The sequence below is a fragment of the Pseudomonas sp. JAI115 genome (assembly GCF_014200835.1).
Classification (GTDB): Bacteria; Pseudomonadota; Gammaproteobacteria; order Pseudomonadales; family Pseudomonadaceae; genus Aquipseudomonas; species Aquipseudomonas putida_A.
The window spans coordinates 54,588-112,088 of record NZ_JACHCY010000010.1 but is presented as its reverse complement, the minus strand read 5'-3'; the positions used below and the strand labels follow the sequence as shown (position 1 = coordinate 112,088).

Sequence of the window (57,501 nt, the reverse complement as noted above, 5' to 3'; positions counted from 1 at the left end):
CGGCTTCTTTCAGCGAACCCTGGACGTTTTTCAGACCTTCGTAGGTGTTGCGCACAATTGGCAACAGAGAAGCGAGGAACAAAGCGAAGATCGCCGGACCACTGCCGATGCCGAGAATCCCCAAGGCAATCGCCAGTACGGCCAGCGGTGGCACGGTGTTGCCGATATTGAAGATCTGCATGAAGCGTTCAGCGCGGCCGACCATGGTCGGGCGACTGAGGAAGATACCGGCGGGGATGCCCACGACCAGGGCGGCCAGCATTGAAGCGAGGACGAGAATCAGATGAGCTTGCAGGTAAAACAACAAATCGTCGCGGTAGTGTTCGATCGTGTTGATGCCGATCCAGTGGATCAGCAGGGCCAGGAGCGCGATAACCACCGCACCTCCCATCAGCCCTTTGCCATAGCGGATAGCCACAGGCGGACTCCTTTTTTATAGTCGGCGAACGCTCTCCCGTGTGGCATGCCAAGCCTTGGCTGCCGGGAATAAACGTTCGCGAGAAGCAGCTCCTTCAGCACCGGCAACAAGCGGTCTGAAAGCGAGCCATGAGCGCAGCCTCGTCAGGCTAACTTGCTGATTTTTCAGCCCCTGACGAAATGTCGTAACAGGGGATGGACGTCTCCGTGCTTTAAAAGGTTCCCATCCGGGGCAGCATTTGGCCACCCTTAATGTGCTCAACGGTTCGGTTATTGCATCGAGTTGGGCTATAATCGCGGCCCTTTTTTGAATCACCGCCAGGCGATTTCCCATGACCAACCAGGCCGCCGAAGTCGCGAAACGCCGCACTTTCGCCATTATTTCCCACCCCGATGCCGGTAAAACCACGATCACCGAAAAGCTCCTGTTGATGGGCAAGGCGATTGCAGTGGCCGGTACGGTGAAATCCCGTAAATCCGACCGCCATGCGACATCCGACTGGATGGAGATGGAGAAGCAGCGGGGGATTTCCATTACCACGTCGGTCATGCAGTTCCCGTATCGCGAACACATGATCAACCTGCTCGACACCCCGGGCCACGAAGACTTCTCCGAAGACACCTACCGCACCCTGACGGCGGTCGACTCGGCGCTGATGGTGCTCGACGGCGGTAAAGGCGTTGAGCCACGGACCATCGCCCTGATGGATGTCTGCCGTCTGCGTGACACGCCGATCGTCAGCTTCATCAACAAACTCGACCGTGACATCCGCGACCCGATCGAACTGCTCGACGAAATCGAAGCCGTTCTGAAGATCAAGGCAGCGCCGATCACCTGGCCGATCGGTTGCTACCGCGACTTCAAGGGTGTGTACCACCTGGCCGACGACTACATCATTGTCTACACCGCCGGTCACGGTCACGAACGCACCGAAACCAAGATCATCGAGAAGCTCGACTCCGACGAGGCGCGCGCGCACTTGGGCGACGAGTACGATCGCTTCCTCGAACAGCTGGAACTGGTGCAGGGCGCCTGCCACGAGTTCAACCAGCAGGAGTTCCTCGACGGTCAACTGACCCCGGTGTTCTTCGGTACGGCATTGGGCAACTTCGGTGTCGATCACGTGCTCGATGCAGTGGTTGACTGGGCCCCGCGTCCGCTGGCCCGTGTCGCCAACGAACGTACCGTGGAGCCGGTGGAAGAGAAGTTCTCGGGCTTCATCTTCAAGATCCAGGCGAACATGGACCCGAAACACCGCGACCGCATCGCCTTCATGCGTATCTGCTCCGGCAAGTACGAGAAAGGCATGAAGATGCGCCACGTGCGTACCGGCAAGGACGTGCGCATCGGCGACGCCCTGACGTTCTTCTCCTCCGAGCGTGAACAGCTGGAAGAGGCGTACGCCGGCGACATCATCGGTCTGCATAACCACGGCACCATCCAGATTGGCGACACCTTCAGCGAAGGTGAAGTCCTCGGTTTCACCGGTATCCCGCACTTCGCTCCGGAACTGTTCCGTCGTGTGCGTCTGCGTGATCCGCTGAAGTCCAAGCAATTGCGTCAGGGGCTGCAGCAGTTGGCTGAAGAGGGCGCGACCCAAGTGTTCTTCCCGGAGCGCAGCAACGACATCATTCTTGGCGCCGTGGGTGTGCTGCAGTTTGATGTGGTCGCTAGCCGTCTGAAGGAGGAATACAAGGTTGAGTGCTCTTACGAGCCGATCACTGTGTATTCCGCACGCTGGATTGAATGCAGCGACAAGAAGAAGCTTGAGGAGTTTTCCAACAAGGCGGTGGAGAACCTCGCACTGGATGGCGGTGGGCACCTGACCTACCTGGCGCCGACGCGGGTTAACCTGGCGTTGATGGAAGAGCGGTGGCCGGATGTGAAATTCCGTGCGACGCGTGAGCATCATTAAGCGCTGAGCTGGGTTGTCTGGAGCCCCTGAGGTGTAGGCCTTGGGGGCTTTTTTTGGGGCTTTGGTCTTGGCGGCCTTTGGGCCGACCAGGTTCTTGGTTTTTTTGTGTACATATCCGTTTTTTAGGTGATGGCGGATTAGGGTTCCGCCCTTACGGCGGGTCACTTTTGACAAACGCCTCAAAAGTAACCAAAAACGCTTGCTCCTGCGTTCGGCCCGCTCGCTGGGGCTCGGGGTCCCTTCGCTGCGGGATTGATCCGGGCGCAGCGCCTACGGTTTGCTTCGCTGCACCTCCTCTCGCTGTGTTTGGCTGCGCCAAACGGTCGCTGCGCTCCCACCCCCGGATCAATCCCTCCACTCAGCCTTCCGATGTCGCCCGTGGATCAAGATCAAAAGCTTTCGGCGAGCTGACACTCGGCCATTTGAGTGGTGAAAAGCATGCGCCTGGCTTTAGCTTTTTCTGTGGGAGCTGGCTTGCCAGCGATGGCGGCCTGACAGCCGACCAATCTCTACCTGAATACACCGAGTTCAACCTGTGGGAGCGGGCTTGCTCGCGAAAGCGGCCTGACAGCCGACCAATCTCTACCTGAATACACCGGTTTCAAACTGTGGGAGCGAGCTTGCTCGCGAAAGCGGCCTGACAGCCGACCAGTTTCTCTAATCCAATTGAGCGACTGAAGGAAGCTCCTTGCAGGGACTGTAGGACGAATCCGTATTTTGAGATCTCAAGGTTCTTGAGCGCGACAACCGGCGCGCTGGACGTTAGTGTTCAAGGTCATGCCGGTCGCTTTGAGAGGTCAATGGAATGACGCGCAACCTCATCCATCTGCTGCGCCCCAATGGCTATTTCAGTCTGATGGCCTGGGTGCTTGCGGCGTTGCTGTTCATCAATCGTCTGAGCAGCATGGTCAAGTTGTTCATGGCGCTGTATCTGCGCCAGGAGCTGGGGCTGGCGATTGAAACCGTCGGCTGGTTGCTGTCGGCCTATGGTGCCGGGTTATTGGTCGGTTCGATGCTGGGTGGGCTGCTCAGTGATCATGTGCGCACGGCGCGGCTGACGGCGACGTTGTTCTTTGTTTCGGTGTGGGTGTTGATCCTGCTGGGGCTGGTCACGCAAGTGCCGTTGCTTGCGGCATTGCTGTTGCTCAGCGGGACGATCGATGGGGCCATTCGCACCCTGCACCAGCGCCTGATCATGGAGTACTGCGAAGTTGCTCAACGCTCGCGCGCGCAGGCCTTGAGCCGGGTGGCGCGCAACCTTGGCATGGCCGCCGCAGGTGTGGCGGGCGGGGTGTTGGCGCAGACGGATTTTCGCTGGGTGTTTTTCGGCAGCGCGGCGATGACGCTGTTGGCCTTGCTGTGGTTTGTTCGCACTACGTGGCGTCGGCCGGTACTGATCAATGACGCCCCCTCTACAAACGGCGCCGGTGGATCCGTTGCGCCGTTTTACGATAAAGCGTTCCTGTGGTTGCTCGCGGCGACGGCCGTGCTTGGCATTGCATTCGACACGGTCTACAGCACGCTGGGCAATTATCTGCGTGATTACTACCACTTGAGCACCGAGGCGATCGGCTGGCAGTTCGGGCTCAATGCGTTGCTGGTGATCGCCTTGCAGATTCCCTTGTCACACTGCGGCGAGCGTTGGGGCACGCGGCGGCAAATGCTCGCGGGGAGTTTGTTGCTGGCCGGCGGATTGGGCATGTTGCCGTTCGGATCCGGGCTGGCGTTCGTCTGCCTGTCGACGGTGATCTGGACCTTGGGCGAGGCGTTGTTCATGCCGCCGCTGAATGTGCTGGCGATGCAATTTGCCCAGCGCGGCAAAAGCGGCCAGTACTTTGGTCTGTTCTTTATGAGCTGGAGCGCCAGTGCGCTGTTGTCGCCGGTGCTCAGCGGTCAGTTGTACGGCAATTTCGGTGGCCATAGCGTCTGGCTGGGTAGCGCCGTACTGGTGTTGATGTCGATTCCCTTGACGTGGCAAGCGACCCGTCCGCTTAGCTGATTCCGCGATAGGTGTTATTCGAAACCTGTCTGTCTGTGGAGGGCATTTCTGTCTGCTCGTTAGCGTCCTATCTGGTGAAACCGACGGATCGGAACTAGATTTCACACAGCGCCAGTCAGGCACCCATGTCTCACCTGAAAGTGGATGGAGTCAGCTATGAAAAGCAGGTTGCTACGGTTTTTATTGCTATTGAAAGTGATGGTCATGCTGTCCCTCGGCACCGCGACGGCCTGGGCGGAGTGCGAGGATCACGATTCCCAGGCCTTTAACGGCCAGGTCGGACACAGCGGCCTGATGCTCGCCAAGTCCGAATCAGAGCCAGGTGATCAGGGGCAGGGTGGCAGCGCCGATGACGATGACTCGACTACTGATGAACCGGACTCTGATGATCCGGACGACGAAGGCGACAGCCAGACGTAAATCGCAAATAAAAGAAAACCCCCTCTTCCCCGACTGATGCGCAATCGGGGGAGAAGGGGTTTGGTTAACGCTTTAGCGACAACTCAAGTTCCCTGTGGGAGGGGGCTTGCTCCCGAAAGCGGTGTGTCAGTCACCATTATCAGTGACTGTCACACCGCATTCGCGAGCAAGCCCGCTCCCACACTTTCGTCCGCCGTTAATCAGGCGGCGCCGTCGAGGAATTGCTCGGCGTAGTGGCAGGCCACCTGGCGATTATCCAATTCACGCAACAACGGCTCTTTAGTGCTGCAACGCTCGGTCGCGTACGGGCAGCGCTTGTGGAACGCGCAGCCCGGTGGCGGGTTCAGCGGGTTGGGCAATTCGCCGACGATCTTGATTTTCGGCTTGTTCGGGTCCGGGTGAATGGTCGGGGTCGCCGACAGCAACGCCTGGGTGTACGGGTGCAGCGGACGTTCGTAAATAGCGTCTTTCGGGCCCATTTCCACCGGGCGACCGAGGTACATCACCATCACGTCATCGGCCACATGTTGCACCACCGCCAGGTTGTGCGAGATGAACACGTACGCGGTGTTGAACTCTTGCTGCAGATCCATGAACAGGTTCAGCACCTGTGCCTGAATCGACACGTCCAGTGCCGAGGTAGGCTCATCCGCGACCAGCACTTTCGGTTGCAGCATCATCGCCCGGGCGAGGGCGATCCGCTGGCGCTGACCGCCGGAGAACATGTGCGGATAGCGCTGGTAGTGCTCGGGACGCAAGCCGACCTGCTTCATCATCGCCTGGACTTTTTCGCGGCGTTCAGCGGCGGACAGGTTGGTGTTGATCAGCAGCGGCTCGCCGAGTTGGTCACCGACTTTCTGCCGTGGGTTCAACGACGCGTACGGGCTCTGGAATACCATCTGCACGTCTTTGCGCAGTTGTTTGCGCTGGGCCTTGTCGGCGCCAGCCACTTCCTGACCGGCGATTTTCAGCGAACCGGACGACGGCTCTTCAATCAGGGTCAGGGCGCGGGCGAGGGTGGATTTGCCGCAGCCCGATTCGCCTACGACAGCGAGGGTTTTGCCGGCTTCCAGTTCGAACGACACGCCGTTGAGCGCGCGTACGGTGGCGTGCCCCTTGAACAGGCCACGGGACACTTCGTAGTGACGGGTCAGGTCGCGGGCGGTAAGTATGACGGCCATTACGCCACCTCCTGGTTCAGCGGGAAGAAGCAGCGCGCGAGGCTGTTGCTTTTCGGATCAAGGGCCGGACGCTGCGCGCGGCAGGTGTCCTGCACGTATGGGCAGCGCGGCGACAGCAGGCAACCCTGCGGACGGTCATAACGGCCCGGGACGATGCCCGGCAGTGTCGCCAGACGCTCGGCGCCCTGGCTGTGTTCCGGAATCGCCTTGAGCAGCGCTTCGCTGTACGGGTGTGCCGGGATGTCGAACAGTTGCGGCACCTGACCGACTTCAACAGCCTGGCCTGCGTACATCACACAGACGCGCTGAGCGGTTTCGGCCACGACCGCGAGGTCGTGAGTGATCAGCACCAGGCCCATGTTCTGTTCTTTCTGCAACGCCAGCAGCAGATCCATGATCTGTGCCTGAATCGTTACGTCGAGTGCCGTGGTCGGTTCGTCGGCGATCAGCAGTTTCGGTTCGCCGGCAATCGCCATGGCGATCGCGACACGCTGGCTCATACCGCCGGACAGTTGATGCGGGTAGGCGTCCATACGGCTGGCGGCGCCCGGGATCTCGACTTTTTCCAGCAGTTCGATGGCGCGTTTGCGCGCTTGCTTGCCGGACATTTTCAGGTGCAGGCGCAGCACTTCTTCAATCTGGAAACCGACGGTGTAGCTCGGATTCAGCGCGGTCATCGGGTCCTGGAACACCATCGACAGGTCTTTGCCGACGATTTGCCGACGTTGACGATTGCTCAGCTTGAGCATGTCTTTGCCGTCAAAGCTGAGCGAGTCGGCGGTGACGATGCCGGGATGCTCGATCAGGCCCATCAGCGCCATCATGGTCACGGATTTACCCGAACCCGATTCGCCTACGATCGCCAGGACTTCGCCTTTGTCGACTTTCAGGTCGAGGCCATCGACAACGGGTGTCGCGGTTTTGTCGCCGAAGCGAACGTTGAGATTCTTGATTTCTAGCAGTGACATGGGAATCTCCTCAGGCGGCGTTCTTGAGTTTCGGGTCCAGCGCATCGCGCAGACCGTCGCCCATCAAGTTGATTGCCAGCACGCTGAGCAAAATGGTCAAACCAGGCAGACTCACGACCCACCAGGCGCGTTCGATGTAATCGCGGGCCGAGGCCAGCATGGTGCCCCATTCAGGGGTTGGCGGTTGTACGCCAAGGCCGAGGAAGCCCAGTGCCGCAGCATCGAGAATCGCCGAGGAGAAGCTCAGGGTGGCCTGCACGATCAGCGGCGCCATGCAGTTCGGCAGCACGGTGATGAACATCAGACGTGGCAGACCGGCACCGGCCAGGCGCGCGGCGGTCACGTAGTCGCGGTTCAGTTCGCCCATCACGGCGGCGCGGGTCAGACGCACGTAGGACGGCAGCGATACCACAGCAATGGCGATCACGGTGTTGATCAGGCCAGGGCCGAGGATGGCGACGATCGCCACAGCCAGCAGCAGGGACGGCAGGGCCAGCATGATGTCCATCAGACGCATGATGGTCGGGCCGATCATTTTCGGGAAGAAACCGGCGAACAGACCCAGCAGGATCCCCGGGATCAGCGACATCACCACCGACGACAGACCGATCAGCAGCGACAGGCGCGAACCCTGAATCAGCCGTGACAGCAGGTCACGCCCCAGTTCATCGGTGCCGAGCAGGAATTGCATCTGCCCGCCTTCGAGCCACGCCGGTGGCGTCAGCAGGAAGTCACGGTATTGCTCGCTCGGGTTATGCGGTGCGACCCACGGCGCGAAAATCGCGCAGAAGATGATCAGCAGCATGAACAGCAGGCCGGCAACCGCGCCCTTGTTCTTGGAGAAGGCTTGCCAGAATTCTTTGTACGGTGACGGGTACAGCAGGCTTTGATCCGCGCTTGGGGCGGAAGTGGCTACTGAGGATGTTGGAGTGCTCATAGTATGGACCTCAGCGCTGATGACGGATGCGTGGGTTGGCAAAGCCGTAGAGGATGTCCACTACGAAGTTGACCAGAATCACCAGGCAGGCGATTAACAGGATGCCGTTTTGCACAACCGGGTAGTCCCGGGCGCCGATGGCTTCGATCAGCCATTTACCGATGCCGGGCCAGGAGAAAATGGTTTCGGTCAGGACTGCACCGGCCAGCAGGGTGCCGACTTGCAGGCCGACCACGGTCAGCACCGGAATCAGCGCGTTGCGCAGACCGTGCACGAACACCACGCGCGACGGCGACAGGCCTTTGGCCTTGGCGGTGCGGATGTAGTCTTCGCGCAGCACTTCGAGCATCGACGACCGGGTCATGCGCGCGATCACCGCCAGCGGAATGGTGCCGAGCACGATGGCCGGCAGGATCAGGTGATGCAGCGCATCGAGGAACGCGCCCATGTCATCGGCCAGCAGCGTGTCGATCAGCATGAAACCGGTGCGCGGCTCGATGTCGTAGAGCAGGTCAATCCGCCCGGACACCGGGGTCCAGCCCAGGCTCACCGAGAAGAACATGATCAGGATCAGGCCCCACCAGAAGATCGGCATCGAATACCCCGCCAGGGAGATGCCCATCACCCCATGGTCGAACAGGGATCCTCGCTTGAGCGCCGCAATCACCCCGGCCAGAAGACCGAGGATGCCGGCGAACAGCAGGGCGGCCATGGACAGTTCCAGTGTCGCCGGGAAGAGGGAGGTGAACTCGGTCCATACGCTCTCACGCGTACGCAGGGATTCGCCGAGATCGCCGTGGGCCAGTTTGCCGATGTAGTCCAGGTACTGGGCATACAGCGGTTTGTTCAGACCTAGGCGTTCCATTGCCTGAGCGTGCATTTCGGGGTCGACCCGACGTTCGCCCATCATCACTTCCACGGGGTCGCCCGGAATCATGCGAATCAACGCGAAAGTCAGCAAGGTGATGCCGAAAAACGTGGGGATCAACAACCCCAGTCGGCGGGCAATAAAACTAAACATCTTGTGTGGTACCTCATCAGCCGGTTAGGCGTGCCCGGCGACCCTGGGGTCAGGGAGGCCGGGAGTTTCTTATCTACTTCACCTGGGTAGTGGCGAAGTTATTGGTTGTGAGAGGGCTGATGTGATAACCCTCTACGTTGTTGCGCATTGCGGTAAACATCCGGGTGTGGGCCATGCTGATCCACGGTTGGTCCTGATTAAACAGCACCTGGGCCTGTTCGTAGAGTTTGGCGCGTTCGGCCGGATCTACTTTAGCCCGTGCTTCGTCGAGCAGGGTCTGGAATTTCTCGTTGCACCAGCGCGCGTAGTTTTCGCCGTTCTTGGCTGCTTCGCAACTGAGCATAGGCGTCAGGAAGTTATCCGGGTCGCCGTTGTCGCCCGCCCATCCGGCCGACACCATGTCGTGCTCGCCGGCCTTGGCGCGCTTGAGCATTTCGCCCCATTCCATGACGCGGATGTCGATCTTGATTCCGACTTTCGCCAGGTCAGCCTGCATCATCTGCGCGCCGAGCATCGGATTCGGGTTGGTCGGGCCGCCGCCGTTACGGGTAAACAGGGTAAACACGGTGCCTTCCGGAACCCCGGCTTCCTTGAGCAGGGCACGCGCCTTGTCCAGGTCGCGTGGCGGGTTCTTCAGGTCGTGGTTGTAACCCAGCAGCGTCGGCGGGTACGGGTTGACCGCCACGCTGGCGTTGCCTTTGCCGAACAGCGCGTTGACGTAGGCTTCCTTGTCGAAGGCGATGTCGATGGCCTTACGCACGCGCACGTCGCTCATGTATTTGTGCTGGGTGTTCATGGCGATGTACGAGACGGTCATCGCGTCCATCTCGTCGACTTTCAGGTTGCTGTCTTTCTTGATGCTCGGGATGTCATCCGGTTTCGGATACAGCGCGATCTGGCACTCGTTGGCCTTGAGCTTCTGCAGGCGCACGTTGTTGTCGGTGGCGATCGCCAGGATCAGCGCGTCGGCCGGGGCCTTGCCACGGAAGTAGTCCGGGTTGGCCTTGAAGCGCACCTGCGCATCCTTGGCATAACGCTGGAAGATGAACGGGCCGGTGCCGACTGGCTTGTTGTTGAGGTCGCCGGTCTTGCCGGACTTGAGCAACTGGTCGGCGTATTCGGCCGGGTAGATCGAGGAGAACGCCATGGCGATGTCGGCCAGGAACGGCGCTTCGCGGCGGGTCAGGGTGAACTTGACCGTGTTGTCGTCGACTTTCTCTACGCTTTTGAGCAGTTCCTTGAAGCCCATGCTTTCAAAGTACGGGAAGCCCACGCTCGACAGTTTGTGCCATGGGTGATTCGGGTCCAGCTGACGCTGGAAGCTCCAGACCACATCGTCGGCGTTCATGTCGCGGGTCGGCTTGAAGTATTCGGTGGTGTGAAACTTGACGCCTTTGCGCAGGTGGAACGTATAGGTCAGGCCGTCTTCACTGATGTCCCAGGATTCGGCCAGTGCCGGAATCACTTCGGTGGTGCCGGGCTTGAAGTCGGCCAGGCGGTTGAAGATCGTTTCGGCCACCGCATCGGCAGTGACTGCAGTTGTGTACTGGACCATATCGAAGCCTTCCGGACTGGCTTCGGTGCAGACCACCAAGGGTTTGGCCGAGACGCCGATGGCGGCGCTCAACAACGCGGCAGCGACGGCCGCACGTAGGGGAAGCATTTTCATCGATAACCCTCTGCAATCGGTTGAAGACAAAAAAACCGAACGGCCGACTCGTCATGAGTCAGCCGTCGGTTGGCGTTTTTTACAGGATGTTGAACGGGATGGTGGTCACGAGACGGAACTCGTTGATGCTGCCATCCAGCTGGTTTTCACTGGCACGGTGTGCGGTGTAGGTTGCGCGTATTGCGGTAGCCTTGAGCGGCCCGCTTTGCACGGCGTATGCAGCACCGATCCCGTATTCGTAGTGGTGTTCGCCATCCATCGCCAGCACGCTGTCGTAAGCGCCGCCTTTGTAGTGAGTGCCGTCGATGCCCCAACCACGAGCGCTGTAGATGTTGAACTTCAGGCCTGGCACGCCATATTCAGCCATGTTCAGACCGTAAGCGACCTGGAAGGATTTCTCGTTCGGGCCGTTGAAGTCCGAGAGCAGGGAGTTGGCCAGGTAAATACCGTTGGTTTCGTGCAGATAGTCGAAGTACTCGTTACCGTTAATTTCCTGGTACGAGAAGGTCAGGCTATGGGCCTGGTGAGTCAGACCCAGCGACAGCGAGTAGGTATCGTTGTCGATTTCGCCCAGCTTCTTTTTGCCTTCATCGACGGTCTTGTAGTAGTTCAGACCGGTGGTCAGGCTGAGGATCTGGCTATCGCCCAGCTCGTGGGTGGCGCCGAAGTAATACTGTTTCCACATATCTTCAGCCTGAGTTGCCCACAGGCTGGTTTTCAGACTGGCAAACGGCTGGTAGGAAATACCAGCGGTGTTGACGTGATCAATTTCAATGAGCGTGTCAGCATATTCGGAGCGGAACTTGCGCTGGCTTTCTTCCATACGTGGCGAGTTCTTGTCGAACGTAGCGATGTCGAAGGTCAGGTTTTCCAACTCTTCGCTGTGCAGGCTGACACCTTGGAAGCTCGAAGGAAGAGCGCGGTTGCCGATCACATCGACCATCGGGCTGCTGAAGTTTTGGCGGCCGGCGGTCAGAGTGGTATTTGAAACCCGCGCCTTGATGTTGGCCAGACCCAGTTTGCTCCACTGTCCCTCCGCATCGCCACCATCTCGGGTCAGGGTCCGGTTGTTACCGGAGGCGACGTTAGGAATCGGCGCCCCACCGACGTTTGCAGCGAGGTTTTTGCGGTCACGCTCAAGAGCTACAGCGTTATAGACCGCCACTTCAGTGCTGATGCCGACAGTACCTTCGGTGAACCCCGAGTTGTACTTGAGAATCGTGCCTTGTACCCAGTTGATCCGGCGATCAGTAAGTTCGGTTGTACCGTTTTTTTGGTACTTGAACTTGGCACCACGTTTCAATTGCTCATTGGCGTACCAGTTACGCGTCGTACCGGTAATCGACTGTCCTTCGACGAAGCCGGTCGCTTCAGCCTGGGCGCTCTTGGTGTTGACGGTCACCGGGGTGAACGCCTGGCTTTGGGTTTCCGCATAAGCCGTGGCGGTGATGCTGCTGATGGCCAGGGCCAGTATCGCGGTGCTGCTCAGTTTCATGGGTGAAGCTCCTTTACTTTCTTTTTATGCCGGCTTTTTTGGGTGGGCCGGTTATTGGTTTAGAACTCATTTCACACATCGCAAACGTTTGCAAAAGGCCGGATCGGCGAATTTCGGCAAAGCGCTTGCGTGAGGGGATAGACGGTCCCCTCAGCGTTGCGGCTAATCGGTTGGGTTAATCGATACTGACGCCCGAGAACACATTGCGACCGAAGGGGCTGACCTTGAAGCCTTCAACTCTGGCGCTTAACGGCTGGTTGACCGTCGAGTGGGCGACAGGCGTGATCGGCACTTGCTGCTTGAGCAACTGCTGCGCCTGTTTGTAGAGCGTGGTGCGCTGGTCGCGATCGGTGACGACCTTGGCCTCTTTGATCAGCTTGTCGTACGCCGGATCGCACCACATGGAATAGTTGTTGCCGCCAATGGCGTCGCAGCTGTACAGGGTGCCCAGCCAGTTGTCCGGGTCCCCGTTGTCGCCGGTCCAGCCGATCAGGCTGATATCGTGCTCGCCATTCTTGGTGCGCTTGATGTACTCGCCCCATTCGTAGCTGACGATCTTCACTTTCAGACCGATTTTCGCCCAGTCTGCCTGGAGCATTTCGGCCATCAGTTTGGCGTTCGGGTTGTATGGACGCTGTACCGGCATCGCCCACAGGGTGATCTCGGTGCCTTCTTTCACGCCGGCAGCCTTGAGCAGCTCGCGGGCTTTTTCCGGGTTGTAGGCGGCGTCTTTGATGCTGTCGTCGTAGGACCACTGGGTCGGTGGCATGGCGTTGACCGCCAGTTGCCCGGCGCCTTGATAAACAGCGTTGAGAATCCCCTGTTTATTCACCGCCATGTCCAGCGCCTGACGTACTTCGAGCTGGTCGAAGGGCTTGTGGCGCACGTTGTAGGCGATGTAGCCGAGGTTGAAGCCCGGCTTGGAAATCAGCTGCAGTTTCGGGTCGGCTTTCAGTGCTTCGACATCGGCAGGGCGCGGGTGCAGGGTGATCTGGCATTCGCCGGCCTTGAGCTTCTGCACGCGTACCGAAGCGTCGGTGTTGATCGCGAAGATCAGGTTCTTCAGCTTGACCCGGCTCGGATCCCAGTAGTGCTCGTTACCGGTGTAACGGATATTCGAGTCTTTCTGATAGCTCTTGAACACGAACGGCCCGGTGCCGACCGGCTTCTGGTTGATGTCGCTCGGCTTGCCTTCGGCCAGCAGCTTGTCGGCGTATTCGGCGGACAGGATGGCAGCGAAGCTCATGGCGATGTTCTGGATGAACGCGGCGTCGACGCTGTTGAGCGTGAATTCCACGGTCAGCGGCCCGGTCTTTTCGACCTTGGCAATGTTCTTGTTCAGGCTCATCCCGTTGAAATACGGGAATTCGGTCGGATAAGCCTTACGGAATGGCTGTTGCGGATCGAGCATGCGGTTAAACGTGAACAGCACGTCGTCGGCGTTGAAATCGCGCGTCGGTTTGAAGTACGGCGTTGTATGAAATTTCACACCTTCACGCAGGTGAAAGGTGTACTTGAGACCATCCTCGGAAATATCCCACTTGGTTGCCAGTCCCGGTACGACGTTGGTCGCGCCTTTTTCAAACTCGACCAGGCGGTTGTACAGCGGCTCGGCGGCATCGTTATCGGTGGCCGTCGTGTATTGCGCGGTATCAAAACCCGCCGGGCTGCCTTCAGAGCAGAACACCAGGCTGTTGCTGGCGGCGTAACTGGCGGACGTGGCGGCCAACAGGCCGGCGCCCAGCAATGCGGAAAAAATCAAGGTATGGCGCATGACGCTCCCTCTTTTTGTAGTGTTGTTCAATGCACCGCGGTCCCGTCCAGGGACGCTGAGGTGGCATTGAGCTCAATCCAGTGCGTACGGCAAGCCGGTGGCCCACGCAGAAACTGGTCAGAACCCGACGGTAGGGGCCGTGGGTCTGGCAGTAAATGCGTAATTGCCTGAAAACTCGTAGGAAAAGTCGACACGTCCTATGCCACTGCAGTCATCCGCAGCGGAATTGGCTGTAGGCAAATTCCTGACTTCCCGGCAGCTAAAGCAAGGGCGACGTCATGAACGTCGCCCTTGCAATGGCTTAGTTGCTGACGCTGACGCCGTAGAAGGAGTTCAAGCCGAATGGGCTGATCTTGAAGTCCTGCACGTTGGCGCGCATGGGTTGATACACCGTCGAGTGAGCGATAGGTGTCATTGGGACTGCATCTTTGAGGACGTGTTGCGCCTGTTTGTACAGTTCAGTGCGCTTGGCCTGGTCGGTCGTGCGCTTGGCTTCCTTGACGAGACCGTCGAACTTCTTGTCGCACCACTTGGAGAAGTTGTTGCCGCTGAGCGAGTCGCAGCCGAACAGCACGTTCAGCCAGTTGTCCGGATCACCATTGTCACCGCTCCAGCCAATGATCATGGCCTGGTTCTCGCCACCTTTGGAACGCTTGATGTACTCGCCCCACTCGTAGCTGGTGATCTTCACGTTCAGGCCGATCTTCTTCCAGTCGGACTGGAGCATTTCAGCCATCAGCTTGGCGTTCGGGTTGTACGGACGCTGCACCGGCATCGCCCACAGAACGATCTCGGTACCTTCCTTGACGCCAGCTTCCTTGAGCAGTTGCTTGGCTTTTTCAGGATCGTACTTGGCGTCCTTGATGGTGGTGTCGTAGGACCACTGGGTCGGTGGCATGGCGTTGACGGCCAGCTGGCCGGCGCCCTGGTAAACCGAATCGATGATCTGCGGCTTGTTCACCGCCATGTCCAGCGCCTGACGTACGCGCAGGTCAGCCAGCGGGTTAGCCTCGTTGCTGCCCTTGACCTTGTCCATCACGTTGTAGGCGATGTAGCCCAGGTTGAAACCGGCCTGGTCAGGCATCTTCAGGGTCTTGTCGGCCTTCAGCGCCGCGAGATCCGCCGGACGCGGGAACAGGGTGACCTGGCACTCGTTCTTTTTCAGTTTCTGGATACGTACCGACGGGTCGGTGGTGATGGCGAAGATCAGGTTGTCGATCTTCACGTCCTCAGGCTTCCAGTAATCCTTGTTGCCGGTGTAACGGATGTTCGAGTCTTTCTGGTAGCTCTTGAACACGAACGGACCAGTGCCGATCGGCTTCTGGTTGATGTCGGCAGCCTTGCCTTCCTTGAGCAGCTGGGCAGCGTACTCGGCGGACTGGATCGAGGCGAAGCTCATGGCCATGTTCTGGATGAACGCGGCGTCGACTTCTTTCAGTGTGAACTTGACGGTGTGGTCGTCGACTTTATCGATCTTGGTGATGTTGGTGTCCATCCCCATGTCGGTGAAGTACGGGAATTCGGTCGGGTACGCCTTACGGAACGGGTCATCCTTGTTAATCATGCGATTGAAGGTGAACAGCACGTCGTCGGCGTTGAACTCACGAGTCGGCTTGAAATACGGGGTGGTGTGGAACTTGACGCCTTCACGCAAGTGGAAGGTGTAAGTCAGGCCATCCGGGGAAATGTCCCAGCTGGTGGCCAGGCCCGGGATAACGGCGGTGCCGCCACGCTCGAACTGACTCAGGCGGTTGAACATGGTTTCGGCTGAGGCGTCGAAGTCGGTTCCGGTGGTGTACTGGCCTGGATCAAAACCGGCCGGGCTCCCTTCGGAGCAGAACACCAGGTTAGTCGCAGCGGATGCGAAAGGTGCGGAGGCTAACAAGCCTGCGCCGACTAAAAACGGAATGACCGCGTGTTTAAGCATGTTGGCCTCATGATTTGTTGTCATTTTTTAATATTGAGGTACGACCTCGTGAGTCGTGCCTGCGGATACTTATGCAGGGGCCATACCCAATGCAAGATCCAGAGTGTGAGCGAGCGTTAAACGGTGGCACGTACGTACCTTAATGTCGCATCTGTATAACTTTTGACGCATTTGACCGTTTGCGGGTGGTTTTTACGGTGCAAACGAAGCCCCGAAACGGTGCGCCGGTCACGTTGTGCGCGCCGCATTGGGGCTCGGTGTTACTTATTTATACCCACGCCGTAAAAGGGCGTAAGGCCAAACGGACTGATCTTGAAGTCGGTCACTTCCTTGCGCAGCGGCTGGAACACCGTGGAGTTGGCGATCGGGGTGATCGGCACCTGCTGTTTAAGGATCAGTTGCGCCTGTTGATACAGTTTTACCCGTTGCGCCTTGTCAGTGGTCACCTTGGCCTGCTGCACCAGTTTGTCGTAGGCCGGGTCGCACCACTTGGCGTAGTTGCTGCCCTTGACCGCGGCGCAGCTGTAGAGCACGCCGAGCCAGTTGTCCGGGTCGCCGTTGTCACCTGTCCAACCATAGATCATCGCGTCGTGTTCGCCATTTTTCGCACGCTTGATGTACTCGCCCCATTCGTAGCTGACGATGTTGGCCTTGATGCCGATTTTCTCCCAATCCTGCTGGATCATCTGCGCCGACATGCGTGCATTCGGGTTTGAGGCGCGCTGCACCGTCATCGCCCACAGGTTGATGGTGGTACCCGGCGCAACCCCGGCTTCCTTGAGTAGCGCCTTGGCCTTCACCGGGTCGTACGGCGCGTCCTTGATGTTCGGGTCATACGACCATTGCGCCGGCGGCAAGGCGTTCTGCGCCAGTTGGCCGGCACTCTGGTAAACGGCTTTGATGATTGCCGGTTTGTCGATGGCCATGTCCAGTGCCTGACGGACCTTGAGCTGGTCCAATGGCGGGTGAGTGGTGTTGTAGGCAAGGAAGCCGAGGTTGAAACCGGGCTGCTTGAGCACGCGCAGGTTCGGGTCTTGTTGCATCACTTCGATGTCGGCCGGGCGCGGGTAGCCGCTGACCTGGCATTCGCCGGCCTTGAGTTTCTGCAGGCGTACGGCGGCGTCCGGGGTGATCGAGAAGATCAGGTTGTCGATCTTCACGTCTTCAGGTTTCCAGTAGGCCGGGTTGGCGGCGTAGCGGATCTGCGAATCTTTCTGGTAGCGCTTGAATACGAACGGGCCGGTGCCCACCGGTTTCTGGTTGAGGTCGGCGGCTTTGCCTTCCTTTAGCAGTTGCGCGGCGTATTCGGCCGATTGCACCGAGGCGAAGCTCATGGCGAGGTTTTGCACGAACGCGGCGTCGACGTTGTTCAGGTTGAAGCGCACGGTCTGATCGTCGATTTTTTCTACCGATTTGATCGTGGTGTTCAGGCCCATGTCGGTGAAATACGGGGACTCGGCGGGGTAGGCCTTGCGAAAGGCGTTGTCCGGGTCGAGCAGGCGCTGGAAGGTGAACAGTACGTCGTCGGCGTTGAAGTCGCGGGTCGGGGTGAAATATTCCGTTGTGTGGAATTTCACGCCTTGCCGTAGGTGGAAGGTGTACTGGAGGCCGTCCGGGCTTACGTCCCAGTTGATTGCCAGGCCGGGTTCGACTTCGGTGCCGCCGCGCTGGAATTGGGTGAGGCGGTTGAAGACGGTTTCGGCTGAGGCGTCGAAGTCGGTGCCGCTGGTGTATTGGCTGGGGTCGAAGCCTGCCGGGCTGGCTTCGGAGCAGTAGACCAGGGTGGTGGCTGCGTTTGCGATCGGGGCTATGGCTGTTAGTGCGAGGGTGATTAGTAGTGGTTTTAGGGTGAATCTTTCCATGGAGTCCCCGGGATTTGGAGGTGGTTGTTTTTTCAGGTTAGCGGGGATTTGGGTGTGTTCGGAAATATCGTTTTTCCTGTTGGGGTGTCTATCTCGGTATATCTGGGGCTTTTGGGTGCATATCCGTTGCTGCGGTAACGGCGGCTTGGGGTTCCGCCCTTACGGCGGGTCACTTTTTACAAACGCCGAAAAAGTAACCAAAAACGCTTGCTCCTGCGTTCGGCCCGCTCGCTGGGGCTCGGGGTTCCTTCGCTCCGGGATCGATCCGGGCGCAGCGCCTCCGGTTTGCTTCGCTGCACCTCCTCTCGCTGTGTTTGGCTGCGCCAAACGGTCGCTGCGCTCCCACCCCCGGATCAATCCTTCCACTCAGCCTTCCGACGTCGCCCGTGGATCAAGATCAAAAGCGGTACTCGAGCTAACGCTCATCGTGTTGAGTGGTGAAAAGCGGGTGCGGCGACTGGCTAAGTGATGGCGGCCTGACAGCCGACCAATCTCTAACGGCCTGCACGCCATCCACTGTGGGAGCGGGCTTGCTCGCGAAGAGGCCCGTCCAGTCACCTGATAAAATTGGTTTGTTTAAAGTCGTTTCAAATAACCAGAACCTTCCCACAAGGTTTTCAGGTTGTCCCTCGGACGTCAGCTCTCTAGCCTTGAACTGTCGCTGAAGATTCAGCGATCGGGTGTGAGAACCCGGCAGTTCATAGTCATTCAGTGCCCATACCCGCATAATTGCCGCCAGCCAATACGCTGTATGCAATTACGTTATGGCGGCTCTGTGCGGGCAGACTTTTGTCTGGCCGGGTGCCTATGACCGGTTTCTCACCCCGCACACAGCTGCCACCTCTTCGTCGTGTGAGAAACGGCTTGAGGTGGCCCAACGTCATAGGTGAAATGCATGTCCAAACCCGTCCCAGATCCACCGCTCGAACCCACAACCCCACTCGCCGAAGCCCTCCAAGCCGAAGACCTCGCAAAAAACCGCGAAGCGATCAAACGCGCCCTCGATTTCTACCTCAGCCCCGAAGCTACAAAACCGCGCCCCCCGAGTTCGATGTTCCTCGTCCATCCGGGCATCGACACGGAAAGCCTGCTGGCGCATGCCTGTGAATCCCTGGCCTCGGCCAACACCATGGCCAGTGATTTCGCCGATCAGCTCAGTCGTCCGCAGCGCAATACGGCGCTGGCGATTCAGCAGATCATCATGCTGGCCGAGTTGGCGGTGAATCGGGCGCTGGATCGGGTTGATCCGCAGACCTGAGACCGCGTTATCGTTCATCGCGAGCAGGCTCACTCCTACAGGGGAACGCATTCCAAATTGTAGGAGTGAGCCTGCTCGCGATGGCGGCGGAACATTCACCACAAAATCCAGGCACAAAAAAACCGGCGATCATTCACTGATCGCCGGTTTCTCATTCAGCCCACATCAATTCACTGCATCAGCACTTCGATCGAGCCATCGGCGGTCAGGCTGACCTGGCTGGTGCCGGCTTCTACTTCCGGCGTGACCGGTGCAGAATCCGCCATGCCGGCGGCTTTCATCATCATCGGGGCGCGCATGTACGGTTGTGGGTAGCCGTTGCTGTTGAGGTTCAGGTTGACGATTTTGTAGCCCTTGCCGCCCAGTGCATCGGTGGCCAGTTGAGCGCGGGCCTTGAAGGCGCTGACGGCTTCTTTCAGCAACTTGTCCTCGCTCGCCTTGCGGGTCGGCTCGGCGATGGCGAAGTCCATGCCGCCCATTTTCAGGTCGGTCAGCAGTTCGCCGGTGAGTTTGGACAGCGCGGCGAAGTCGGCGCTTTCCAGGCGCAGTTCGGCGCGTTCACGCCAACCGGTGATTTTCTGGCCCTTGGTGTCGTAGATCGGGTAGCTGTTGCGGCTGCCCTGGCGCAGGGTGATGTCTTTGACTTGCTTGGCCTGGGCCAGTGCCTTGTTCATAGTGGTGCTGACGTCGGCGGCGAGTTTGGCCGGGTCGGTGTTTTGCGCTTCGGTGTAGAGCGTCACGATCATCAGGTCGCGGGCCACTTCCTGGCTGACTTCGGCGCGCAGGGAGATCTGGTTGTAGTGCAGCTCATCGGCGGCCAGCGCCGGAAGGCTGGCGATGCTGCCGACGGTCAGGGCGAGAAGGGCGGCGCTGCGGCGAAAGGTGTGCATGAAGGCTCCTTGAATAATGCGCAGGTGTTGGTTCGTCCCTGCGTGAAACCATCAGACTCTAGCTTCTGCGATCCGGTTCGCCCAGTTACAACTTCTATACAGATGCAGCGGGCCGCTGCGCGGCCATTCGCGAGCAGGCTCGCTCCCACTTTTGAAATGCATTCCTCTGTGGGAGCGAGCCTGCTCGCGAAGGCGCCCTTATAGCCGCCGAAAATGTTTTCGCCATGTGGTCATTTGCCGCACTTTCGCCTCTCAAAGGCGCGGCTTGGTTATACTCCGTGCGATCCGCCTGGAGCGCTCATCAGGAGAGCTCATGCTCGCCCCCGTACAACTGACTTCCGCCACTCGCCAGAACCTCTGGCGGCTGACTTTCATTCGCACCCTGGTGCTCGCCGCGCAGGCCGGTTCCGTCGGCCTGGCCTACTGGCTGCAACTGCTGCCGTTGCCGTGGGTGCAACTGGCGATGACCCTCGGCTGCTCGATTCTGCTGTGCGTGTTCACCGCCGTGCGCCTGCGCACTTCATGGCCGGTGACTGAACTCGAATACGCCCTGCAACTGGCCTGCGATCTGGTGATCCACAGTGCGTTGCTGTATTTCTCCGGCGGTTCGACCAACCCGTTCGTTTCCTATTACCTGGTGCCGCTGACCATCGCGGCGGTGACGTTGCCGTGGCGTTATTCGGTGATTCTGTCCGGCATCGCGCTGGCGCTGTACACCGTGATGCTCACGCGTTTCTATCCGCTGGAAACACTGCCGGTGGCCCGCGAGAACCTGCAGATCTACGGCATGTGGCTGAGCTTCGCGCTGGCCGCTGCGGTGATCACGTTTTTCGCTGCGCGCATGGCGGAAGAGCTGCGTCGTCAGGAAGAATTGCGCGCGATTCGCCGCGAAGAAGGCTTGCGCGATCAGCAATTGCTCGCCGTCGCCACTCAGGCGGCCGGCGCCGCGCATGAACTCGGCACGCCGCTGGCGACCATGAGTGTGTTGCTCAAGGAAATGCAGCAGGATCATCCCGACGCGATGCTGCAGGACGACCTCAAGGTGCTGCAGGACCAGGTCAAACTCTGCAAAGAAACCCTGCAGCAACTGGTGCGCGCCGCCGAAGCCAACCGCCGTATGGCCGTGGAAATGCAGGACGTCACCCAATGGCTCGACGAAGCGCTGAACCGCTGGCACCTGATGCGTCCGGAAGCCAGTTACCGTTTCCAGCGTCTCGGCCAGGGCACCGTGCCGCGCATGGCACCGCCGCCTGATCTGACCCAGGCGCTGCTCAACCTGCTGAACAATGCCGCCGACGCCTGCCCGGAAAATCTTCAGGTGACGCTGGACTGGGACGCGGAAACCGTGACCATAAGCATTCGTGACCACGGCGCCGGTGTGCCGCTGGCCATCGCCGAGCAGATCGGCAAACCGTTTTTTACCACCAAGGGCAAAGGTTTCGGCCTGGGCCTGTTTTTGAGCAAGGCCAGCGTGACACGCGCCGGCGGCTCAGTGAAACTCTATAGTCATGAGGAAGGCGGCACGCTCACCGAGCTGCGCCTGCCCCACGGCGCCCGAGGAGACCAACATGAGTGACGAAATCCAAGTCGAAGGCGAAGAACTGCCGCATTTGCTGCTGGTCGACGACGACGCAACGTTCACCCGAGTAATGGCCCGTGCCATGGCTCGTCGTGGCTTTCGCGTCAGCACCGCAGGTTCCGCCGAAGAAGGCCTGACCATCGCCCAGGCCGACCTGCCGGACTATGCCGCGCTGGACTTGAAAATGGACGGCGACTCCGGCCTGGTGCTGCTGCCCAAGCTGCTGGAGCTGGACCCGGAAATGCGCGTGGTGATCCTCACCGGTTATTCGAGCATTGCCACGGCGGTCGAAGCGATCAAGCGCGGCGCCTGCAACTACCTTTGCAAACCGGCCGACGCCGATGACGTACTGGCCGCGCTGCTCTCCGAGCACGCCGACCTCGACAGCCTGGTGCCGGAAAACCCGATGTCGGTCGATCGCCTGCAGTGGGAACACATCCAGCGCGTGCTGACCGAACACGAAGGCAACATCTCTGCGACTGCCCGCGCCCTGGGCATGCACCGCCGCACCCTGCAGCGCAAGCTGCAGAAGCGCCCGGTTCGTCGTTGAAAGTTTTTCTGGGCAAATGAGCTGGACTGAATGAAACAGGCGCTACCCTGCATCAGGGTAGCGCCTTGGGTTCAATCTACAACCGTGAAGAACGTTTTTGGCGATGAGTATTTTTTTCCACCCAGAGTCGCTTCGCATTGCGCGTAGAGATCCTGCCTTAGCCAGCTCTCCACGGTAGCTTTTGATACCGGGAGAATGAGCTCGTTGTTTTTACTGCCTTTCTGCTCGGATTTCTTTTCGGAGGCATATCCGATCCAGGCAAGATGGATATCAACCTTGGGGTTATCGGAACTGAATTTGACTGTAATCCCCAAATCACTCACCTCACTGATAGACAGTTTGCCATTCTTGATCGAATCGCTGGTTGGAGCATTAAGCGGGTTTTCTACTTTGTTCATGACCAATTCCTTTCGTTGTCAGAGGGGTAACCTGCTCTCCTGATTCACAGCGAATTCCTTGCAGGAGGCCAGCCCAGTTGATCAGCCTGAATAGCCCCCCTCTACTGTCAACTCTGACAGTCCCGATGAACGGTACGTGCGCTCGCTGCGATACTGAAACCCCTGCAAATCTGAACAATCCCTGAATGAGCCAGTCCCACTCTGGCGACGAAACGAACCGATCAACTATGATCGGTGCGTGTCTGTTCTTTTCTTTATCGAGCCTTTTCCATGAATCAGAACGCTGAATATTCCGCGGTCAACGATGCTGTGCGCGGGCAGTTTTTTCGCAAGGTGTGGGCGATCATCACGCCCTACTGGCGCAGTGAAGAGAAGGGCAAGGCCTGGACGCTGCTGATCGCGGTGATCGCACTCTCGCTGCTGAGCGTGGGCATCTCGGTGTGGTTCAACACCTGGTACAAGGATTTCTACAACGCGCTGCAAAAGAAAGATGAGGCGGCGTTCTGGCGCTTGATTCTGTATTTCTGCGGGATTGCAGCGGTGGCGATTGTCGGTGCCGTGTACCGGCTGTATCTGACCCAGATGCTGACGATTCGCTGGCGGGCGTGGCTCACCGAAAAGCATTTCTCCCGTTGGCTCGCCGACAAGAATTACTACCAGCTGGAGCAGGGTGGTTACACCGATAACCCGGACCAGCGGATTTCCGAAGACCTCAATAACTTCACCTCCAACACCCTTGAACTGGGGATCGGCCTGCTGCGCAATATCGTCAGCCTGGTGTCGTTCTCGATCATTTTGTGGGGCGTGTCGGGCAGCATCGAAGTCTATGGCATCACCATTCCCGGCTACATGTTCTGGTGCGTGCTGGTCTACGCCGTGGTGGGCAGCTGGCTGACGCATTTGATCGGTCGTCGCCTGATCGGCCTGAATAACCAACAACAACGCTTCGAAGCCGACCTGCGTTTTTCCATGGTGCGGATTCGCGAGAATGTCGAAAGCATCGCGTTGTATAACGGCGAACCGAATGAGAACCGTCGCTTGAGCAACCGTTTCGGCATGGTCTGGCATAACTTCTGGGACATCATGAAAGTGTCCAAGCGCCTGACGTTTTTCACTGCCGGTTACAGCCAGGCTGCGATCATTTTCCCGTTTATCGTTGCGTCGCCGCGTTACCTCGCCGGCAAGATCGAACTGGGTGAGCTGATGCAGATCAGCTCGGCATTCGGCAACGTCCAGGAGAGTTTCAGCTGGTTCATCAGTGCTTATCAAAGCCTCGCGTCCTGGCGTGCCACCTGTGATCGTCTGCTGAGTTTCCGTCAGGCCATGACCGATAACGAACAGCGCACCCCGGCCATCGATGTGCAGAATCAGGGCAGCGAACTCAAAGTGCACAATCTCGGTCTGGACTTGGCTGATGGTCGTCACCTGCTGACCAATGCCGACATGACGGTGGAGCCGGGCGAGCGGGTGATGCTCAGCGGCCGATCCGGCAGCGGCAAGTCGACATTGCTGCGAGCGATGGGACACCTGTGGCCGGCGGGGCACGGCAACATCCGGCTGCCAGCGGCGCGCTACCTGTTCCTGCCGCAGAAACCGTATCTGCCGATCGGCACCTTGCGCGAGGCCTTGAGTTATCCACAACCGGGCGATACCTATGCGCCGGAGCGCTACGCCGAGGTGCTGGAAACTTGCCGACTGCCGCATCTGGTCGCGCGTCTCGATGAAGCCAATCACTGGCAGCGCATGCTGTCGCCGGGTGAGCAGCAACGCCTGGCTTTCGCCCGCGCCATGCTTTACGCACCGCAATGGCTGTACATGGACGAAGCGACGTCGGCGATGGATGAAGAGGATGAGGCAACGTTGTATCAGGCGCTGATCGATCAGTTGCCGGGCCTGAGCATCGTCAGCGTCGGCCACCGCAGCAGCCTGAAGCGTTTCCACCCTAGACATGTGCGGATCGACAGCGGGCATCTGGTGGAGCAGGCCGTGACCGCTTGATCACCACAACCCCCGTGGGAGCGGGCTTGCTCGCGAAGGCGTCCATTCAGTCGACAAATCGGTTGCCTGACACACCGCCTTCGCGAGCAAGCCCGCTCCCACATGGGGTATTGTGAGGCGGGATGTGATCGTACAACCCGCCTGCGCTATGATGCCCACCAAGCCGAATTTTCGAGACCAGACGTTGACCATGGAAAACCCGATCGACACTCCACGCCTCCCACGCAAGCGCCGCAGCCTGGCTCAGGAGCTGGTGACGGTGCTGACCGAGCAGATCCGCGACGGTCTGCTCAAGCGCGGCGACAAATTGCCCACCGAGTCGGCGATCATGCAGGAGCACGGCGTCAGCCGCACCGTGGTGCGCGAGGCGATCTCCCGTTTGCAGGCCGCCGGCCAGGTGGAAACCCGCCACGGCATCGGCACCTTCGTGCTCGACACGCCGAGCCCCAGCGGTTTTCGCATCGACCCGGCCACGGTCGTCACCCTGCGTGACGTGCTGGCGATTCTCGAATTGCGCATCAGCCTGGAAGTGGAGTCCGCCGGCCTCGCCGCGCAACGCCGCAGTCCCGAACAACTGGCGACCATGCGCGCCGCCCTCGATGCCTTGAACGATAGCGTCGCCCACGCCAGCGATGCGGTGGCCTCGGACTTCGCCTTCCACCTGGAAATCGCCCTGTCCACCGGCAACCGCTACTTCACCGACATCATGACCCACCTGGGCACCAGCATCATTCCGCGTACGCGGCTGAATTCGGCGCGCCTGGCCCATGATGATCAGCAGCACTACATGAACCGCCTGAGCCGCGAGCACGAGGAAATCTACGATGCGATTGCCCGTCAGGATTCCGATGCGGCGCGAGCGGCAATGCGCCTGCATTTGACCAACAGCCGCGAAAGACTGCGCCAGGCCCATGAAGAGGCGCAGGCGCAGGGGTGAAAGGTTACCGTTCCAGTTTAATGCGCAGAGACGGTGATTTCTCTGGTACCTGATTGAAACGTGTGACGATGTAGTGGAGATCGGCAGTCGCTTCGGGAATCAGTTTCTTTTCAAAAACATCTTTGGGGATTAAGAAAATGATTGGCTTTCCTACCTCGGGCGCAGTCAGTACGTGATGGTCGTTCCACGTGTTACCGGAGGTGGTCACTACATGAAAAGTAATTCCGTCACCGACAGATGCATGAAGGTATGGCGGCACTTCTCCGTGGGCAGCTCCCGTCAGTTCGCCAACATAAAGTTTTCCGTCTTCTGCTTCCCTGAGACTTGGCGCAGCGAAAGCTTTAGCTTGTGCGGTCATGATCAAACTCCGTTTCAATATCCATCAAACCGTTTGAAGGCAAGCTGATTACGGCGTTACCTGGCGGAGCCGGTTCGTTAACTCCTTGAACATTGAAGCCGGGAGAGGATTGATCTGGCACCTGTAAGAAATACCAGTTTCGACGAACGGTCTTAGTCACGGGCCCTTCGCGAGCAAGCCCGCTCCCACACTTGAAATGCATTCAACGTGGGAGCGGGCTTGCTCGCGAAGGGGCCGGTGAGTTCAGCGCGGCAATATCGAGCGGTCCACCCTCACTGCCAGTTGCGCTTTCCCCGGCTTGGCAGTAAACGCTACCAAACCGTCCTCATCCACAATCCCCCGCGCAATCGGCTTGCCATCTGCCAGCAACTCCAGCGGTGCACCTTGCAGCGATTGCCCCGATGCCAGTTCCAGTTTCAATCTGATCGTCATGCTCATTCTCCTTGATTGACGTTGCCCGTCGGGTGGTAATCCTTGAGCAGCAGGTACGTGCTCCAGCCCCACCAGTCGTCGACGGTGGCGGTGTCGTTGAGGTTGTTCACATCTTTGCGCCGCAGCACCTTGCCGCCTTCGACGCGGAACAGCGGCGCGAAGTTATTCGAAAGATTCAGCACCGCCGTCAGATCCGGCAGGCGTTGCAGCGCGGCAAACGTCGAAGGGGCGGGCACGTTGCCGCTGAGGTAAGCGGCGAAGACTTCATCCGCCGAGGCCTGCACCGTTAGATTGACCTGGGTGCGGTTGTCCGCGTCGCTGGTTTCGAAGTAGCGCTTGTCGCCGTACGCGCGCCATTGATCGCCATGGGCGTTGCGCACTTTGAGGCCGAATTTGCTGTCTTCGTCGTGCATGAAACGGGTCACCAGCGAGCCGAGATCGCTCGGCGTGACCACCGCCGCCATCTCCTTGCGCGGCACCCGCAGGTGGCCGGCAGAGAACAGGTCAGTGAGGAAGTGGTCGGCAAATGCGTTCATCGCGTAGGCCCGTTCCAATCGTTGTTCATCGTGAGTGGCGCGGGCCGCGACTGCGGTTTGCAGGGAGGCGGTGTGGCCGGCGATGTAGGCCAGTCTGGCCCATTCGCCGAAGTGGTCGGCGTTGTTCGCCGCCAGTTTCAGATAACGTCCGAGCGGGAACAGCGCGGAGACAAAACTGCCGCCACCGGTGATCTTGTTCCACTCTTCGGACAACGTATCTCCGAGCGCGTCGTAGGCTTCGTGCGGTGCTCTGCCGTCCTTGATCGCCTGTTTAACCGCGTCGATCTCTTTTTGCATGACCGCGAGAATCTGTGTGGCCTCGGCGCGGGAGGCCGGCAGCACGGCGAGAGAGTCGAAGGCAGCATTGAAACGGTTCAGGCGATCGGCCGGGGTCGCGCCTTCGTTGATCGGTCGATCGACCACGCCGTAGAAATCTCCAGCCAGCGCCACTACCTGGCCGTAGGTCAGCGCTAGACCGTTGGGCAAGTGCAAGGGCAGGTTTTGCGCGCGAACCGGCTCGGCGTTTTCGCTGAAGCGCAGCAGGGTGTTATCGCCGATGGCCGTGTGTTCAGCGCCTTCAAAGCGCAGTGGCGGTCGAATGTTCAACGCTTTGCCGGGGAGGGCGGTGGCCGGTTCGACATCGCTGTGGGCGTCGGCGATGTGCAGCAGCAGATGCGGATTGTCGGTGCTGAAGTGGATGCCGTTTACAGTGAAAAGATCATCGAAACGGGCGGTGACCGGTTTGGGTCGTTCCTGGGGTTTTGCATGCAGTCCGGACATTTCTAGCTCCTTGATATGTCGTCGGTGATTTATTTTTATCTGTATGGATATACAGTAAAAACGAGCCTAGCCCAGATTTTTCCTACGTCAAGAACGAATCTTGTCCGACAAAAAGTGTGAGGCGACGATGAAATGCAGTTGACGGTTATCTTTTAAGTTGTACGATGACCTACAACTTCAGCACTGGCTGAACCATAAAACTCACAAAAAATGTTGCTACCCAGGGTGTTCGAAAAATGAATCCACAAGAACTGAAGTCCATCCTCTCCGCCGGTCTGCTGTCGTTCCCGGTCACCGATTTCAATGCCCAGGGCGATTTCAACCGCGCTGGCTACATCAAACGTCTGGAATGGCTGGCCCCGTACGGCGCGTCGGCACTGTTCGCCGCCGGCGGCACCGGTGAGTTCTTCTCCCTGGCAGCCAGCGAATACTCGGAAATCATCAAGACCGCGGTCGATACCTGCGCCACCAGCGTGCCGATTCTGGCCGGTGTCGGCGGCTCGACCCGCCAAGCCATCGAGTACGCCCAGGAAGCCGAGCGTCTGGGCGCCAAAGGTCTGTTGCTGCTGCCGCATTACCTGACCGAAGCCAGCCAGGACGGCGTTGCCGCCCACGTTGAAGCGGTGTGCAAATCGGTGAACATCGGCGTGGTGGTCTACAACCGCAACGTCTGCCGCCTGACCGCGCCACTGCTGGAACGTCTGGCCGAGCGCTGCCCGAACCTGATCGGCTACAAGGACGGTCTGGGCGATATCGAGTTGATGGTGTCGATCCGTCGCCGCCTCGGTGATCGCTTCAGCTACCTCGGTGGCTTGCCGACCGCCGAAGTCTACGCCGCTGCCTACAAGGCTTTGGGCGTGCCGGTTTACTCCTCGGCGGTGTTCAACTTCATCCCGAAAACCGCGATGGATTTCTACCACGCGATTGCTCGCGAAGATCACGCCACCGTCGGCAAGATCATCGACGACTTCTTCCTGCCGTACCTCGACATCCGCAACCGCAAAGCCGGTTATGCCGTGAGCATCGTCAAGGCAGGCGCCAAGATCGCCGGCTATGACGCAGGCCCGGTGCGGGCGCCGCTGACCGACCTGACCGGCGAAGAGTACGAAATGCTCGCTGCGCTGATCGACAAGCAAGGCGCGCAATAAACACCGACCCACAAGGCCGCTGAGCAATCAGCGGCTTTTGCGTAGAGAGGAGAATTTTCTGTGGCTGATTCCAAGCGTTACGACAACTACATCAACGGTGAATGGGTCGCCGGTGCCGACTACTCGGCCAACATCAACCCGTCAGAGTTGAGCGATACCATCGGCGATTACGCCAAGGCTGACCTGACTCAGGTTCACGCCGCCATCGATGCGGCCCGCGCCGCGTTCCCGGCGTGGTCGACTTCGGGCATTCAGGCCCGTCACGATGCGCTGGATAAAGTCGGCACGGAAATCCTCGCCCGTCGCGAAGAACTCGGCACCCTGCTGGCCCGGGAAGAGGGCAAGACCCTGCCCGAAGCCATCGGCGAAGTGACCCGCGCCGGCAACATTTTCAAGTTCTTCGCCGGTGAATGCCTGCGTCTGTCCGGCGACTACGTGCCGTCGGTGCGCCCGGGCGTCAACGTCGAAGTGACCCGCGAAGCCCTCGGCGTGGTCGGCCTGATCACTCCGTGGAACTTCCCGATTGCGATTCCGGCGTGGAAGATCGCCCCGGCGCTGGCTTACGGCAACTGCGTGGTGCTGAAACCGGCGGATCTGGTGCCGGGCTGTGCCTGGGCGCTGGCGGAAATCATCTCCCGCGCAGGCTTCCCGGCCGGCGTGTTCAATCTGGTGATGGGCAGCGGCCGGGTGGTTGGCGAGGCGCTGGTCAACAGCCCGAAAGTCGATGGCATCAGCTTCACCGGTTCGGTGGGCGTGGGTCGGCAGATCGCCGTTAATTGCGTGTCGCGCCAGGCCAAGGTGCAGCTGGAAATGGGCGGCAAGAACCCGCAGATCATTCTCGACGACGCCGACCTCAAACAAGCGGTCGAGCTGTCGGTACAGAGCGCGTTCTACTCCACCGGCCAGCGTTGCACGGCGTCGAGCCGCCTGATCGTCACCGCCGGGATTCACGACAAATTCGTCGAAGCGATGGCCGAGCGCATGCAGTCGATCAAGGTCGGCCACGCGCTGAAATCCGGCACCGACATCGGTCCGGTGGTTTCCCAGGCGCAGCTTGAACAGGACATGAAGTACATCGACATCGGCCAGTCCGAAGGTGCACGTCTGGTCAGCGGCGGTGGTCTGGTGACTTGCGACACTGAAGGCTACTTCCTCGCGCCAGCGCTGTTTGCCGACAGCGAAGCGTCGATGCGCATCAGCCGTGAAGAGATCTTCGGCCCGGTGGCCAACGTCGTTCGTGTGGCCGATTACGAGGCGGCGCTGGCGATGGCCAACGACACCGAGTTCGGTCTGTCGGCTGGTATCGCCACCACGTCGCTGAAGTACGCCAACCACTTCAAGCGTCATTCGCAGGCCGGGATGGTGATGGTCAACCTGCCGACCGCCGGTGTCGATTATCACGTTCCGTTCGGTGGCCGTAAGGGTTCATCCTATGGCTCACGTGAGCAAGGGCGCTATGCGCAAGAGTTCTACACCGTGGTGAAAACCGCCTACATCGCTTCCTGATACACGCAATACCTGTGGGAGCTGGCTTGCCAGCGATGCGGACGACGCGATATGTCCTCGTACCGCGGTGATGCCATCGCTGGCAAGCCAGCTCCCACAAAAGCAACACCAAAGAAGATTCACCCGCGCATAAAAATAATCAGTGGGAGTACATCTACATGCAATCGTCCAAGCCGACTCACGTCCGCTATTTGATCCTGCTCATGCTGTTTCTGGTGACCACGATCAACTACGCCGACCGCGCGACCATCGCCATCGCCGGTTCCAGCCTGCAAAAAGACCTCGGCATCGACGCGGTCACCCTCGGCTACATCTTCTCTGCTTTCGGCTGGGCCTACGTCGCCGGGCAGATTCCCGGTGGCTGGCTGCTCGATCGCTTCGGCTCGAAAAAAGTCTATGCCCTGAGCATTTTCACCTGGTCGCTGTTCACCGTGCTGCAAGGCTTTGTCGGTGAATTCGGCATGTCCACGGCGATCGTCGCGCTGTTCATGCTGCGCTTTCTGGTGGGTCTGGCCGAAGCGCCGTCGTTCCCCGGCAACGCGCGCATTGTCGCGGCCTGGTTCCCGACTGCAGAACGCGGTACCGCCTCGGCGATCTTCAACTCGGCGCAATACTTCGCCACCGTGCTGTTCGCACCGCTGATGGGCTGGATCGTCTATACCTTCGGCTGGGAACACGTATTCATCGTCATGGGCCTGTTCGGCATCGTGTTCTCGGGGATCTGGCTCAAGGTTATCCACAGCCCGCGTCAACACCCGCTGGCCAACGAAGCCGAAGTGCAGTTCATCGCCGACAACGGCGGCATGGTCGACATGGACGTCAAGCAAGGCAAAAAATCCGACGGTCCGAAGTGGGATTACATCCGTCAGTTGCTGACCAACCGCATGATGCTCGGTGTATATCTGGGTCAGTACTGCATCAACGGCATCACCTATTTCTTCCTGACCTGGTTCCCGGTGTACCTGGTGCAGGAGCGTGGCATGACCATCCTCAAGGCCGGTTTTATCGCCTCGTTACCGGCGATCTGCGGTTTCATAGGTGGCGTGCTTGGCGGGGTGATTTCCGATTACTTGCTGCGCAAAGGGCATTCGCTGACCTTCGCCCGCAAGGCACCGATCATCGCCGGTCTGCTGGTGTCGAGCAGCATCGTCGCTTGCAACTATGTTGATGTGGAGTGGATGGTGGTTGGCTTCATGGCTTTGGCATTCTTCGGCAAAGGCGTGGGCGCGCTCGGTTGGGCAGTGGTGTCCGACACTTCGCCAAAACAGATCGCCGGTCTGAGCGGTGGCCTGTTCAATACCTTCGGCAACATCGCCTCGATTACTACGCCGATCGTGATTGGCTACATCATCAGCTCCACCGGTTCGTTCAAGTGGGCGCTGGTGTTTGTCGGTGCCAACGCACTGGTTGCGGTGTTCAGCTACCTGGTGATCGTCGGTCCGATCAAACGTGTGGTGCTCAAAGAGCCGCCAACCAACGGTGGTTCTGAAATCACCGGCAAATTGTCTCAAGCGCATTCCTGAGGAGCGGCGTCATGCAGTTGATTGAACATTCCGACTCGCCGCGCTACATCCGCCTGCACGAGCGGGACAACGTAGTGATTGTGGTCAACGACCAGGGCGTACCGGCCGGCACCGAGTTCCCGGACGGTCTGGTGACCGTGGACTTTGTGCCGCAGAGCCACAAGGTCACCCTCGAGGACATTCCCGAGGGCGGCCAGGTGATTCGCTACGGCCAGACCATCGGCTACGCGTTGCAGCCGATCCCGCGTGGCAGCTGGGTCAAGGAAGATCAACTGCGCATGCCGACCGCGCCGCCGCTGGACAGCCTGCCGCTGTCCACCGAGGTGCCTGCCGCACAGGCCCCGCTGGAAGGCTTCACGTTCGAGGGTTATCGCAACGCCGACGGCACCGTCGGTACGCGCAATATTCTCGGGATCACCACCACGGTGCAGTGCGTGACCGGCGTGCTCGATCACGCGGTGAAACGCATCAAGGACGAGTTGCTGCCGAAGTATCCGCACGTCGATGATGTGGTGGCGCTGACCCACAGTTACGGCTGCGGCGTGGCGATCACCGCCACTGACGCCTATATACCGATCCGCACCGTGCGCAACCTGGCGCGCAACCCGAACCTGGGTGGCGAAGCGCTGGTGATCAGCCTAGGCTGCGAGAAATTGCAGGCCGGGCAGGTGATGCACGAGGACGATGCCTCGGTCGATCTCAGCGAGCCATGGCTGTATCGCCTGCAGGATTCCAGTCACGGTTTCACCGAGATGATTGAGCAGATCATGGCGCTGGCCGAAGTCCGTTTGAAGAAGCTCGACCAGCGCCGCCGCGAAACCGTGCCGGCCTCCGAGCTGATCCTCGGTATGCAGTGCGGCGGCAGCGATGCGTTCTCCGGCATTACCGCCAACCCGGCGCTGGGTTATGCCTCGGACTTGCTGCTGCGCGCAGGGGCGACGGTGATGTTTTCCGAAGTCACCGAAGTACGCGATGCGATTTATCTGCTGACTTCCCGTGCCGAAACCAAGACCGTGGCGCAGGAACTGGTGCGCGAGATGGATTGGTACGACCGTTATCTAGCCAAAGGCGAAGCGGATCGCAGTGCCAACACCACGCCGGGCAACAAGAAGGGCGGGTTGTCGAACATTGTCGAGAAGTCGCTGGGCTCGATCGTCAAATCCGGCAGCAGCGCGATCAATGGCGTGCTCGGCCCGGGCGAGCGTTTCAAGCAGAAGGGTTTGATTTTCTGCGCCACGCCGGCGAGCGATTTTGTCTGCGGCACCTTGCAGTTGGCAGCGGGAATGAACCTGCATGTGTTCACCACCGGGCGGGGCACGCCGTATGGCTTGGCCATGGCGCCGGTGGTCAAGGTCTCGACCCGGACCGAGTTGGCGCAACGCTGGCCGGATCTGATCGACATCGATGCCGGGCGGATTGCTACCGGCCGTGCGTCCATCGAGGAATTGGGCTGGGAGTTGTTCCACTATTACCTGGATGTGGCGAGCGGCAAGCAGCAGACGTGGGCGGAGAAGCACAAGCTGCATAACGACATCACCCTGTTCAATCCGGCGCCGATTACCTGATACCGCGTCATCGTTCTTCGCGAGCAGGCTCGCTCCCACATTTGAAATGCATTCCCCTGTGGGAGCGAGCCTGCTCGCGAAAGCGATCCAACAGACGCCAAAGGATCGGGTGGCTTATCATTAAGCCCTGACGACGCTCACCCAAAGGCTCCCCCCGGCATGCTGGCAATCTTCCTCGAAACCTTGAACATCACCGCGCCGGTGTTCGCCATGCTGTTCCTCGGGGTGTTGCTCAAGCGCGTCGACTGGATCAACGACAACTTCATCCACACCGCCTCGGCGCTGGTGTTCAACGTCAGCATGCCGGCGCTGCTGTTTCTCGGGATTCTGCATGCGGACCTGCACGCCGCACTGCAACCGGCGCTGCTGATCTATTTTGCGATCGCGACGCTGGTGAGTTTTGCTCTGGCCTGGGGCTGGGCGATCATCAAGTGCCCGCGTGAGGATCGCGGTATCTACACCCAGGGTGCGTTTCGCGGCAACAACGGGGTGATCGGTCTGGCGCTGGCGGCGAGCATGTACGGCGACTACGGGATTTCCCTCGGGGCGATTCTCGCGGCGCTGGTGATCCTGTTTTACAACACCCTGTCGACCATCGTGCTCGCGGTGTACAGCCCGGTGATCAAGTCCGATCCGTGGAGCATTTGCAAAAGCGTGTTCAGCAACCCGCTGATCATCAGCGTGATTGCCGCCGCGCCGTTCGCCTATTTCCAGATCAGCCTGCCGGGCTGGCTGGAAACCTCCGGCCAGTATCTGGCGCAGACCACTTTGCCGCTGGCGCTGATCTGCATTGGTGGCACGCTGTCACTGGCGGCGCTGCGCAAGAGCGGCAGCATGGCGCTGAGTTCGAGTCTGGTGAAGATGATCGGCCTGCCGGTGCTGGCGACGCTGGGGGCGTGGTTGTGGGGCTTTCGTGGCGCAGAGCTGGGGATTCTGTTTCTGTACTTCGGCAGCCCGACGGCGGCGGCCAGTTTCGTCATGGCCCGGGCGGCGCAGGGCAATCATGAGCTGGCAGCGGCGATCATTGTGCTGACCACGCTGATGGCGGCGGTGACCACCAATATCGGGATCTTTCTGTTGCAGTGGGGTGGGTGGATCTGACTGACAGATCTTCAGTGGCTGACAGGGCCTCTTCGCGAGCAGGCTCGCTCTCACAGGGAAATGCATTCCCAATGTGGGAGCGGGCTTGCTCGCGAAGGCGTCAGTTCGATCATTCAGGTTTCTGATAGGTATCGATCACTTCCTGCGCCGCACGAAACGCATCAATCGCCGCCGGCACCCCGGCGTACACCGCGCAATGCAGCAGCGCCTCGCGAATCTCTTCGACCGTGCAGCCGTTGTTCAGCGCACCGCGCACGTGGCCCTTCAATTCCTGCGGGCACTTCAATGCGGTCAGCGCTGCAAGGGTAATCAGGCTGCGGGTTTTCAGCGGCAGACCTTCGCGATTCCACACGCCGCCCCAGGCGTGTTCATTGACGAAATCCTGCAACGGCTGAGTGAATTCGGTGGCGTTGCCCAGCGCGCGATCAACGAACGCATCGCCCATTACCTGACGGCGGATCTCAACCCCGGTTTTCTGCGAATCGGTCATGGCACATCCCTCTTGTGGTGTTGGCGGCGCCAGGCGCGTACGGACGTGAACAACAGAAACGCCAGCAGCGTCGGCAGCACGTAGAACAGCATCAGTTTTTCCAGTTTGCCGGCCAGCGGCATGCCGGTGGTGAACGACACCACGTGCAGCCCGTAAGCCGCGTACAAACCGAGCAACAACAAACCTTCGGCGCGGGTCACGCGGTAGCCGGAATAGAACACCGGCAGGCACAGCGCGGCGACGCCGAGCATCACCGGCAAGTCGAAATCCAGCGCGTTCGGCGAGACCGACAACGGCGTCGGCGCAATCAACGCAGTGACCCCGAGCACCCCGAGCAGGTTGAACAGGTTGGCGCCAATCACGTTGCCCACGGCGATATCGCGTTGTCCGCGCAATGCAGCGATCAGCGAGGTGGCGAGTTCCGGCAGCGAGGTGCCGACCGCAACCACCGTCAGACCGATCACCCGTTCGGAGAAGCCCAGATCGGTCGCCACCGCCACCGCTGCGCCGAGCAGCAAATGCCCGGCGAACACCAACAGCGCCAGGCCGACAACGATCATCAGCAGACTGCTGAACCACGGCACCTGCGGAGGTTGTGGCGATTCCGAATGCGGGCGCGCCGAGTGCCGCGACTGGCGCAGCAACAGGCCCAGATACAACGTCAATGCCGCGAGCAGCAGCACGCCGTCGAAGCGGCCGATCTGTTCATTCCAAGCGAGGACGAACACCAGCAGGCTGGCGCCGATCATCAGCGGAATGTCCAAGCGCACCAGTTGCCGCGACACCCTCAGCGGAATGATCAGCGCCGACAGGCCGAGGGTCACGAGGATGTTGAAGATGCTGCTGCCGATCACGCTGCCGACGGCAATGTCGGGGTTGTGCGCCAGGGTCGCTTGCAAGCTGACCGCCATCTGTGGGGCGCTGCTGCCGAGGGCGACGATGGTCAGGCCGATGATCAGCGGTCGCACATGCAGGCGCGCGGCGAGACGCACGGCGGCGCGCACCATCAGTTCGGCGCCGAGGATCAGCAGGATCAGGCCGCTGAGCAGCTCGATCACCTTGATCAGTGGTAGGTCGGCTAGAGCAAAAATGGTCAGCGCTCCATCAGTCGTCGAGGGCCTGTATGCGCACCCGTGCGGTGCCGCTACCGAGCATGCCGAGGCGTTCGGCGGCTTCACGCGAGACATCGATCAAGCGGCCGCGGGTGTGCGGGCCGCGATCATTGATGCGCACAACGCAGGATTTGTCGTTTTTCAGGTTGGTGACCTTCACCCGGGTGCCGAATGGCAATTGGCGGTGGGCGGCGGTCAGGGAATGCTGGTTGAACGGCTCGCCACTGGCGGTGCGTTTACCGTGGTGCTTGGCACCGTAATAGGAGGCGACGCCGGTCTGGTCGTACCCGTGCGGGTCGATGATGTCGTTGCTGGCGCAACCGGCGAGCAAGGAGAGCAGGGCGCAGGCGCCGAGCAGACGTTTCATTCAAAGGCTCCACAAAACAAATGTGGAAACAACCCAATGTGAAGATCAGCTTCTGTGGCGAGGGGATAAATCCCCTCGCCACAAAACCCCTTCAGCCATGGATTGTTCCCACAGGGGATGGAGCCAGGCTTCAGGTCTGGCCCCATTTGCATCAGCCTTCGAGCTTGCTTTTCAGCAGTTCGTTCACTTGCTGCGGGTTGGCTTTGCCTTTCGACGCCTTCATGGCCTGACCGACAAAGAAGCCGAACATCTTGCCGCGTTTGGCTTCGTCTGCCGCACGGTATTGTTCGACCTGCTCGGCGTTGGCCGCGAGCATTTCGTCCAGCACCGCGGAGATCGCGCCGCTGTCGGTCACTTGCTTCAGACCGCGCTTGTCGATGATCTCGTCCGCCGTGCCTTCGCCGTTGGCCATCGCTTCGAACACCACTTTGGCGATCTTGCCGGAGATGGTGTTGTCCTTGATGCGCTGCAGCATGCCGCCCAACAGTTCAGCGGAAACCGGCGACTCGTCGATGTCCAGGCCTTGCTTGTTGAGCAGGCTGCCCAACTCGACCATGACCCAGTTCGCCGCCAGTTTGGCGTCGCCGCCGATGGCTGCGACCTTCTCGAAGTAGTCCGCTTGCTCACGGCTGGTAGCCAGCACGTTGGCGTCGTAGGCCGACAGACCGAACTGGCTCTGGAAGCGCTCGCGTTTTTGCGGTGGCAGTTCCGGCAGGGTGGCGCGCACCTCGCCGAGGAACGACTCTTCGATGACCACCGGCAGCAGGTCCGGGTCGGGGAAGTAACGGTAGTCGTTGGCTTCCTCTTTGGAGCGCATCGGACGGGTCTCGTCCTTGTTCGGATCGTACAGACGAGTCTGCTGGATCACTTTGCCGCCGTCTTCGATCAGCTCGATCTGCCGCTGGATCTCCGAGTTGATGGCCTTCTCGATGAAACGGAACGAGTTGACGTTCTTGATCTCGCAGCGGGTACCGAACTCGACCTGGCCTTTCGGCCGTACCGAGACGTTGCAGTCGCAACGCAGCGAGCCTTCGGCCATGTTGCCGTCACAGATGCCCAGATAACGTACCAACGCGTGGATCGCCTTGACGTACGCCACGGCTTCCTTGGCGCTGCGCATGTCCGGCTCGGAAACGATTTCCAGCAGCGGCGTGCCCGCACGGTTCAGGTCAATGCCGGTGGCACCGTTGAATTCTTCGTGCAGACTCTTGCCGGCGTCTTCTTCCAGGTGCGCGCGGGTGATGCCGACACGTTTGACGGTGCCGTCTTCCAGCGCGATGTCCAGGTGACCCTTGCCGACGATCGGCAATTCCATCTGGCTGATCTGGTAGCCCTTCGGCAGGTCCGGGTAGAAGTAGTTTTTACGCGCGAACACGTTGTGCTGACCGATCTCGGCGTCAATCGCCAGACCGAACATCACCGCCATGCGCACCGCTTCCTGGTTCAGCACCGGCAATACGCCGGGCATGCCCAGGTCGATCAGGCTGGCCTGGGTGTTCGGCTCGGAGCCGAACTGGGTGGAACTACCGGAAAAGATTTTCGACCGGGTAGTGAGCTGAGTGTGAATCTCCAGCCCGATCACGACTTCCCATTGCATGTGTGTCTCCTCAGAAGCCGGTTGGGGTGCGGGTGTGCCAGTCAGTGTTCAACTGATACTGGTGCGCAACGTTGAGCAAACGGCCTTCCTGGAAATACGGCGCAAGCAACTGCACGCCCACCGGCAGACCGTCGACAAAACCGGCCGGCATCGACAGGCCCGGCAGGCCCGCGAGGTTGGCGGTGATGGTGTAGACGTCTTCCAGATAGGCAGCGACCGGGTCGCTGTTCTTCGCGCCGAGCTTCCAGGCCGGGTTCGGCGTGGTTGGGCCGAGGATGATGTCGACTTCATTAAAGGCCGCCATGAAGTCGTTCTTCACCAGACGACGGATCTTCTGCGCTTTCAGGTAGTAGGCGTCGTAGTAACCGGCGGACAGCGCGTAGGCACCGACCATGATCCGGCGCTGCACTTCCGGCCCGAAGCCTTCGCCGCGGGAGCGCTTGTACAGGTCGATCAGGTTTTCCGGGTTCTCGCAGCGATGGCCGAAACGCACGCCGTCGAAACGCGACAGGTTCGAGGAAGCTTCAGCCGGGGCGATCACGTAGTACGCAGGAATCGCATGCTGCATGTTCGGCAGGCTGATTTCCTTGATCACGGCACCGAGCTTCTGCAGCTCCTGGATGCTGTTCTGGATCAGCTCGGCGATGCGCGGGTCGAGACCGGCGCTGAAGTACTCCTTCGGCACGCCGATGCGCAGGCCCTGCAGCGAAGTGTTGAGGCTGGCGGAGTAATCCGGAACCGGCTCATCGATGCTGGTGGAGTCGTTCTGGTCGAACCCGGCCATACCTTGCAACAAAATCGCGCAGTCTTCGGCCGTACGCGCCAACGGGCCACCCTGATCGAGGCTGGAGGCGTAAGCGATCATGCCCCAGCGCGAAACACGACCGTAGGTCGGTTTCAGGCCGGTGAGGTTGGTGAATGCAGCGGGCTGACGGATCGAACCACCGGTATCGGTGGCCGTGGCCGCCGGCAACAGACGAGCGGCAACCGCCGCCGCCGAACCACCGGACGAACCGCCCGGCACGTGTTCCAGGTTCCAAGGGTTTTTCACCGCGCCGTACCAGCTCGACTCGTTGGCCGAACCCATGGCGAATTCGTCCATGTTGGTCTTGCCCAGGGTCACGGCGCCGGCAGCGGCCAGTTTCGCGACCACGGTGGCGTCGTACGGGGCCTTGAAGTTGTCGAGCATCTTCGAACCGCAGCTGGTGCGGATGCCTTGAGTGCAGAACAGGTCCTTGTGGGCGATCGGCGCACCGAGCAGGGCGCCGCTCTCACCGTTGGCCCGGCGTGCATCGGCGGCTTTCGCCTGCTCGAGTGCCAGCTCTTCGGTGAGGCTGATGAAACTGTTGAGCTGCGGATCGAGCTGGGTAATACGCGCCAGCAGGACTTTGGTCAGCTCTTCGGAGGAAAACTTTTTATCGGCGAGACCGCGGGCGATCTCGGCCAGAGTCATTTGATGCATTGCAGGCTCTTTCCCTTTAGTCGATGACTTTCGGAACCAGATACAGGCCGTTTTCGACCGCTGGTGCGATGGACTGATAGGCCTCGCGGTGATTGGTCTCGGTCACGACGTCGGCGCGCAGGCGCTGACTGGCTTCCAGCGGGTGGGCCAAAGGCTCGATACCGTCGGTATCGACGGCCTGCATTTCGTCGACCAGCCCGAGAATGCTGTTGAGGGCGGAAGTAATGTGCGGAAGATCGGCATCATTCAGGCCAAGGCAGGCCAGATGTGCGATTTTTTCCACGTCGGAGCGTTCTAGCGCCATCGGGATTCTCCAGTGGAAAACAGAACGGACGGCGTCCGTGTGTTAGATTGTCGGAACACTACCGCACTTCTACGGTCATAAGGCCGCGATTGTGGGGCTTGGTGCACAGAAAAGCGGCCAATTTAACATATTGGCGCCTTGCCCAAAATCCCTGTCGTTGTTAGAGTTTGCCGCACTTTTTTACCCACGCGTTGCCTAGGGTCCCTTTCCCATGTTCAAGAAACTGCGTGGCATGTTTTCCAGCGATCTTTCCATTGACCTGGGCACTGCCAACACCCTTATTTACGTGCGCGAGCGCGGTATCGTCCTGAATGAGCCATCGGTTGTGGCCATTCGGACACACGGTAACCAGAAAAGTGTCGTTGCTGTCGGCACCGAAGCCAAGCGCATGCTCGGCCGTACGCCGGGCAACATTGCTGCCATTCGTCCGATGAAGGACGGCGTGATCGCCGACTTCAGCGTCTGCGAAAAGATGCTGCAATACTTTATCAACAAGGTTCACGAAAACAGCTTTCTGCAGCCCAGCCCTCGTGTGCTGATCTGCGTTCCATGCAAATCCACCCAGGTTGAGCGTCGGGCCATCCGTGAATCGGCCCTCGGTGCCGGTGCCCGTGAAGTGTTCCTGATTGAAGAGCCGATGGCTGCTGCGATCGGTGCCGGCCTGCCGGTTGAAGAAGCACGCGGTTCGATGGTCGTCGATATTGGTGGTGGTACCACTGAAATCGCGCTGATCTCCCTGAACGGTGTGGTCTACGCCGAATCCGTCCGCGTGGGCGGCGACCGCTTCGACGAAGCGATCATCACCTACGTGCGCCGCAACTACGGCAGCCTGATCGGTGAATCGACTGCCGAGCGCATCAAGCAGGAAATCGGTACGGCCTACCCGGGCGGCGAAGTTCGCGAAGTCGACGTTCGCGGTCGCAACCTGGCCGAAGGCGTTCCACGTGCATTCACCCTGAACTCCAACGAAGTGCTGGAAGCTCTGCAAGAGTCCCTGGCCACTATCGTTCAGGCTGTGAAAAGCGCCCTGGAGCAATCGCCGCCGGAACTGGCTTCCGACATCGCCGAGCGCGGCCTGGTGCTGACCGGCGGTGGCGCACTGCTGCGTGACCTCGACAAGTTGCTGGCCCAGGAAACCGGTCTGCCGGTGATTGTTGCCGAAGATCCGCTGACCTGTGTTGCTCGCGGCGGTGGCCGTGCATTGGAAATGATGGACAAGCACACCATGGACCTGCTCTCCAGCGAATAAGCGCCGGTTTGCAATACGTGGGTGAGCGCACAGGCAGCACTTTGCAGTGCTGCCTGTTGGCGTTTATCTTCTGTCAGTCTTCATCCAGGCCGGTTTGATGCCGTATGAATAAACAGAACATTTGCCTGGGAGGAGCGGCTTATTAAACCGCTTTTCGCCAAAGGCCCTTCGTTGGGTGTGCGCCTGTTGGTGCTGGCCGTGCTGTCGGTCGCGCTGATGGTGGTCGATGCCCGCTTCGACCTGCTCAAACCCGCGCGCAAACAAGCGTCGCTGGTGTTGATGGACGCCTACTGGATCACCGACCTGCCCGGACGGCTGTGGGAAGGGATCGCCAGTCAGTTCGGCAGCCGCACCGAGCTGGTCGCCGAAAACGAAAAACTCAAGACCGAGAACCTGCTGTTGCAGGGGCGCATGCAGAAGCTTGCCGCCCTTACCGAGCAGAACGTGCGGCTGCGCGAGTTGCTCAATTCCTCCGCGCTGGTCAACGAAAAGGTCGAAGTGGCCGAGTTGATCGGTATGGACCCCAATCCCTTCACCCATCGCATCATCATCAATAAAGGTGAGCGCGATGGCGTGGTGCTCGGTCAACCGGTGCTCGATGCACGCGGTCTGATGGGCCAGGTGGTCGAGTTGATGCCTTACACCTCCCGGGTGCTGCTGCTGACCGACACCACTCACAGCATTCCTGTGCAGGTGAACCGTAACGGTCTGCGGGCGATTGCCAGCGGCACCGGTAACCCGGAACGCCTGGAACTGCGCCATGTCGCCGATACCGCCGACATCAAGGAAGGCGATCTGCTGGTCAGCTCCGGCCTGGGTCAGCGTTTCCCGGCCGGTTATCCGGTGGCGACGGTCAAGGAAGTCATCCACGACTCCGGCCAGCCGTTCGCGATTGTTCGCGCGGTGCCAACCGCTGCGTTAAACCGCAGCCGTTATCTGCTGCTGGTGTTCAGTGACAACCGCACCGCCGAAGAGCGCGCCAACGATGCGGCGCAGGCCCAGGAAAATCTCGATGCGCAGGGCGGTGGCCCGATGCTTCCGGCCACGGTGCCGAAAGTCGTCAACACACCGGCAGCCGCGACAACGCCAGCTGCGTCGACCGCTCCAGCGCCCGCTGCTGCGGCCAGCACCACGCCGGCCAAACCTGCGGCCAAGCCAGCGGCGGCAAGCAAGCCGTCAGCTTCCCAGCCTGCTGCGCGTCCGGCGGCGAAACCGCCCGCCACTGCGCCGGGCAACACAGGGAGACAAGAATAATGGTCGGCGCTACCGCTTCGCGTAACGGCTGGATTGTCTGGCTGACGTTTGTCTTCGGCATCCTGCTCAGCGTTTCACCGCTGCCGATGTTCATGGAAATCCTGCGTCCCCTCTGGCTGGCCTTGCTGCTGACTTTCTGGGCGTTGTACATGCCGCATACGGTCGGCATGGTCACCGCGTTCTGCCTGGGGCTGGCCGAAGACGTGCTGCAGGGCGATCTGCTTGGCCAGAATGCCTTGATCCTGACGCTGATCACCTTCCTCGTGCTGTCGTTGCAGCAGCGTCTGCGGATGTTCCCGATGTGGCAGCAATGCCTGGTGATCCTGGTGATCTTCGGCCTCGCTCAACTGGTTCAATTGTGGCTCAGCGCCTTGACCGGCAACCGTCAGCCAACCCTGGCGCTGGTACTGCCGGCACTGGTCAGTGCCTTGCTCTGGCCTTGGGTCAGCTTCGCTTTGCGTGGACTGCGCCGGCGCTACAAAATCAACTGATTCGGTCAGGCATGTGCCCGCACCTCGACAAGGGAGATGTCTTGATGAAGCCGCTTTACCTCGCCTCTGGTTCGCCGCGTCGGCGTGAGTTGCTCACGCAGATCGGCGTGCCGTTCTCCGCCATCAGTGCGGACATCGATGAAACCCCAATCCCCGAAGAATCGCCCTCGGCCTATGTCGAACGCCTCGCGCGTGGCAAGGCCGAGGCCGGTCGACGCACGCGGGTGTCCGACGCGGCGTTTTGCGTTCTGGGCGCGGACACCGCCGTGGTGCTCGACGGCAAAATTCTTGGCAAACCGGTGGACGAAGCCGATGCATGCGCCATGCTGATGATGTTGTCCGGCAAGGAGCATGAAGTGCTGACCGCCATCGCCGTGCTCGAAGGCGAGCGCTGCGAGTCGCGCGTGGTGCGCAGTCTGGTGCGGTTCCGCCCGATCAGCCGCGAAGAGGCTGCGGCCTACTGGGCCAGTGGCGAACCCCGGGACAAGGCCGGCGGTTATGGCATTCAGGGCCTCGGCGCGGTGTTTGTCGCCGGGCTCAATGGCAGCTATTCGGCGGTGGTCGGGCTGCCGGTTTGCGAAACCGCAGAACTGTTGGGCCATTTCGGCATACCCTGTTGGCAAAACCTGAACGCGCAATGAGCGTCGTACGAATCAAGATGCGGCCATTATCGTGAACATGCCTGAACGAGACCCTGCCATGAGTGAAGAGATTCTGATCAACATCACGCCGATGGAATCGCGCGTGGCGGTGGTCGAAAACGGTGTGCTGCAAGAAGTCCACGTTGAGCGCACGCAAAAACGCGGGATCGTCGGCAACATCTATAAGGGCAAGATTGTCCGGGTGCTGCCGGGCATGCAGGCGGCATTCGTCGACATCGGTCTGGATCGCGCCGCGTTCATTCATGCCTCGGAAATTTCTTTGCGCGAAGGCCCGGCGGTGGAAAGCATCAGCGCGCTGGTGCACGAAGGGCAGAGCCTGGTGGTACAGGTGACCAAGGATCCGATCGGTTCCAAGGGCGCGCGCCTGACCACGCAGCTGTCGATTCCGTCGCGTTATCTGGTGTACATGCCGCGCACCGCCCACGTCGGCATTTCCCTGAAAATCGAAGACGAAGCCGAGCGCGAGCGCCTCAAGCAGGTGGTCAGCGATTGTGTGGCCAAAGAAGGAATCAAGGAGGCCGGTGGCTTCATCCTGCGTACCGCCGCCGAAGGTGCCGGGGCCGATGAGATCCTCATGGACATCCGCTACCTGCGCCGCCTGTGGGATCAGATCAATGCGCAGATCCAGACCATCGGCGCGCCAAGTGTGATCTACGAAGACCTCGGTCTGGCCCTGCGCACCTTGCGCGATCTGGTCAGCCCGAAGATCGAGAAGATCCGTATCGACTCCCGGGAAACTTTCCAGAAAACCACGCAGTTCGTCGCCGAACTGATGCCGGAAATTGCCGATCGTTTGGAACACTATCCGGGCGAGCGGCCGATTTTCGACCTGTATGGCGTCGAAGACGAAATCCAGAAAGCCCTCGAGCGCAAAGTGCCGCTCAAGTCCGGTGGTTATCTGGTGGTCGATCCGGCGGAGGCCATGACCACCATCGACGTCAACACCGGCGCGTTTGTAGGCCATCGCAACCTTGAAGAAACCATCTTCAAGACCAACCTCGAAGCCGCCACCGCGATTGCCCGGCAGATGCGCCTGCGCAATCTGGGCGGGATCATCATCATCGACTTCATCGACATGGAAGATGAGGAGCATCAGCGCCAGGTGCTGCGCACCCTGGAAAAACAGCTCGAACGTGATCACGCCAAGACCAACATCATCGGCATCACCGAGTTGGGCCTGGTGCAGATGACCCGCAAGCGCACCCGCGAAAGCCTTGAGCAAGTGCTGTGCGAGCCGTGCAGCAGTTGCCAGGGCCGGGGCAAGTTGAAGACCCCGGAAACCATCTGTTACGAGATTTTCCGCGAGATTCTGCGCGAAGCCCGCGCCTATCAGGCGGAAGGTTACCGGGTGCTGGCGAACCAGAAAGTGGTGGATCGGCTGCTCGACGAAGAATCCGGTAACGTCGCCGAGCTTGAAGGGTTCATCGGCCGCACCATACGCTTTCAGGTCGAAACCATGTATTCCCAGGAACAATATGACGTGGTGCTGCTCTGAACCCCTGCAGCACATTTAATCCACAACGGCTGGCCTCAGCTTTCAGTAGTTTTTTTGCCATGGGAGCCAACTGACATGGAGCGTCTGACACGCATTTTGGCCGCACTGACCCGCTGGGGGCTGGGCCTGTGCGCGTTGGTTCTGGTGTTGATGGCGTTGTACGTCAGCCTCGGTCGGGAACTGACGCCACTGGTGGCGGAATACCGCACCGATATCGAAGACAAGGCCACGGCTGCGCTCGGCATGCCGTTGCAGATCGGCGAGCTGGAAGGCAACTGGAGCGGCTTCGCGCCGATTCTGCTGGCCCACGATGTGATGGTCGGTGACGGCGCCAATGCCTTGCGTCTGGATCGGGTGCGCGTGGTGCCTGACCTCTGGGCCAGTCTGCTGGCGCGCGAAGTGCGTATCGCCCATCTGGAATTGAACGGCCTGAAGATCAGTGTCAAAGAAGCACAGGACGGCACCTGGGCGCTGGAAGGCCTGCCGGTGCAGAACGATCAGCCGCTGGATCCCGAGCAATTGTTCCAACGTTCGCAGATGGTTCAGCAACTGTCGGTGCTCGACAGTCAGGTGACCGTGCAGCCACTGGATCAGGCGCCGATGACCTTCACCTACGTCGGCCTCAATCTGAAAACCGGCAGCAGCCGTCAGCGTCTCGATGCTCGTCTGACCTTGCCCGATGGGCAACCAGTGGCGATGAGCCTGCGTACACGGATTCGCCCCTCTCAATTGCCGAACAGTTCGGTGGAAGGTTATGTCAGCCTGCCGCAAAGCGATTGGTCGAAGTGGCTGCCTGAGCGTGTGACTCAACAGTGGAATTTTTCCGAGATCAAAGCGGGCGGCGAGCTGTGGGTGAACTGGAACGACGGCGCTCTGCAAAGCGCCGCCATCCGTTTGAACGCACCACAGGTGACCGGCGCTTATGCCGAGCGCAAGCCGATCAAGATCAGCAATCTGGCGCTCAACGGCTATTACCAGCGCGATGACGAGGGCGCGATTGTCACTCTCGATTCGCTGGCGATGAACTTCGGCGAGACCCGCTGGGAATCCCATGTGCAGCTCAAGCAGACGCTGGCCACCGATAAAACCGATGAGTTGTGGCACTTGCAGGCCGACCGCCTCGACCTGACACCGATCACGCCGTTGCTCAATGCGCTGGGGCCGTTGCCCGAAAACGTCGCTACGGTCGTCGACCACCTGAAGGTGACGGGTGGACTGCGCAACGTGCTGCTGGATTTTCGTCCCAATGCCACCGACGGCTCGAAATTCGGCTTTGCGGCCAACCTCGATAATGTCGGTTTCGATGCCTATCACGGTGCCCCGGCGGCGCGAAACGTCAGTGGCAGCCTCAGCGGCAACCTCGACGGTGGCGAGTTACGCCTGGACAGCAAGGATTTCGTCCTGCACCTCGATCCGATCTTCGCCAAGCCATGGCAATACATCCAGGCCAATGCTCGACTGACCTGGAAGCTCGATAAAGAAGGTTTCACCCTGATCGCGCCGTACCTGAAAGTGCTGGGCGAAGAGGGCAAAATTGCCGGCGACTTCCTGATCCGCCTGCACTTCGACCATAGCCAGGAAGACTACATGGACCTGCGCGTCGGGCTGGTCGATGGCGATGGTCGCTACACCGCCAAATACCTGCCCGAAGTCTTGAGTCCGGCCCTCGACGAGTGGCTGCGTACAGCGATCCTCAAGGGCGCCGTGGATCAGGGCTTCTTCCAGTACCAGGGTTCGCTGAGCAAAAACGCCAAGGACGTGGATCGCAGCATCAGCCTGTTCTTCAAGGTGCATGACGCCGAGCTGGCGTTCCAGCCGGGCTGGCCGCACGTGAGCAAGGTCAGCGGCGATGTGTTCATCGAGGACAGCGGCGTGCGCATCGTGGCCGACAAGGGCCAGTTGCTCGACACCCAGGTCAGCGACGTTTTCGTCAACATTCCCCATGTGCCGGCCGGGCAGCCCACCCATCTGTTGCTCGACGGCGGATTTGTCGGCGGGCTGGGCGATGGCTTGAAGATTCTGCAGACCGCGCCGATCGGTACCGGCGAAACCTTTGCCGGCTGGGAAGGCGAGGGCGATTTGCAGGGCAAGGTCAAACTCGACATTCCGCTGGAAAAGGGCGATCTGCCGAAGATCCTCGTCGATTTCAAAACCGCCAATGCGCGCCTGAAACTGGCCGAGCCGAAGCTGGAACTGAGCCAGCTCAAGGGCGATTTCCGTTTTGACAGCGCCAAGGGGCTGAGCGGGCAGAACATCGCCGCCAGGGCCTTCGACAAGCCGGTGACCGCGCAGATTTTCGCTGATGGCAGCCCGAACAAGCTCAAGACTCGGGTCGCGGCTTCCGGGCAGGTCGAGGTCAAGAAGCTCACTGACTGGCTGGGCGTGACTCAGCCGTTGCCGGTGTCCGGGACCCTTCCGTATCAGTTGCAGGTCAACCTTGACGGCACTGACAGTCAGCTCACTGTCAGCTCCAGCATGAAAGGTGTGGCAGTGGATCTGCCGGCACCGTTCGGCATGTCGGCCGAGCAGGGGCGTGACACGGTGTTCCGCATGACGTTGCAAGGTGCGGAGCGGCGTTACTGGGTCAACTACGATCAACTGGCGAGCTTCACCTTCGCCGCGCCGCCGAGCAATATCGCCGATGGTCGCGGTGAGCTGTTCCTCGGTACGGGCGACGCCGTACTGCCGGAGGCCAAGGGCTTGCGCATTCGCGGGGTGCTGTCGGAGCTGGACGTCGCGCCGTGGCAGGATCTGGTCAGCAAATACGCCGGCAACGATCCGGGCGGCAGTGCCAAACAATTGCTCAACAGTGCCGACTTCAAGGTGGGCAAGCTCACCGCTTTCGGCACCACGCTGGATCAGGCCGCGGTACAGGTCAATCGCAAGCCATGGGCGTGGAATCTGGCGCTCGACAGCCAGCAGGCCAAGGGTTCGGCCAGCCTGCCCGATGCCAAGGGCGCGCCGATCGCGGTCAATCTGCAACACGTACGTCTGCCGGCGCCGGATCCGACGGTGCAGGCTGACGAGAATTCGCCTGATCCGCTGGTTTCGGTCGACCCGACGAAGATTCCCGCGCTGGATATCACCATCAATCAGTTGTTTCTGGGCCAGGATCTGGTCGGTGGCTGGTCGCTGAAAGTTCGCCCGACGGCCAAAGGCATCGCCCTGAACAACATGGACATGGGCCTCAAGGGCATCCTGTTGCAGGGCAATGGCGGCTGGGAAGGGGCGCCGGGTTCGACCAACAGCTGGTTCAAGGGCCGGATCAGCGGCAAGAACCTTGCCGATGTGCTCAAGGGCTGGGGCTTTGCGCCGAGCGTGACCAGTGAAGAGTTCCATATGGATGTCGATGGCCGCTGGCCGGGCTCGCCGGCATGGCTGGCAACCAAGCGCTTCTCCGGCACGCTGGATGCCTCGCTCAATAAAGGTCAGTTCGTTGAAGTGGAGGGAGGCGCGCAGGCGTTGCGGGTGTTCGGTCTGCTCAACTTCAACTCCATCGGCCGTCGTCTGCGTCTGGACTTCTCCGACTTGTTTGGCAAAGGCTTGAGCTACGATCGGGTCAAGGGCCTGTTGGTGGCTAATAACGGCGTGTATGTCACCCGCGAGCCGATTCGTCTGACCGGTCCTTCGAGCAACCTTGAGCTGGACGGTACGCTGGATTTGGTCGGCGATAAGGTCGATGCGAAATTGCTGGTGACCTTGCCGGTGACCAACAACCTGCCGATTGCTGCGTTGATTGTCGGCGCGCCGGCGGTCGGCGGGGCGTTGTTCCTGATCGACAAGCTGATCGGCGACCGCGTAGCGCGCTTCGCCAGCGTCAAGTACACCGTCAAAGGCCCGTGGAAAGAGCCGAAAATCACCTTCGACAAGCCTTTTTGAACAGCCACATCCCGGGCCTATGGAGTAGCATGGCCGCATACCTGTTACGGAGTGCGCCATGTCTTTAGCGGTGATTCAAATGGTCAGCCAGAGTGATGTGCTGGCCAATCTGGCGCAGGCTCGACGCCTGCTCGAACAGGCCGCGGCCGGCGGCGCGAAGCTGGCGGTGCTGCCGGAAAACTTCGCCGCCATGGGCCGTCGCGACATCGCCGACATCGGCCGTGCCGAAGCGCTTGGCGAAGGTCCGATCCTGCCATGGTTGAAACAGACCGCCCGCGACCTCAAGTTATGGATAGTGGCCGGCACCTTGCCGTTGCCGCCGCTTGGGCAACCGGACGCCAAGTCGCATGCCTGTTCGCTGCTGGTCAACGATCAGGGTGAAACCGTGGCACGGTATGACAAGTTGCACCTGTTCGATGTTGATGTGGCGGACAATCGCGGGCGGTATCGCGAATCCGATGACTATGCTTATGGCAGTGGCGTGGTGGTCGCAGACACGCCGGTTGGCCGAGTCGGCCTGACCGTGTGTTACGACCTGCGCTTTCCGGAGCTGTACAGCGAATTGCGCGCCGCCGGTGCCGAGTTGATTACCGCCCCGTCGGCCTTCACCGCAGTGACCGGTGCGGCGCATTGGGATGTGCTGATTCGCGCCCGGGCCATCGAGACGCAGTGTTATGTATTGGCGGCAGCGCAGGGCGGGACTCACCCGGGACCGCGTGAAACCTTCGGTCATGCGGCGATTGTCGACCCGTGGGGCCGTGTGCTGGCGCATCAGGATCAAGGCGAGGCGGTATTGTTGGCCGCACGCGACAGTGATGAACAAGCGTCTATCAGGGCGCGAATGCCGGTGACGAGTCATCGGCGGTTTTTCTCGCAGGGCGCCCAGCGGCCTGCTTCAGAACATGAATTTAAGGCGTAAACCTATGAGCGAGTTGTTGTCCTCAGTCAGTGATCACCTGTTGGCGCCCGGCGGCGTGACCATCGAGAGCCTGCAAGGTGTGCTCGGCGATCTGGCCGGCCCGGGCATCGATGCTGCCGATCTGTATTTCCAGGGCCAGATCTCTGAGTCGTGGTCGCTGGAAGACGGTATCGTCAAGGAAGGCAGCTTCAACCTCGACCAAGGTGTTGGCGTGCGTGCGCAGTCCGGCGAGAAAACCGGTTTTGCCTACAGCAACGCGATCACCCTCGAAGCACTGGGCGCTGCGGCCCGTGCCGCCCGCTCGATCTCCCGCGCCGGGCAGAACGGCACGGTGCAGGCGTTCAGCACTCAGGATGTCGCGCAGTTGTATGCGCCGGACAATCCGCTGGAAGTGTTGAGCCGCGCCGAGAAAGTCGAGCTGCTCAAGCGCATCGACGTCGCTACCCGCGCCCTCGACCCACGGATTCAGCAGGTCAGCGTGAGCATGGCCGGGGTCTGGGAACGGATTCTGGTAGCGTCCACCGACGGTGGCCTGGCCGCTGATGTGCGTCCGCTGGTACGTTTCAACGTCAGCGTGATCGTCGAGCAGAATGGGCGTCGCGAGCGCGGCGGACATGGCGGCGGCGGGCGTACCGACTACCGTTATTTCCTCGCCGAAGACCGTGCCATGGGCTATGCCCGTGAAGCGCTGCGTCAGGCCTTGGTGAACCTCGAAGCGATTCCGGCACCGGCCGGCACCTTGCCTGTCGTCCTCGGTTCGGGCTGGTCCGGTGTGCTGCTGCACGAAGCGGTCGGTCACGGTCTGGAAGGCGACTTCAACCGCAAGGGCAGTTCGGCCTACAGCGGGCGCATGGGCGAAATGGTTGCCTCCAAGCTCTGCACCATTGTCGATGACGGCACGTTGAGCGGTCGTCGCGGCTCGCTGAGCGTCGACGACGAAGGCACTCCGACCGAGTGCACCACGCTGATCGAGAACGGCGTGCTCAAAGGTTACATGCAGGACAAGCTCAACGCACGCCTGATGGGCGTAGCCCGTACCGGCAACGGTCGTCGCGAGTCCTACGCGCATCTGCCGATGCCGCGCATGACCAACACTTACATGTTGGGTGGCGAGAGCGATCCGGCGGAAATCATCGCTTCGGTGAAGAAGGGCATCTACTGCGCCAACCTCGGCGGCGGTCAGGTCGACATTACCAGCGGCAAGTTCGTGTTCTCCACCAGCGAGGCGTACCTGATCGAGGACGGCAAGATTACCGCACCGGTCAAGGGCGCGACGTTGATCGGCAACGGCCCCGAGGCGATGAGCCGGGTGTCGATGGTCGGTAACGATCTGGCGCTGGACAGCGGTGTGGGCACGTGCGGCAAGGACGGGCAGTCGGTGCCGGTGGGTGTCGGTCAGCCGACGCTGAAGATCGATGCGATTACCGTGGGTGGCACGGGCGCATAAATAAACCAGCTGTAGGAGCTGCCGCAGGCTGCGATCTTTTGATCTTGCTTTTAACAATCAAAGTCAAAAGATCGCAGCCTGCGGCAGCTCCTACAAGAGCGAGATATCAACGCAGGCCGCGTTGGGTATCGTCCAGCTCACGGATGTACTTGAAGATCTTGCGGCTGGAAGCAGGAGGTTTGTTTTGCGCAACTTCGTGCTGAGCCTGACGGATCAGGGAGCGCAGTTGCTGGCGATCGGCGTCGGGGTATTCGACGACGAATTTCTCCAGCACGGCATCGTCACCGGCGATCAGGCGGTCGCGCCAGCGTTCGAGGTTGTGGAAACGCTCGTTGTACTGACGGGTGGAGGCATCGAGTTGATCGAGCAGGACCAGAATCGCGTCAGTGTCCTGATCGCGCATCAGTTTGCCGATGAACTGCAGGTGCCGTTTACGCGCGATGTTCGCGGTGTGCTTCGGCGCATCGGCCAGGGCCCGGCGCAAAGCGTCGGTCAATGGCAATTTTGCCTGCAAGTCGGGCTTGAGTGTTGTAAGGCGCTCGCCAAGGTCAACCAGAGCATGCAGCTCGCGTTTGACCTGAGATTTGCTTTTTTCTCCCGTATCGAGGGAGTCGTCGTAAGAATCAACCATGGTGGCAGTCCGCAAAGAAACGCCGCCATGATAACCAGTCGGGGGCCGCTTGTCCGGCCCGGTCGCTCGATGGCCCCAGCCGAAAGCAGAATTTGAGTGGAGATGAGCATGAGTGCAGTTCAAAGCGTCGGCCCGCAAGCATTGCCGGCACTGCAGGAACAGGTCGAGCAGATCATCGCCGAAGCCAAGCGTCAGGGCGCCAGCGCCTGTGAAGTCGCGGTGTCGCTGGAGCAGGGTTTGTCGACGTCGGTGCGCCAGCGTGAGGTCGAGACGGTCGAATTCAATCGCGACCAGGGCTTTGGCATCACCTTGTATGTTGGCCAGCGCAAAGGCTCGGCCAGCACGTCCGCCACCGGGCCGGACGCGATTCGTGAAACCGTTGCCGCTGCACTGGCGATCGCCAAACATACCTCTGAAGACGAAGCCTCGGGCCTCGCCGATGCCGCGCTGATGGCCAGGGATGTGCAGGATTTCGATCTGTTCCACGAATGGGACATCACCCCGGAGCAGGCCATCGAGAAGGCGTTGCTCTGTGAAGCGGCGGCGTTCGACGCCGATGCGCGAATCAAGAACGCCGACGGCACCACCCTCAGCACCCATCAGGGCTGCCGCGTGTATGGCAACAGCCACGGTTTCATCGGTGGTTACGCGTCGACCCGGCACAGCCTGAGCTGCGTGATGATCGCCGAAGCCGACGGCCAGATGCAGCGCGATTACTGGTATGACGTCAATCGTCAGGGCAGCCTGCTGGCGGATCCGGTGAGCATCGGCCAGCGTGCCGCGCAACGCGCCGCGAGCCGTCTGGGCGCGCGTCCGGTACCGACCTGCGAAGTGCCGGTGCTGTTTTCCGCTGAACTGGCGGGCGGGTTGTTCGGCAGTTTCCTGTCGGCGGTGTCTGGCGGCAGTCTGTATCGCAAATCGTCGTTCCTCGAAGGTACGCTGGGGCAGAAGCTGTTTCCGGAATGGCTGACCATCGACGAGCGTCCACATCTGATGCGCGCCATGGGCAGTGCGTCCTACGACGGTGATGGTCTGGCCACCTATGCCAAATCGTTCGTCGAGAAGGGCGAGTTGGTGTCGTACATCCTCGGCACGTACTCCGGGCGCAAACTCGGCATGCCGAGCACCGCCAACGCGGGTGGCGTGCACAACCTGTTCGTCACTCACGGTGATGAAGATCAGGCGGCGCTGTTGAAACGCATGGGCCGTGGGTTGTTGGTCACCGAATTGATGGGCCATGGCTTGAACATGGTTACAGGCGATTATTCGCGTGGTGCGGCGGGGTTCTGGGTCGAGAACGGCGAAATCCAGTTCGCGGTGCAGGAAGTGACCATCGCCGGCAACATGCGCGACATGTTCAAGCAGATCGTCGCAGTCGGTAATGATCTGGAGCTGCGCAGCAATATTCGTACGGGCTCGGTGCTGATCGAGCGGATGACTGTCGCGGGCAGCTAAGCCCCAGCGGTCGGACAAGAAAGGCGCGCCACCCAATCGGGTGGCGCGCCTTTTTTCTTGGCTCCACACAAAACCTTGTGGGAGCGAGCCTGCTCGCGAAAGCGATAGCAGCCTGCTGCAGCAGCGACTGACACGACGCCTTCGCGAGCAGGCTCGCTCCTACAATGGAGTCTGTGTAATCAGGCGCTCTTGTTTTGTTTCTCATTATCATCTAATAATAAATCTCATCTCCGAACGAGCCCCGGATCATGAGTTCTGCCTTGCACGAGCAGCCGTACCTCGAAAGCTGGCGCTGGATGAGTCGCCAGATCCGTTGCGCGATGGATCCTGACGAACCACGCCTGATCGAACATTACCTGGCCGAAGGCCGTTATCTGGTCTGCTGCACGGCGACTTCCCCGTGGACCATCGCTGAAACCTCCTTCCGTTTGCTGCTCGACACAGCCACCGACATCGCGTTGCCGTGGCACTGGCGCAGCCTGTGTCTCGATCAAGCCTGGCGGCCGTTGCGTGAAATGGAGCGTCTGTCGCTGTGCAACTGCCGGCTCCAGCGCTGGCAGCGCTACACCTGGCAACTGGCGACCTGCGAGTTGCTTCCCTCGATTCCTCTCATTGAATTAGTCCAAGGATTTACCGATGACCAAGACTCGTATTGAGCGCGACAGCATGGGCGAACTACAGGTGCCGGTGGACGCTCTCTATGGCGCGCAGACCCAGCGTGCAGTGGATAACTTCCCGATCAGCGGCAAGCCGATGCCAACGCAATTCATCCGTGCGCTGATCCTCGCCAAAGCCGCCGCCGCGCGGGCCAACGTCGAGCTCAACCAGATCAGCGCCGCACAGGGCAAAGCCATCAGCGATGCCGCGCAAGGCCTGCTCGAAGGCGACTTCATGCAGCATTTCCCGGTGGATATCTTCCAGACCGGCTCCGGCACCAGCTCCAACATGAACGCCAACGAAGTGATTGCGACCCTCGCCAGCCGTCTGCTCGATGAACCGGTCAACCCGAACGATCACGTCAACTGCGGCCAGAGCAGCAACGACATCATTCCGACCACCATCCACGTCAGCGCCGCCCTGGCGTTGCACGAACAACTGCTGCCGGCGCTGTTGCATTTGGTGCAGGTCATCGAAAACAAAGCCGAACAGGTGCACCACCACGTCAAAACCGGCCGTACGCACTTGATGGACGCGATGCCGGTGCGCATGAGTCAGGTGCTCAATGGCTGGGCGCAGCAGCTCAAGGCCAACATCGGTCATCTGCAGGACTTGCTGCCGAGCCTGCAATCGCTGGCGCAGGGCGGTACGGCGGTCGGCACCGGGATCAACGCGCATCCGGAGTTTGCCAAGCGTTTCAGTCGCCAGCTCAGCCAACTGACGAATGTGCAATTCACTCCGGGCAAGGATCTGTTCGCCCTGATCGGCTCGCAGGACACCGCCGTCGCCGTCTCTGGTCAGCTCAAGGCCACCGCCGTGTCGCTGATGAAAATCGCCAACGACCTGCGCTGGATGAACTCTGGTCCGCTCGCCGGCCTTGGCGAGATCGAGCTGGAAGCCCTGCAACCGGGTTCGTCGATCATGCCGGGCAAGGTCAACCCGGTGATTCCGGAAGCTACTGCGATGGTCGCTGCGCAAGTGATCGGCAACGATTCGGTGATCACCATCGCCGGCCAGTCGGGCAACTTCGAACTGAACGTGATGCTGCCGATCATCGCCCAGAACCTGCTGAGCAGCATCGAACTGCTGTCCAATGCCAGTCGTCTGCTCGGCGACAAGGCCATCGCCAGCTTCAAGGTCAATGAGTCGCGGCTCAAGGAAGCGCTGTCGCGCAACCCGATTCTGGTCACCGCGCTGAACCCGATCATCGGCTACCAGAAAGCCGCCGAAATCGCCAAGCAGGCCTACAAACAGGGCCGCCCGGTGATCGACGTCGCGCTGGAGCACACCGACCTGTCGCGCAGCCAACTGGAAGAGTTGCTCAACCCCGAGAAACTCACCGCCGGCGGCGTGTAAACCCCGCAACCGCTTTGGAGGTTCACCATGGAGCACTGGAAACGCACGATCGAACGGGCCAATCGCTGCTTCATGCTGGGCGAGCTGATTGATGCCCGTGAAGCTTATCTGCAAGCCCTGGCCCTGGCGCAAGTACTGTTCGAACGCTGGGCGGACGCCGACGAAGCGGTGGCGGCCTGCGTCATCTCCCACCACAACCTGGCGGATCTGCACTTGCGCCTGAATCAGCCGGAGGAGAGCGCCGAGTACCTCTGCGCGATTCATCAAAGGCTGTTGCAGACCATGCAGGACGAGCGCCTGCGTCCGGCCCTGCGGGAAGCGGCGTTGCGCCAGAGCAGCAAGACCTACGTCGAACTGCTGAACTTCATCAGCGAACACGGCGAATACCCGCGCACCCAGCGCCTGCTGCACCCGGACACCGGCAACGCACGCCGCGCGTCAGCCTCACATCATCATGGAGTCCACTGAAATGGCTTTTACCTTGCCTGCCTTGCCTTACGCCTACGATGCCCTGGAACCGCACATCGATGCGCAAACCATGGAGATTCACTACACCAAGCACCACCAGACCTACATCAACAACCTCAATGCCGCCGTCGAAGGCACTGAGTACGCCGAATGGCCGGTGGAAAAACTGGTCGCCAGCGTTCAGCAGTTGCCGGAAAAACTCCGCGCGGCGGTGATCAATCAGGGTGGCGGGCATGCCAACCATTCGCTGTTCTGGGAAGTCATGGTGCCCAACGGCGGTGGCAAGCCGGATGGTGTGCTGGCGAAGGCCATCGATGAGCAATTGGGCGGTCTCGACAGTTTCAAGGAAGCCTTCACCAAAGCCGCGTTGACCCGTTTCGGCAGCGGCTGGGCTTGGCTCAGTGTGACCCCGGAGAAAAAACTGGTCGTGGAAAGTAGCGGCAATCAGGACAGCCCGTTGATGAACGGCAACACGCCGATTCTCGGTCTGGATGTTTGGGAACACGCCTATTACCTGCGTTATCAGAACCGTCGCCCGGAATACATCAACGCGTTCTACAACGTGATCAACTGGCCGGAAGTTGCTGCGCGCTACCAGGCTGCACTGGTTTAAGTCTTCTATAAAAACAATCCAGGGCTGACTATGGGCACTGAAACACTGGCGATTGGCGGTGGGCGCATGTTTCGTTACGCGGTCGGGTCGCTGTTGCTGCTGGCGGGCATGACCCTGCTGGCCCTGCACGGGCTGGAATGGCTGGATCTGCAGCCGCGATTGTCACGCGCATTGCAGGGCGGCGCGATCTGCGCCCTCGGCACGGCGCTCGGCGCGGTGCCGGTGCTGGTGATCCGGCGTATGCCGCAGAGGCTCAGCGATACGCTACTGGGTTTCGGCGCCGGCGTGATGCTGGCGGCGACCGCGTTTTCGCTGATCGTGCCGGGCATCGCTGCTGCCGAAAGTCTGGGCCTGACACCATGGGCCGCCAGCGGGTTGATCTGCTTCGGCATCATGCTCGGTGCGTTCGCTCTGTATCTGGTGGATCTGAAACTGTCCGGCGCCTCACCGGAAATGCTTGTCGGCACCTTGGAACACCCAGTGATTCCGCCGCGCATCTGGCTGTTCGTCTTCGCCATCATTGCTCACAACATCCCGGAAGGCATGGCGGTGGGGGTGTCCGCTGGCGGCGGCATGCCGGATGCCGACAGTCTGGCGATGGGCATCGCCTTGCAGGATGTGCCAGAGGGATTGGTGATTGCGCTGGTACTGGCGGGGGCAGGAATGTCGCGGGTCAAGGCATTCTTGATCGGTGCGGCGTCAGGACTGGTCGAACCGGTGTTTGCACTGCTCTGTGCGTGGCTGGTCAGTCTGGCGGAGCTGTTATTGCCGTTGGGGCTGGCGCTGGCGGCGGGGGCTATGTTGCTGGTGGTGACGCACGAAGTCATTCCGGAATCGCGCCGCAATGGTCATGAGAAGCTGGCCAGTCTTGGCTTGCTGATCGGGTTTTGTCTGATGATGGTGATGGATACGGCGTTGGGGTGAATATCAAAAGATCGCAGCCTGCGATCTTTTGATCTTTTGATCTTTTGATCTTTAAACGATCAACCACCCTCATCGAAGTAGTTGTTGATCAACGCCACCAGCGCATCCAGCGCTTCTTGTTCCTGATGGCCTTCGGTGCTCAGATAGATCTTCGTACCCTTGCCGGCGGCGAGCATCATCATCGCCATGATGCTTTTGCCATCCACTGTGGTTTCTGGCGTGCGACCCACTCTGATCGTGCAATCCGGGAACTGGCCCGCCACCCCGACGAACTTGGCCGACGCTCGGGCGTGCAGGCCCAGTTTATTGATGATTTCGATTTCCAGAGCAGGCATCGCGGTGTGAATCCTTTAAGTGAGGTCGCGGTGGCGAACCTGGACGTTCTTCAGGGTTTTCTGCAGGGCCTGACCCAGACGTTCGGTCAGGTAAACGGAGCGGTGATGCCCGCCGGTGCAGCCAATGGCAATGGTGACATAGGCGCGATTACTCGCGGCAAAGCGTGGCAGCCATTTGTACAGGTAGCC

Annotated in this window: 51 protein-coding genes (2 of these 51 running past the window's edge); 27 read left to right on the top strand and 24 right to left on the bottom strand. The window is 60.2% G+C overall.

Annotation, left to right across the window (positions count from 1 at the left end):
- Positions 1-391 carry the 5' portion of an ABC transporter permease gene (locus HDC30_RS20870; protein ID WP_177409065.1) on the bottom strand. 299 nt of this gene lie to the left of the window's left edge, so only the first 391 of its 690 coding nucleotides appear in the window; the start codon lies at positions 389-391; its stop codon lies beyond the left edge, outside the window.
- Between the two features lie 358 nt (positions 392-749).
- On the opposite strand from HDC30_RS20870, the gene HDC30_RS20865 reads away from it, so the two are divergent.
- The 3 genes from HDC30_RS20865 (at position 750) to HDC30_RS20855 (ending at position 4,752) form a co-directional block, all read left to right on the top strand.
- Positions 750-2,333, top strand: coding sequence for a peptide chain release factor 3 (locus tag HDC30_RS20865; RefSeq protein ID WP_027610807.1), 1,584 nt, complete (start codon positions 750-752; stop codon positions 2,331-2,333).
- A gap of 805 nt (positions 2,334-3,138) precedes the next feature.
- Complete coding sequence (locus tag HDC30_RS20860; protein WP_027610808.1) at positions 3,139-4,332, top strand: MFS transporter; 1,194 nt, start codon at positions 3,139-3,141, stop codon at positions 4,330-4,332.
- Between the two features lie 156 nt (positions 4,333-4,488).
- Entirely contained in the window at positions 4,489-4,752 is a 264-nt protein-coding gene (locus HDC30_RS20855) for a hypothetical protein (protein ID WP_027610809.1), read from the top strand.
- A gap of 200 nt (positions 4,753-4,952) precedes the next feature.
- Here HDC30_RS20855 and HDC30_RS20850 read toward each other — a convergent pair whose 3' ends face one another.
- The 9 genes from HDC30_RS20850 to HDC30_RS20810 all read right to left on the bottom strand — a co-directional run bounded on the left by HDC30_RS20850 (position 4,953) and on the right by HDC30_RS20810 (position 17,586).
- Positions 4,953-5,933 (bottom strand): peptide ABC transporter ATP-binding protein, encoded by a 981-nt coding sequence (locus HDC30_RS20850; protein ID WP_183784673.1) that lies wholly within the window; start codon positions 5,931-5,933, stop codon positions 4,953-4,955.
- Positions 5,933-6,901 carry an ABC transporter ATP-binding protein gene (locus HDC30_RS20845; RefSeq protein ID WP_134785427.1) on the bottom strand — a complete coding sequence of 323 codons (969 nt, stop codon included), beginning with the start codon at positions 6,899-6,901 and terminating at the stop codon, positions 5,933-5,935. Before HDC30_RS20845 ends, HDC30_RS20850 begins: the two co-directional genes overlap by 1 nt.
- A gap of 10 nt (positions 6,902-6,911) precedes the next feature.
- Complete coding sequence (locus tag HDC30_RS20840) at positions 6,912-7,838, bottom strand: ABC transporter permease subunit (RefSeq protein WP_027610812.1); 927 nt, start codon at positions 7,836-7,838, stop codon at positions 6,912-6,914.
- Between the two features lie 10 nt (positions 7,839-7,848).
- Complete coding sequence (locus tag HDC30_RS20835; RefSeq protein ID WP_007953665.1) at positions 7,849-8,859, bottom strand: ABC transporter permease subunit; 1,011 nt, start codon at positions 8,857-8,859, stop codon at positions 7,849-7,851.
- Positions 8,860-8,932: 73 nt separating this feature from the next.
- Positions 8,933-10,528 carry an ABC transporter substrate-binding protein gene (locus tag HDC30_RS20830; RefSeq protein WP_097090378.1) on the bottom strand — a complete coding sequence of 532 codons (1,596 nt, stop codon included), beginning with the start codon at positions 10,526-10,528 and terminating at the stop codon, positions 8,933-8,935.
- A 79-nt stretch (positions 10,529-10,607) separates the two neighbouring features.
- Positions 10,608-12,023 (bottom strand): OprD family porin, encoded by a 1,416-nt coding sequence (locus tag HDC30_RS20825; RefSeq protein WP_183784671.1) that lies wholly within the window; start codon positions 12,021-12,023, stop codon positions 10,608-10,610.
- Between the two features lie 175 nt (positions 12,024-12,198).
- Positions 12,199-13,797, bottom strand: coding sequence for an ABC transporter substrate-binding protein (locus tag HDC30_RS20820; RefSeq protein ID WP_183784669.1), 1,599 nt, complete (start codon positions 13,795-13,797; stop codon positions 12,199-12,201).
- Positions 13,798-14,098: 301 nt separating this feature from the next.
- On the bottom strand, positions 14,099-15,724 hold the full coding sequence (locus HDC30_RS20815; RefSeq protein ID WP_027610816.1) for an ABC transporter substrate-binding protein: 1,626 nt from the start codon (positions 15,722-15,724) through the stop codon (positions 14,099-14,101).
- Between the two features lie 260 nt (positions 15,725-15,984).
- Positions 15,985-17,586, bottom strand: a complete 1,602-nt coding sequence (locus HDC30_RS20810) for an ABC transporter substrate-binding protein (RefSeq protein WP_027610817.1) — start codon at positions 17,584-17,586, stop codon at positions 15,985-15,987.
- An 895-nt stretch (positions 17,587-18,481) separates the two neighbouring features.
- On the opposite strand from HDC30_RS20810, the gene HDC30_RS20805 reads away from it, so the two are divergent.
- A complete protein-coding gene (locus HDC30_RS20805; RefSeq protein ID WP_027610818.1) occupies positions 18,482-18,844 on the top strand; it encodes a DUF6124 family protein in 363 nt (120 codons plus the stop codon).
- Between the two features lie 170 nt (positions 18,845-19,014).
- Here HDC30_RS20805 and HDC30_RS20800 read toward each other — a convergent pair whose 3' ends face one another.
- On the bottom strand, positions 19,015-19,734 hold the full coding sequence (locus HDC30_RS20800) for an SIMPL domain-containing protein (protein WP_027610819.1): 720 nt from the start codon (positions 19,732-19,734) through the stop codon (positions 19,015-19,017).
- 313 nt (positions 19,735-20,047) lie between these two features.
- Here HDC30_RS20800 and HDC30_RS20795 point away from each other — a divergent pair, with 313 nt between their 5' ends.
- Positions 20,048-21,310 carry an ATP-binding protein gene (locus tag HDC30_RS20795; RefSeq protein ID WP_027610820.1) on the top strand — a complete coding sequence of 421 codons (1,263 nt, stop codon included), beginning with the start codon at positions 20,048-20,050 and terminating at the stop codon, positions 21,308-21,310.
- Entirely contained in the window at positions 21,303-21,863 is a 561-nt protein-coding gene (locus HDC30_RS20790) for a response regulator transcription factor (protein WP_003221630.1), read from the top strand. Before HDC30_RS20795 ends, HDC30_RS20790 begins: the two co-directional genes overlap by 8 nt.
- A 71-nt stretch (positions 21,864-21,934) precedes the next feature.
- On the opposite strand, the gene HDC30_RS20785 is transcribed toward HDC30_RS20790, so the two are convergent.
- Positions 21,935-22,261, bottom strand: a complete 327-nt coding sequence (locus HDC30_RS20785) for a hypothetical protein (protein ID WP_183784666.1) — start codon at positions 22,259-22,261, stop codon at positions 21,935-21,937.
- A gap of 270 nt (positions 22,262-22,531) precedes the next feature.
- Between HDC30_RS20785 and HDC30_RS20780 the strand changes: the two genes are divergently transcribed.
- Entirely contained in the window at positions 22,532-24,259 is a 1,728-nt protein-coding gene (locus HDC30_RS20780) for an ABC transporter ATP-binding protein/permease (protein ID WP_183784664.1), read from the top strand.
- Between the two features lie 190 nt (positions 24,260-24,449).
- Positions 24,450-25,196 (top strand): FadR/GntR family transcriptional regulator, encoded by a 747-nt coding sequence (locus tag HDC30_RS20775; RefSeq protein ID WP_177325602.1) that lies wholly within the window; start codon positions 24,450-24,452, stop codon positions 25,194-25,196.
- A gap of 4 nt (positions 25,197-25,200) precedes the next feature.
- Here the strand turns inward: HDC30_RS20775 and HDC30_RS20770 are convergent, their stop codons facing one another.
- The 3 genes from HDC30_RS20770 to HDC30_RS20760 form a co-directional block, all read right to left on the bottom strand.
- Positions 25,201-25,554 (bottom strand): hypothetical protein, encoded by a 354-nt coding sequence (locus tag HDC30_RS20770; protein ID WP_115988217.1) that lies wholly within the window; start codon positions 25,552-25,554, stop codon positions 25,201-25,203.
- Between the two features lie 243 nt (positions 25,555-25,797).
- Positions 25,798-25,986 (bottom strand): hypothetical protein, encoded by a 189-nt coding sequence (locus HDC30_RS20765; RefSeq protein ID WP_183784662.1) that lies wholly within the window; start codon positions 25,984-25,986, stop codon positions 25,798-25,800.
- Positions 25,987-25,988: 2 nt separating this feature from the next.
- Entirely contained in the window at positions 25,989-27,302 is a 1,314-nt protein-coding gene (locus tag HDC30_RS20760; RefSeq protein WP_183784660.1) for a phospholipase, read from the bottom strand.
- A gap of 236 nt (positions 27,303-27,538) precedes the next feature.
- Between HDC30_RS20760 and kdgD the strand changes: the two genes are divergently transcribed.
- The 5 genes from kdgD to HDC30_RS20735 all read left to right on the top strand — a co-directional run bounded on the left by kdgD (position 27,539) and on the right by HDC30_RS20735 (position 34,145).
- The gene (kdgD, locus tag HDC30_RS20755; protein WP_007981458.1) at positions 27,539-28,450 is read left to right on the top strand and encodes a 5-dehydro-4-deoxyglucarate dehydratase; all 912 of its coding nucleotides are present in this window, start codon (positions 27,539-27,541) and stop codon (positions 28,448-28,450) included.
- A gap of 60 nt (positions 28,451-28,510) precedes the next feature.
- A complete protein-coding gene (locus tag HDC30_RS20750) occupies positions 28,511-29,956 on the top strand; it encodes an aldehyde dehydrogenase family protein (protein WP_183784658.1) in 1,446 nt (481 codons plus the stop codon).
- Positions 29,957-30,114: 158 nt separating this feature from the next.
- The gene (locus tag HDC30_RS20745; RefSeq protein WP_098967198.1) at positions 30,115-31,479 is read left to right on the top strand and encodes an MFS transporter; all 1,365 of its coding nucleotides are present in this window, start codon (positions 30,115-30,117) and stop codon (positions 31,477-31,479) included.
- Between the two features lie 11 nt (positions 31,480-31,490).
- Positions 31,491-33,044 carry a galactarate dehydratase gene (garD, locus tag HDC30_RS20740; protein WP_096795342.1) on the top strand — a complete coding sequence of 518 codons (1,554 nt, stop codon included), beginning with the start codon at positions 31,491-31,493 and terminating at the stop codon, positions 33,042-33,044.
- Positions 33,045-33,203: 159 nt separating this feature from the next.
- Positions 33,204-34,145: an AEC family transporter gene (locus HDC30_RS20735; protein WP_115988213.1), complete on the top strand. Its 942-nt coding sequence runs from the start codon at positions 33,204-33,206 to the stop codon at positions 34,143-34,145.
- A 109-nt stretch (positions 34,146-34,254) separates the two neighbouring features.
- Here the strand turns inward: HDC30_RS20735 and HDC30_RS20730 are convergent, their stop codons facing one another.
- The 6 genes from HDC30_RS20730 to gatC form a co-directional block, all read right to left on the bottom strand.
- On the bottom strand, positions 34,255-34,635 hold the full coding sequence (locus HDC30_RS20730; RefSeq protein WP_027610831.1) for a carboxymuconolactone decarboxylase family protein: 381 nt from the start codon (positions 34,633-34,635) through the stop codon (positions 34,255-34,257).
- Entirely contained in the window at positions 34,632-35,693 is a 1,062-nt protein-coding gene (locus HDC30_RS20725) for a calcium/sodium antiporter (RefSeq protein WP_183784655.1), read from the bottom strand. The genes HDC30_RS20730 and HDC30_RS20725 overlap by 4 nt, the downstream gene beginning before the upstream one ends.
- Before the next feature lie 46 nt (positions 35,694-35,739).
- A complete protein-coding gene (locus tag HDC30_RS20720; protein WP_007966094.1) occupies positions 35,740-36,114 on the bottom strand; it encodes a septal ring lytic transglycosylase RlpA family protein in 375 nt (124 codons plus the stop codon).
- A 151-nt stretch (positions 36,115-36,265) separates the two neighbouring features.
- On the bottom strand, positions 36,266-37,711 hold the full coding sequence (gene gatB / locus HDC30_RS20715) for an Asp-tRNA(Asn)/Glu-tRNA(Gln) amidotransferase subunit GatB (protein ID WP_007961565.1): 1,446 nt from the start codon (positions 37,709-37,711) through the stop codon (positions 36,266-36,268).
- Between the two features lie 10 nt (positions 37,712-37,721).
- Positions 37,722-39,173: an Asp-tRNA(Asn)/Glu-tRNA(Gln) amidotransferase subunit GatA gene (gatA, locus tag HDC30_RS20710; RefSeq protein WP_166496179.1), complete on the bottom strand. Its 1,452-nt coding sequence runs from the start codon at positions 39,171-39,173 to the stop codon at positions 37,722-37,724.
- Positions 39,174-39,189: 16 nt separating this feature from the next.
- Positions 39,190-39,477 (bottom strand): Asp-tRNA(Asn)/Glu-tRNA(Gln) amidotransferase subunit GatC, encoded by a 288-nt coding sequence (gatC, locus tag HDC30_RS20705; protein WP_003221657.1) that lies wholly within the window; start codon positions 39,475-39,477, stop codon positions 39,190-39,192.
- Positions 39,478-39,688: 211 nt separating this feature from the next.
- Between gatC and mreB the strand changes: the two genes are divergently transcribed.
- From mreB to tldD, 8 genes are all read left to right on the top strand, one after another.
- Complete coding sequence (gene mreB / locus HDC30_RS20700) at positions 39,689-40,726, top strand: rod shape-determining protein MreB (protein ID WP_002555108.1); 1,038 nt, start codon at positions 39,689-39,691, stop codon at positions 40,724-40,726.
- Positions 40,727-40,867: 141 nt separating this feature from the next.
- The gene (gene mreC, locus HDC30_RS20695; RefSeq protein WP_183784750.1) at positions 40,868-41,980 is read left to right on the top strand and encodes a rod shape-determining protein MreC; all 1,113 of its coding nucleotides are present in this window, start codon (positions 40,868-40,870) and stop codon (positions 41,978-41,980) included.
- Positions 41,980-42,471, top strand: a complete 492-nt coding sequence (gene mreD / locus HDC30_RS20690; RefSeq protein WP_096795347.1) for a rod shape-determining protein MreD — start codon at positions 41,980-41,982, stop codon at positions 42,469-42,471. Before mreC ends, mreD begins: the two co-directional genes overlap by 1 nt.
- Positions 42,472-42,515: 44 nt before the next feature.
- A complete protein-coding gene (locus tag HDC30_RS20685) occupies positions 42,516-43,112 on the top strand; it encodes a nucleoside triphosphate pyrophosphatase (RefSeq protein ID WP_096795348.1) in 597 nt (198 codons plus the stop codon).
- A 58-nt stretch (positions 43,113-43,170) separates the two neighbouring features.
- Complete coding sequence (gene rng / locus HDC30_RS20680) at positions 43,171-44,628, top strand: ribonuclease G (RefSeq protein ID WP_007961585.1); 1,458 nt, start codon at positions 43,171-43,173, stop codon at positions 44,626-44,628.
- 75 nt (positions 44,629-44,703) lie between these two features.
- Positions 44,704-48,507 (top strand): YhdP family protein, encoded by a 3,804-nt coding sequence (locus tag HDC30_RS20675; RefSeq protein ID WP_183784653.1) that lies wholly within the window; start codon positions 44,704-44,706, stop codon positions 48,505-48,507.
- Positions 48,508-48,565: 58 nt separating this feature from the next.
- On the top strand, positions 48,566-49,426 hold the full coding sequence (locus HDC30_RS20670; RefSeq protein WP_096795350.1) for a carbon-nitrogen hydrolase family protein: 861 nt from the start codon (positions 48,566-48,568) through the stop codon (positions 49,424-49,426).
- Positions 49,427-49,430: 4 nt separating this feature from the next.
- On the top strand, positions 49,431-50,873 hold the full coding sequence (gene tldD / locus HDC30_RS20665) for a metalloprotease TldD (protein ID WP_007961588.1): 1,443 nt from the start codon (positions 49,431-49,433) through the stop codon (positions 50,871-50,873).
- A 106-nt stretch (positions 50,874-50,979) separates the two neighbouring features.
- Here the strand turns inward: tldD and yjgA are convergent, their stop codons facing one another.
- Positions 50,980-51,504, bottom strand: a complete 525-nt coding sequence (yjgA, locus tag HDC30_RS20660; protein WP_003221672.1) for a ribosome biogenesis factor YjgA — start codon at positions 51,502-51,504, stop codon at positions 50,980-50,982.
- A gap of 108 nt (positions 51,505-51,612) precedes the next feature.
- Between yjgA and pmbA the strand changes: the two genes are divergently transcribed.
- The 6 genes from pmbA (at position 51,613) to HDC30_RS20630 (ending at position 56,977) form a co-directional block, all read left to right on the top strand.
- Positions 51,613-52,959, top strand: coding sequence for a metalloprotease PmbA (gene pmbA / locus HDC30_RS20655; protein ID WP_409347918.1), 1,347 nt, complete (start codon positions 51,613-51,615; stop codon positions 52,957-52,959).
- A 248-nt stretch (positions 52,960-53,207) separates the two neighbouring features.
- Complete coding sequence (locus tag HDC30_RS20650; RefSeq protein ID WP_183784649.1) at positions 53,208-53,615, top strand: FagA protein; 408 nt, start codon at positions 53,208-53,210, stop codon at positions 53,613-53,615.
- Positions 53,596-54,972, top strand: a complete 1,377-nt coding sequence (locus tag HDC30_RS20645) for an aspartate ammonia-lyase (protein WP_183784647.1) — start codon at positions 53,596-53,598, stop codon at positions 54,970-54,972. The genes HDC30_RS20650 and HDC30_RS20645 overlap by 20 nt, the downstream gene beginning before the upstream one ends.
- A 27-nt stretch (positions 54,973-54,999) precedes the next feature.
- Entirely contained in the window at positions 55,000-55,440 is a 441-nt protein-coding gene (locus tag HDC30_RS20640) for a hypothetical protein (protein ID WP_007967199.1), read from the top strand.
- 1 nt (position 55,441) lies between these two features.
- The gene (locus HDC30_RS20635) at positions 55,442-56,053 is read left to right on the top strand and encodes a superoxide dismutase (RefSeq protein ID WP_183784645.1); all 612 of its coding nucleotides are present in this window, start codon (positions 55,442-55,444) and stop codon (positions 56,051-56,053) included.
- Positions 56,054-56,083: 30 nt separating this feature from the next.
- Positions 56,084-56,977 carry a ZIP family metal transporter gene (locus HDC30_RS20630; protein ID WP_183784643.1) on the top strand — a complete coding sequence of 298 codons (894 nt, stop codon included), beginning with the start codon at positions 56,084-56,086 and terminating at the stop codon, positions 56,975-56,977.
- 59 nt (positions 56,978-57,036) lie between these two features.
- On the opposite strand, the gene HDC30_RS20625 is transcribed toward HDC30_RS20630, so the two are convergent.
- Both HDC30_RS20625 and rapZ read right to left on the bottom strand, forming a co-directional pair.
- Positions 57,037-57,312 carry an HPr family phosphocarrier protein gene (locus HDC30_RS20625; RefSeq protein ID WP_003221684.1) on the bottom strand — a complete coding sequence of 92 codons (276 nt, stop codon included), beginning with the start codon at positions 57,310-57,312 and terminating at the stop codon, positions 57,037-57,039.
- Positions 57,313-57,327: 15 nt separating this feature from the next.
- Positions 57,328-57,501: the final stretch of an RNase adapter RapZ gene (rapZ, locus tag HDC30_RS20620; protein ID WP_027610844.1), read on the bottom strand. Its footprint extends 684 nt past the window's final position; 174 of the gene's 858 nt are visible here — the last part of the coding sequence; its start codon lies off the right edge, out of view — the gene reads right to left on this strand; its stop codon occupies positions 57,328-57,330.

Bases quoted from the DNA above. Each gene is read 5' to 3' on its own strand.
- kdgD (WP_007981458.1), top strand. From the start codon at position 27,539: ATGAATCCACAAGAACTGAAGTCCATCCTCTCCGCCGGTCTGCTGTCG.
- HDC30_RS20860 (WP_027610808.1), top strand. From the start codon at position 3,139: ATGACGCGCAACCTCATCCATCTGCTGCGCCCCAATGGCTATTTCAGT.
- gatA (WP_166496179.1), bottom strand. From the start codon at position 39,173: ATGCATCAAATGACTCTGGCCGAGATCGCCCGCGGTCTCGCCGATAAA.
- HDC30_RS20805 (WP_027610818.1), top strand. From the start codon at position 18,482: ATGTCCAAACCCGTCCCAGATCCACCGCTCGAACCCACAACCCCACTC.
- HDC30_RS20785 (WP_183784666.1), bottom strand. From the start codon at position 22,261: ATGAACAAAGTAGAAAACCCGCTTAATGCTCCAACCAGCGATTCGATC.
- yjgA (WP_003221672.1), bottom strand. From the start codon at position 51,504: ATGGTTGATTCTTACGACGACTCCCTCGATACGGGAGAAAAAAGCAAA.
- HDC30_RS20670 (WP_096795350.1), top strand. From the start codon at position 48,566: ATGTCTTTAGCGGTGATTCAAATGGTCAGCCAGAGTGATGTGCTGGCC.
- HDC30_RS20775 (WP_177325602.1), top strand. From the start codon at position 24,450: ATGGAAAACCCGATCGACACTCCACGCCTCCCACGCAAGCGCCGCAGC.
- HDC30_RS20835 (WP_007953665.1), bottom strand. From the start codon at position 8,859: ATGTTTAGTTTTATTGCCCGCCGACTGGGGTTGTTGATCCCCACGTTT.
- rng (WP_007961585.1), top strand. From the start codon at position 43,171: ATGAGTGAAGAGATTCTGATCAACATCACGCCGATGGAATCGCGCGTG.
- HDC30_RS20840 (WP_027610812.1), bottom strand. From the start codon at position 7,838: ATGAGCACTCCAACATCCTCAGTAGCCACTTCCGCCCCAAGCGCGGAT.
- HDC30_RS20720 (WP_007966094.1), bottom strand. From the start codon at position 36,114: ATGAAACGTCTGCTCGGCGCCTGCGCCCTGCTCTCCTTGCTCGCCGGT.
- HDC30_RS20800 (WP_027610819.1), bottom strand. From the start codon at position 19,734: ATGCACACCTTTCGCCGCAGCGCCGCCCTTCTCGCCCTGACCGTCGGC.
- HDC30_RS20730 (WP_027610831.1), bottom strand. From the start codon at position 34,635: ATGACCGATTCGCAGAAAACCGGGGTTGAGATCCGCCGTCAGGTAATG.
- HDC30_RS20765 (WP_183784662.1), bottom strand. From the start codon at position 25,986: ATGACGATCAGATTGAAACTGGAACTGGCATCGGGGCAATCGCTGCAA.
- HDC30_RS20830 (WP_097090378.1), bottom strand. From the start codon at position 10,528: ATGAAAATGCTTCCCCTACGTGCGGCCGTCGCTGCCGCGTTGTTGAGC.
- HDC30_RS20735 (WP_115988213.1), top strand. From the start codon at position 33,204: ATGCTGGCAATCTTCCTCGAAACCTTGAACATCACCGCGCCGGTGTTC.
- HDC30_RS20850 (WP_183784673.1), bottom strand. From the start codon at position 5,933: ATGGCCGTCATACTTACCGCCCGCGACCTGACCCGTCACTACGAAGTG.
- HDC30_RS20650 (WP_183784649.1), top strand. From the start codon at position 53,208: ATGAGTTCTGCCTTGCACGAGCAGCCGTACCTCGAAAGCTGGCGCTGG.
- HDC30_RS20845 (WP_134785427.1), bottom strand. From the start codon at position 6,901: ATGTCACTGCTAGAAATCAAGAATCTCAACGTTCGCTTCGGCGACAAA.
- HDC30_RS20770 (WP_115988217.1), bottom strand. From the start codon at position 25,554: ATGACCGCACAAGCTAAAGCTTTCGCTGCGCCAAGTCTCAGGGAAGCA.
- HDC30_RS20820 (WP_183784669.1), bottom strand. From the start codon at position 13,797: ATGCGCCATACCTTGATTTTTTCCGCATTGCTGGGCGCCGGCCTGTTG.
- HDC30_RS20780 (WP_183784664.1), top strand. From the start codon at position 22,532: ATGAATCAGAACGCTGAATATTCCGCGGTCAACGATGCTGTGCGCGGG.
- HDC30_RS20865 (WP_027610807.1), top strand. From the start codon at position 750: ATGACCAACCAGGCCGCCGAAGTCGCGAAACGCCGCACTTTCGCCATT.
- mreB (WP_002555108.1), top strand. From the start codon at position 39,689: ATGTTCAAGAAACTGCGTGGCATGTTTTCCAGCGATCTTTCCATTGAC.
- HDC30_RS20630 (WP_183784643.1), top strand. From the start codon at position 56,084: ATGGGCACTGAAACACTGGCGATTGGCGGTGGGCGCATGTTTCGTTAC.
- HDC30_RS20790 (WP_003221630.1), top strand. From the start codon at position 21,303: ATGAGTGACGAAATCCAAGTCGAAGGCGAAGAACTGCCGCATTTGCTG.
- mreD (WP_096795347.1), top strand. From the start codon at position 41,980: ATGGTCGGCGCTACCGCTTCGCGTAACGGCTGGATTGTCTGGCTGACG.
- HDC30_RS20815 (WP_027610816.1), bottom strand. From the start codon at position 15,724: ATGCTTAAACACGCGGTCATTCCGTTTTTAGTCGGCGCAGGCTTGTTA.
- gatB (WP_007961565.1), bottom strand. From the start codon at position 37,711: ATGCAATGGGAAGTCGTGATCGGGCTGGAGATTCACACTCAGCTCACT.
- HDC30_RS20745 (WP_098967198.1), top strand. From the start codon at position 30,115: ATGCAATCGTCCAAGCCGACTCACGTCCGCTATTTGATCCTGCTCATG.
- HDC30_RS20625 (WP_003221684.1), bottom strand. From the start codon at position 57,312: ATGCCTGCTCTGGAAATCGAAATCATCAATAAACTGGGCCTGCACGCC.
- garD (WP_096795342.1), top strand. From the start codon at position 31,491: ATGCAGTTGATTGAACATTCCGACTCGCCGCGCTACATCCGCCTGCAC.
- HDC30_RS20855 (WP_027610809.1), top strand. From the start codon at position 4,489: ATGAAAAGCAGGTTGCTACGGTTTTTATTGCTATTGAAAGTGATGGTC.
- HDC30_RS20825 (WP_183784671.1), bottom strand. From the start codon at position 12,023: ATGAAACTGAGCAGCACCGCGATACTGGCCCTGGCCATCAGCAGCATC.
- HDC30_RS20810 (WP_027610817.1), bottom strand. From the start codon at position 17,586: ATGGAAAGATTCACCCTAAAACCACTACTAATCACCCTCGCACTAACA.
- HDC30_RS20645 (WP_183784647.1), top strand. From the start codon at position 53,596: ATGACCAAGACTCGTATTGAGCGCGACAGCATGGGCGAACTACAGGTG.
- gatC (WP_003221657.1), bottom strand. From the start codon at position 39,477: ATGGCGCTAGAACGCTCCGACGTGGAAAAAATCGCACATCTGGCCTGC.
- HDC30_RS20635 (WP_183784645.1), top strand. From the start codon at position 55,442: ATGGCTTTTACCTTGCCTGCCTTGCCTTACGCCTACGATGCCCTGGAA.
- HDC30_RS20685 (WP_096795348.1), top strand. From the start codon at position 42,516: ATGAAGCCGCTTTACCTCGCCTCTGGTTCGCCGCGTCGGCGTGAGTTG.
- pmbA (WP_409347918.1), top strand. From the start codon at position 51,613: ATGAGTGCAGTTCAAAGCGTCGGCCCGCAAGCATTGCCGGCACTGCAG.
- HDC30_RS20640 (WP_007967199.1), top strand. From the start codon at position 55,000: ATGGAGCACTGGAAACGCACGATCGAACGGGCCAATCGCTGCTTCATG.
- HDC30_RS20675 (WP_183784653.1), top strand. From the start codon at position 44,704: ATGGAGCGTCTGACACGCATTTTGGCCGCACTGACCCGCTGGGGGCTG.
- HDC30_RS20760 (WP_183784660.1), bottom strand. From the start codon at position 27,302: ATGTCCGGACTGCATGCAAAACCCCAGGAACGACCCAAACCGGTCACC.
- tldD (WP_007961588.1), top strand. From the start codon at position 49,431: ATGAGCGAGTTGTTGTCCTCAGTCAGTGATCACCTGTTGGCGCCCGGC.
- HDC30_RS20795 (WP_027610820.1), top strand. From the start codon at position 20,048: ATGCTCGCCCCCGTACAACTGACTTCCGCCACTCGCCAGAACCTCTGG.